This is a genomic window from Klebsiella sp. CB_Kp196, assembly GCF_040061575.1.
GTDB classification, from domain to species: Bacteria; Pseudomonadota; Gammaproteobacteria; order Enterobacterales; family Enterobacteriaceae; genus Klebsiella; species Klebsiella michiganensis.
Genome location: NZ_JBEAFH010000058.1, coordinates 57,672 through 115,102, shown reverse-complemented (window position 1 = coordinate 115,102; position 57,431 = coordinate 57,672). Strand labels below are relative to the sequence as shown.

The 57,431-nt window shown below is 49.2% G+C and carries 56 protein-coding genes and 1 pseudogene (1 of these 57 only partly in view); 19 read left to right on the top strand and 38 right to left on the bottom strand.

Going from position 1 to position 57,431, the window contains the following annotated elements; translation table 11 throughout:
• Positions 1 to 72: 72 nt before the first annotated feature.
• A complete protein-coding gene (locus tag ABLU87_RS21565; RefSeq protein ID WP_014226548.1) occupies positions 73 to 423 on the bottom strand; it encodes a nitrous oxide-stimulated promoter family protein in 351 nt (116 codons plus the stop codon).
• A gap of 76 nt (positions 424 to 499) precedes the next feature.
• Positions 500 to 784, bottom strand: a complete 285-nt coding sequence (locus ABLU87_RS21560; protein ID WP_004853555.1) for a SelT/SelW/SelH family protein — start codon at positions 782 to 784, stop codon at positions 500 to 502.
• Between the two features lie 215 nt (positions 785 to 999).
• On the opposite strand from ABLU87_RS21560, the gene ABLU87_RS21555 reads away from it, so the two are divergent.
• The 5 genes from ABLU87_RS21555 (at position 1,000) to ABLU87_RS21535 (ending at position 7,063) form a co-directional block, all read left to right on the top strand.
• Entirely contained in the window at positions 1,000 to 3,369 is a 2,370-nt protein-coding gene (locus ABLU87_RS21555; RefSeq protein WP_122117836.1) for a TonB-dependent receptor, read from the top strand.
• A gap of 71 nt (positions 3,370 to 3,440) precedes the next feature.
• Entirely contained in the window at positions 3,441 to 4,481 is a 1,041-nt protein-coding gene (locus ABLU87_RS21550) for a ChuX/HutX family heme-like substrate-binding protein (protein WP_122117837.1), read from the top strand.
• Positions 4,478 to 5,296, top strand: coding sequence for a hemin ABC transporter substrate-binding protein (locus ABLU87_RS21545; protein ID WP_047723013.1), 819 nt, complete (start codon positions 4,478 to 4,480; stop codon positions 5,294 to 5,296). Before ABLU87_RS21550 ends, ABLU87_RS21545 begins: the two co-directional genes overlap by 4 nt.
• A complete protein-coding gene (locus ABLU87_RS21540; protein WP_014226552.1) occupies positions 5,296 to 6,291 on the top strand; it encodes an iron ABC transporter permease in 996 nt (331 codons plus the stop codon). Before ABLU87_RS21545 ends, ABLU87_RS21540 begins: the two co-directional genes overlap by 1 nt.
• A complete protein-coding gene (locus tag ABLU87_RS21535) occupies positions 6,284 to 7,063 on the top strand; it encodes a heme ABC transporter ATP-binding protein (protein ID WP_122117838.1) in 780 nt (259 codons plus the stop codon). Before ABLU87_RS21540 ends, ABLU87_RS21535 begins: the two co-directional genes overlap by 8 nt.
• A gap of 108 nt (positions 7,064 to 7,171) precedes the next feature.
• Here the strand turns inward: ABLU87_RS21535 and fucO are convergent, their stop codons facing one another.
• On the bottom strand, positions 7,172 to 8,323 hold the full coding sequence (fucO, locus tag ABLU87_RS21530) for a lactaldehyde reductase (protein WP_122117839.1): 1,152 nt from the start codon (positions 8,321 to 8,323) through the stop codon (positions 7,172 to 7,174).
• A gap of 244 nt (positions 8,324 to 8,567) precedes the next feature.
• Between fucO and ABLU87_RS21525 the strand changes: the two genes are divergently transcribed.
• Positions 8,568 to 8,804 carry a hypothetical protein gene (locus ABLU87_RS21525; RefSeq protein WP_142927844.1) on the top strand — a complete coding sequence of 79 codons (237 nt, stop codon included), beginning with the start codon at positions 8,568 to 8,570 and terminating at the stop codon, positions 8,802 to 8,804.
• Between the two features lie 291 nt (positions 8,805 to 9,095).
• Here ABLU87_RS21525 and ABLU87_RS21520 read toward each other — a convergent pair whose 3' ends face one another.
• Positions 9,096 to 9,407, bottom strand: a complete 312-nt coding sequence (locus ABLU87_RS21520) for a FaeA/PapI family transcriptional regulator (RefSeq protein WP_196942049.1) — start codon at positions 9,405 to 9,407, stop codon at positions 9,096 to 9,098.
• 171 nt (positions 9,408 to 9,578) lie between these two features.
• On the opposite strand from ABLU87_RS21520, the gene ABLU87_RS21515 reads away from it, so the two are divergent.
• The 3 genes from ABLU87_RS21515 to ABLU87_RS21505 are packed head-to-tail and all read left to right on the top strand — an operon-like array spanning position 9,579 to position 12,031.
• Positions 9,579 to 10,319 carry a winged helix-turn-helix domain-containing protein gene (locus ABLU87_RS21515; RefSeq protein WP_122118016.1) on the top strand — a complete coding sequence of 247 codons (741 nt, stop codon included), beginning with the start codon at positions 9,579 to 9,581 and terminating at the stop codon, positions 10,317 to 10,319.
• Positions 10,312 to 10,800, top strand: coding sequence for a hypothetical protein (locus tag ABLU87_RS21510; protein ID WP_048260236.1), 489 nt, complete (start codon positions 10,312 to 10,314; stop codon positions 10,798 to 10,800). The genes ABLU87_RS21515 and ABLU87_RS21510 overlap by 8 nt, the downstream gene beginning before the upstream one ends.
• Positions 10,766 to 12,031 (top strand): HD domain-containing protein, encoded by a 1,266-nt coding sequence (locus ABLU87_RS21505; protein ID WP_102803726.1) that lies wholly within the window; start codon positions 10,766 to 10,768, stop codon positions 12,029 to 12,031. Before ABLU87_RS21510 ends, ABLU87_RS21505 begins: the two co-directional genes overlap by 35 nt.
• A 25-nt stretch (positions 12,032 to 12,056) precedes the next feature.
• Here ABLU87_RS21505 and ABLU87_RS21500 read toward each other — a convergent pair whose 3' ends face one another.
• The 19 genes and pseudogenes from ABLU87_RS21500 to ABLU87_RS21410 all read right to left on the bottom strand — a co-directional run bounded on the left by ABLU87_RS21500 (position 12,057) and on the right by ABLU87_RS21410 (position 31,138).
• Positions 12,057 to 12,788, bottom strand: a complete 732-nt coding sequence (locus ABLU87_RS21500) for an SDR family NAD(P)-dependent oxidoreductase (RefSeq protein ID WP_064358564.1) — start codon at positions 12,786 to 12,788, stop codon at positions 12,057 to 12,059.
• A gap of 1 nt (position 12,789) precedes the next feature.
• Positions 12,790 to 13,041 carry an acyl carrier protein gene (locus ABLU87_RS21495; protein ID WP_004853570.1) on the bottom strand — a complete coding sequence of 84 codons (252 nt, stop codon included), beginning with the start codon at positions 13,039 to 13,041 and terminating at the stop codon, positions 12,790 to 12,792.
• 16 nt (positions 13,042 to 13,057) lie between these two features.
• Positions 13,058 to 13,852, bottom strand: coding sequence for a MaoC family dehydratase (locus tag ABLU87_RS21490; RefSeq protein ID WP_049071660.1), 795 nt, complete (start codon positions 13,850 to 13,852; stop codon positions 13,058 to 13,060).
• A complete protein-coding gene (locus ABLU87_RS21485; protein ID WP_014226566.1) occupies positions 13,849 to 15,102 on the bottom strand; it encodes a beta-ketoacyl-[acyl-carrier-protein] synthase family protein in 1,254 nt (417 codons plus the stop codon). Before ABLU87_RS21485 ends, ABLU87_RS21490 begins: the two co-directional genes overlap by 4 nt.
• Complete coding sequence (locus ABLU87_RS21480; RefSeq protein WP_196942050.1) at positions 15,089 to 16,486, bottom strand: TolC family protein; 1,398 nt, start codon at positions 16,484 to 16,486, stop codon at positions 15,089 to 15,091. The genes ABLU87_RS21485 and ABLU87_RS21480 overlap by 14 nt, the downstream gene beginning before the upstream one ends.
• Complete coding sequence (locus tag ABLU87_RS21475) at positions 16,483 to 18,426, bottom strand: ABC transporter permease (protein ID WP_196942051.1); 1,944 nt, start codon at positions 18,424 to 18,426, stop codon at positions 16,483 to 16,485. Before ABLU87_RS21475 ends, ABLU87_RS21480 begins: the two co-directional genes overlap by 4 nt.
• Positions 18,426 to 19,586, bottom strand: coding sequence for an efflux RND transporter periplasmic adaptor subunit (locus ABLU87_RS21470; protein ID WP_048260245.1), 1,161 nt, complete (start codon positions 19,584 to 19,586; stop codon positions 18,426 to 18,428). Before ABLU87_RS21470 ends, ABLU87_RS21475 begins: the two co-directional genes overlap by 1 nt.
• The gene (locus tag ABLU87_RS21465) at positions 19,583 to 21,694 is read right to left on the bottom strand and encodes an ATP-binding cassette domain-containing protein (protein WP_122117911.1); all 2,112 of its coding nucleotides are present in this window, start codon (positions 21,692 to 21,694) and stop codon (positions 19,583 to 19,585) included. Before ABLU87_RS21465 ends, ABLU87_RS21470 begins: the two co-directional genes overlap by 4 nt.
• A gap of 9 nt (positions 21,695 to 21,703) precedes the next feature.
• Positions 21,704 to 22,648, bottom strand: a complete 945-nt coding sequence (locus tag ABLU87_RS21460) for an ABC transporter (RefSeq protein WP_122117912.1) — start codon at positions 22,646 to 22,648, stop codon at positions 21,704 to 21,706.
• A 2-nt stretch (positions 22,649 to 22,650) separates the two neighbouring features.
• Entirely contained in the window at positions 22,651 to 23,319 is a 669-nt protein-coding gene (locus ABLU87_RS21455; protein ID WP_049083778.1) for a DsbA family protein, read from the bottom strand.
• A 70-nt stretch (positions 23,320 to 23,389) separates the two neighbouring features.
• Positions 23,390 to 23,596, bottom strand: coding sequence for a DUF4762 family protein (locus ABLU87_RS21450; RefSeq protein ID WP_014226573.1), 207 nt, complete (start codon positions 23,594 to 23,596; stop codon positions 23,390 to 23,392).
• A 104-nt stretch (positions 23,597 to 23,700) separates the two neighbouring features.
• Entirely contained in the window at positions 23,701 to 24,372 is a 672-nt protein-coding gene (locus ABLU87_RS21445; RefSeq protein WP_064358558.1) for a hypothetical protein, read from the bottom strand.
• A 22-nt stretch (positions 24,373 to 24,394) separates the two neighbouring features.
• Positions 24,395 to 24,942, bottom strand: a pseudogene (locus ABLU87_RS21440) (fimbrial protein).
• Positions 24,943 to 24,951: 9 nt separating this feature from the next.
• The gene (locus ABLU87_RS21435; protein WP_122117889.1) at positions 24,952 to 26,004 is read right to left on the bottom strand and encodes a fimbrial protein; all 1,053 of its coding nucleotides are present in this window, start codon (positions 26,002 to 26,004) and stop codon (positions 24,952 to 24,954) included.
• Positions 26,004 to 26,633: a fimbrial protein gene (locus ABLU87_RS21430; protein WP_004137363.1), complete on the bottom strand. Its 630-nt coding sequence runs from the start codon at positions 26,631 to 26,633 to the stop codon at positions 26,004 to 26,006. Before ABLU87_RS21430 ends, ABLU87_RS21435 begins: the two co-directional genes overlap by 1 nt.
• 18 nt (positions 26,634 to 26,651) lie before the next feature.
• Positions 26,652 to 27,395, bottom strand: coding sequence for a molecular chaperone (locus ABLU87_RS21425; protein ID WP_032720410.1), 744 nt, complete (start codon positions 27,393 to 27,395; stop codon positions 26,652 to 26,654).
• Positions 27,396 to 27,420: 25 nt separating this feature from the next.
• The gene (locus ABLU87_RS21420) at positions 27,421 to 29,889 is read right to left on the bottom strand and encodes a fimbria/pilus outer membrane usher protein (protein ID WP_108703525.1); all 2,469 of its coding nucleotides are present in this window, start codon (positions 29,887 to 29,889) and stop codon (positions 27,421 to 27,423) included.
• Between the two features lie 75 nt (positions 29,890 to 29,964).
• Entirely contained in the window at positions 29,965 to 30,519 is a 555-nt protein-coding gene (locus tag ABLU87_RS21415) for a fimbrial protein (protein WP_014226579.1), read from the bottom strand.
• Between the two features lie 79 nt (positions 30,520 to 30,598).
• Positions 30,599 to 31,138 carry a fimbrial protein gene (locus tag ABLU87_RS21410; RefSeq protein WP_004124241.1) on the bottom strand — a complete coding sequence of 180 codons (540 nt, stop codon included), beginning with the start codon at positions 31,136 to 31,138 and terminating at the stop codon, positions 30,599 to 30,601.
• 1,060 nt (positions 31,139 to 32,198) lie between these two features.
• Here ABLU87_RS21410 and ABLU87_RS21405 point away from each other — a divergent pair.
• Together ABLU87_RS21405 and herA are read left to right on the top strand one after the other, a co-directional pair.
• A complete protein-coding gene (locus tag ABLU87_RS21405; RefSeq protein WP_213811260.1) occupies positions 32,199 to 33,383 on the top strand; it encodes a DUF4297 family anti-phage-associated protein in 1,185 nt (394 codons plus the stop codon).
• Positions 33,383 to 35,098: an anti-phage-associated helicase HerA gene (herA, locus tag ABLU87_RS21400; protein WP_213811261.1), complete on the top strand. Its 1,716-nt coding sequence runs from the start codon at positions 33,383 to 33,385 to the stop codon at positions 35,096 to 35,098. The genes ABLU87_RS21405 and herA overlap by 1 nt, the downstream gene beginning before the upstream one ends.
• Positions 35,099 to 35,143: 45 nt before the next feature.
• Here herA and ABLU87_RS21395 read toward each other — a convergent pair whose 3' ends face one another.
• A complete protein-coding gene (locus ABLU87_RS21395) occupies positions 35,144 to 36,208 on the bottom strand; it encodes a hypothetical protein (protein ID WP_213811262.1) in 1,065 nt (354 codons plus the stop codon).
• A 248-nt stretch (positions 36,209 to 36,456) separates the two neighbouring features.
• Here ABLU87_RS21395 and ABLU87_RS21390 point away from each other — a divergent pair, with 248 nt between their 5' ends.
• The 4 genes from ABLU87_RS21390 (at position 36,457) to ABLU87_RS21375 (ending at position 39,326) form a co-directional block, all read left to right on the top strand.
• Entirely contained in the window at positions 36,457 to 36,858 is a 402-nt protein-coding gene (locus tag ABLU87_RS21390; RefSeq protein WP_122117991.1) for a hypothetical protein, read from the top strand.
• An 8-nt stretch (positions 36,859 to 36,866) separates the two neighbouring features.
• Complete coding sequence (locus tag ABLU87_RS21385) at positions 36,867 to 38,081, top strand: relaxase/mobilization nuclease domain-containing protein (protein WP_122117990.1); 1,215 nt, start codon at positions 36,867 to 36,869, stop codon at positions 38,079 to 38,081.
• Between the two features lie 522 nt (positions 38,082 to 38,603).
• Positions 38,604 to 38,990, top strand: coding sequence for a hypothetical protein (locus ABLU87_RS21380; protein WP_122117988.1), 387 nt, complete (start codon positions 38,604 to 38,606; stop codon positions 38,988 to 38,990).
• An 18-nt stretch (positions 38,991 to 39,008) separates the two neighbouring features.
• Positions 39,009 to 39,326 carry a cell wall-binding protein gene (locus ABLU87_RS21375; protein WP_122117987.1) on the top strand — a complete coding sequence of 106 codons (318 nt, stop codon included), beginning with the start codon at positions 39,009 to 39,011 and terminating at the stop codon, positions 39,324 to 39,326.
• 39 nt (positions 39,327 to 39,365) lie between these two features.
• Here the strand turns inward: ABLU87_RS21375 and ABLU87_RS21370 are convergent, their stop codons facing one another.
• The 9 genes from ABLU87_RS21370 to ABLU87_RS21330 form a co-directional block, all read right to left on the bottom strand.
• Positions 39,366 to 39,839: a hypothetical protein gene (locus tag ABLU87_RS21370; RefSeq protein ID WP_241181227.1), complete on the bottom strand. Its 474-nt coding sequence runs from the start codon at positions 39,837 to 39,839 to the stop codon at positions 39,366 to 39,368.
• A gap of 75 nt (positions 39,840 to 39,914) precedes the next feature.
• Complete coding sequence (locus ABLU87_RS21365; protein WP_241181226.1) at positions 39,915 to 40,739, bottom strand: GNAT family N-acetyltransferase; 825 nt, start codon at positions 40,737 to 40,739, stop codon at positions 39,915 to 39,917.
• A gap of 73 nt (positions 40,740 to 40,812) precedes the next feature.
• Complete coding sequence (locus ABLU87_RS21360) at positions 40,813 to 41,241, bottom strand: hypothetical protein (protein WP_213811289.1); 429 nt, start codon at positions 41,239 to 41,241, stop codon at positions 40,813 to 40,815.
• 122 nt (positions 41,242 to 41,363) lie between these two features.
• On the bottom strand, positions 41,364 to 41,783 hold the full coding sequence (locus ABLU87_RS21355) for a hypothetical protein (RefSeq protein WP_213811290.1): 420 nt from the start codon (positions 41,781 to 41,783) through the stop codon (positions 41,364 to 41,366).
• Positions 41,764 to 43,728: a hypothetical protein gene (locus ABLU87_RS21350; protein ID WP_241181225.1), complete on the bottom strand. Its 1,965-nt coding sequence runs from the start codon at positions 43,726 to 43,728 to the stop codon at positions 41,764 to 41,766. The genes ABLU87_RS21355 and ABLU87_RS21350 overlap by 20 nt, the downstream gene beginning before the upstream one ends.
• The gene (locus ABLU87_RS21345) at positions 43,694 to 45,223 is read right to left on the bottom strand and encodes a site-specific integrase (RefSeq protein ID WP_228304845.1); all 1,530 of its coding nucleotides are present in this window, start codon (positions 45,221 to 45,223) and stop codon (positions 43,694 to 43,696) included. Before ABLU87_RS21345 ends, ABLU87_RS21350 begins: the two co-directional genes overlap by 35 nt.
• A complete protein-coding gene (locus ABLU87_RS21340) occupies positions 45,216 to 46,424 on the bottom strand; it encodes a site-specific integrase (RefSeq protein WP_213811232.1) in 1,209 nt (402 codons plus the stop codon). The genes ABLU87_RS21345 and ABLU87_RS21340 overlap by 8 nt, the downstream gene beginning before the upstream one ends.
• 386 nt (positions 46,425 to 46,810) lie before the next feature.
• Entirely contained in the window at positions 46,811 to 47,416 is a 606-nt protein-coding gene (locus ABLU87_RS21335; protein WP_213811231.1) for a hypothetical protein, read from the bottom strand.
• An 11-nt stretch (positions 47,417 to 47,427) separates the two neighbouring features.
• On the bottom strand, positions 47,428 to 48,879 hold the full coding sequence (locus ABLU87_RS21330) for a tyrosine-type recombinase/integrase (protein ID WP_122116661.1): 1,452 nt from the start codon (positions 48,877 to 48,879) through the stop codon (positions 47,428 to 47,430).
• Between the two features lie 159 nt (positions 48,880 to 49,038).
• Between ABLU87_RS21330 and mutS the strand changes: the two genes are divergently transcribed.
• The gene (gene mutS / locus ABLU87_RS21325; RefSeq protein ID WP_122116662.1) at positions 49,039 to 51,606 is read left to right on the top strand and encodes a DNA mismatch repair protein MutS; all 2,568 of its coding nucleotides are present in this window, start codon (positions 49,039 to 49,041) and stop codon (positions 51,604 to 51,606) included.
• A 119-nt stretch (positions 51,607 to 51,725) separates the two neighbouring features.
• Here mutS and ABLU87_RS21320 read toward each other — a convergent pair whose 3' ends face one another.
• The 4 genes from ABLU87_RS21320 to ABLU87_RS21305 all read right to left on the bottom strand — a co-directional run bounded on the left by ABLU87_RS21320 (position 51,726) and on the right by ABLU87_RS21305 (position 54,484).
• Positions 51,726 to 51,878 carry a Hok/Gef family protein gene (locus tag ABLU87_RS21320; RefSeq protein ID WP_009651623.1) on the bottom strand — a complete coding sequence of 51 codons (153 nt, stop codon included), beginning with the start codon at positions 51,876 to 51,878 and terminating at the stop codon, positions 51,726 to 51,728.
• A gap of 338 nt (positions 51,879 to 52,216) precedes the next feature.
• A complete protein-coding gene (locus ABLU87_RS21315) occupies positions 52,217 to 52,453 on the bottom strand; it encodes a non-oxidative hydroxyarylic acid decarboxylases subunit D (protein WP_004853596.1) in 237 nt (78 codons plus the stop codon).
• A 10-nt stretch (positions 52,454 to 52,463) separates the two neighbouring features.
• A complete protein-coding gene (locus tag ABLU87_RS21310; RefSeq protein ID WP_004114871.1) occupies positions 52,464 to 53,891 on the bottom strand; it encodes a non-oxidative hydroxyarylic acid decarboxylases subunit C in 1,428 nt (475 codons plus the stop codon).
• Positions 53,891 to 54,484, bottom strand: a complete 594-nt coding sequence (locus ABLU87_RS21305; protein ID WP_116281024.1) for a non-oxidative hydroxyarylic acid decarboxylases subunit B — start codon at positions 54,482 to 54,484, stop codon at positions 53,891 to 53,893. The genes ABLU87_RS21310 and ABLU87_RS21305 overlap by 1 nt, the downstream gene beginning before the upstream one ends.
• Positions 54,485 to 54,653: 169 nt before the next feature.
• On the opposite strand from ABLU87_RS21305, the gene ABLU87_RS21300 reads away from it, so the two are divergent.
• Entirely contained in the window at positions 54,654 to 55,070 is a 417-nt protein-coding gene (locus tag ABLU87_RS21300) for a MarR family transcriptional regulator (RefSeq protein ID WP_004853601.1), read from the top strand.
• Here ABLU87_RS21300 and ABLU87_RS21295 read toward each other — a convergent pair.
• Positions 55,067 to 55,954: a LysR family transcriptional regulator gene (locus tag ABLU87_RS21295; RefSeq protein WP_014839360.1), complete on the bottom strand. Its 888-nt coding sequence runs from the start codon at positions 55,952 to 55,954 to the stop codon at positions 55,067 to 55,069. The genes ABLU87_RS21300 and ABLU87_RS21295 overlap by 4 nt on opposite strands.
• Before the next feature lie 107 nt (positions 55,955 to 56,061).
• On the opposite strand from ABLU87_RS21295, the gene ABLU87_RS21290 reads away from it, so the two are divergent.
• Both ABLU87_RS21290 and ABLU87_RS21285 read left to right on the top strand, forming a co-directional pair.
• Entirely contained in the window at positions 56,062 to 57,276 is a 1,215-nt protein-coding gene (locus ABLU87_RS21290; RefSeq protein ID WP_122116663.1) for an MFS transporter, read from the top strand.
• On the top strand, positions 57,273 to 57,431 hold the beginning of the coding sequence (locus tag ABLU87_RS21285; RefSeq protein ID WP_122116664.1) for a DUF4440 domain-containing protein. 219 nt of this gene lie beyond the right edge of the window; only the first 159 of its 378 coding nucleotides appear in the window; its start codon is at positions 57,273 to 57,275; its stop codon lies off the right edge, out of view. The genes ABLU87_RS21290 and ABLU87_RS21285 overlap by 4 nt, the downstream gene beginning before the upstream one ends.

Below are 57,431 nucleotides of genomic sequence, written 5' to 3'. Positions count from 1 at the left end.
CGGCTGACGCCTTACCCGGGCTACAGACCGCACGAATTGTAGCCCGGCTAAGCGCCGCGCGAGCCGGGGAGTTTATTGCGGCTTTTTGGGCCGATACTTTTCCGGTAACTCCGGCACCGGGCGTTTGTCATCGATCAGGTGGCGAATCGTCAGGATCGGGTGCCGCCAGAGCATCCGCGGCCCCGCCCAGCGCATAATCTGCTTCATCTCTTCGCGTTTCGCGGGCTGATAGCAGTGCACCGGGCACTGCTTGCAGGCGGGCTTTTCTTCTCCAAATACGCACTTATCCAGCCGCTTGTCGGCATAGCCGTTGAGCGCCTGATAGTGTTCGGCGTCGTCGCGGGCATCCGGGCAGCGGCGCTGGTAGAGCGCAATCATGCTGCTAATGGTCTTTTTTTCCCGCGCAATACGTTTGCCCGCCATCGCCTGTGCCCCCCGATAAAGATGCATTCATAATACACATTCAGAGAGGACGATGCAGCCCCATACTCCCTGAGGATTATGCCGGTTTATCCACGTGCCCCAGCGGTTTTTCCGGGAAGCACACATCGCGCACCCGGCGCTTGAGCTCCGCCGCGTCGGGGAAACCGCCATCCTGCTTGCGCTCCCAGATTTGCACATCATCAACCGCCACCACGAAGATCCCGCCGGTTCCCGGAACCAGCGTGACCGAAGCGATATCGGTGCTAAAGCTGTGCAGCAGTTCCTGTGCCATCCAGCTGGCGCGCAGCATCCAGTTGCACTGCGAACAGTAGGTGATGGTAATCGCGGCTTTATGGCTCATCGGCTTCTCGCTGTCGGTAAAAGGGCAAATTGTAAACAACTTGCAGATTAATTGAAGAATACATGATTATTTTGTTGCAAACGATAATACCTATCATTACCATTCGCAATCAACAAGCATGGAGAAAAAACGTCCAGTAACGGAATAACCGGACACACCTGCACTCTGGAAGTAACGCGTGAGCCAATACTAATAATGATTAAGGCGTGGCTACTATGTATAACTCCACTCAATCAACAGCATGGTTCAAGAAAAGCCTGCTGGTGACTTCTTTGCTTACAGCAATTTATCAGACTTCCGCCGGGGCGGCTGATACCACCGCGAAAACCACCAGCAGCGCATCGACTGATGACAGCTCGGAACGGATGACCGTTACCGCGCCGGCGCCGTTGCTGAAAGCGGGCAGCGAACATTCGATCGGCGCTCAGGAGCTGCAGGATAAAGGGGCCAACGACTTTGGCTCGATCATGCGCTACGAGCCGCTCATTAGCGCCACCGGCGCCAGCGGCGGTTCCGGCAACGGCAAAAGCGGCTTCGACCGCGGCGGCTATACCGGCTACAACATACGCGGCATGGAGAGCAACCGCGTCGGGATCGATGTCGACGGCATCGCCCAGCCGAACGCCACCGGGCGCAGCTACGCCAGCCGCGCGGGCCTTAATACCTTCGGTATGGGCCGCGACTATATTGACCCCTATATGTACGGCAGCATCGATATTCAGTCCGGGGCGACATCAACGGAAACCGCTAACAGCGCCATCGGCGGCAACGTCTCTTTCCGCCCGAAATCCGCGGATGACTACCTGCATCCGGGCAAAACCAGCGCCTTCGGCTACCGCAGCGGCTACGACTCGTCCGATCGCAGCTGGCACAACGGCGTCACCATTGCCGGCGGCGACGAGACCCTGCGCGGGATCTTCGTCTACAGCCGTCGCGACGGTCAGGAGACGGAAAATAACAGCGGGACCGTTGATTCCTATCCGGCAAACTGGCACTCGGACGCCTTTATGGCCTCCGGGATCTGGCAGCCGAATGACGAACATAAGTTCACCAGCACCTTCGATTATTACCATAAAACGAACCACACGCATTACGACGCCTGGGACTCCAGCGGCAACAGCGTTATCGGTACGTCAAACCAGACCAGCCAGACCCGCCGCTGGGGCCTGAGCCTGAAAGACGACTGGACGCCGATGAACGACTATATCGACAGCGTATCGACCAAAGTCTACTACCAGCATACCGAGGCCCATGACTGGACCTATATGCCGGACAGCGTCACCGGCGCGATGCAAACGGTGAGCTCCGACTACGATACCGACACCTGGGGGATTCAGAGCGCGCTGGCGAAATCGATAGGCCGCCACGATCTGAGCGCCGGTTTTAACGCCAGCACGACGAAAACCCAGCGGCCGTTAACCCAGTCGCCAACCCCGAGCGCCTATAGCCAGATTATGCAGCCGGACGCCGACAGCCGCGGCTATATCGTCGCCGGCTTCCTGCAGGACAAAATTAACTTCGACCTCGACGGCCATAACTTTGCGGTTATCCCGGGCATTCGCGTGATGCATCAGTCGACCAAACCGGAAAACGTCTCCGATCTGGCCAACAACAGCAGCGTGCTGACCGGTTCCGACGTGTCAAATCTGTACGGTAAGAACGCTGATACCCAGGCGCTGCCGTCGCTGGTGTTGCAGTACGATATCACCCCGCGCCTGATGACTTATCTGCAGTATCAGCGCGGCGCGCAGTTCCCGAACGCCAGCCAGCTGTACGGTTCGTGGAACCTCGGCTCCAGCTACGCCGGACGCGCCCAGTATGCGCTGATCGGCAACACCGATCTGAAAACCGAAACCAGCGATAACGTTGAGTGGGGGATGAAGGGCGAAGTAACGGAGGGCATCACCATGCGCACCGCGCTGTTCTACAACACCTATAAGAACTTTATCGCCTATACCCGCTACACCCGCGCCAATAATCCGACGCAGTTCACTAACGTACCGTCGAACATCTACACCATTTACCAGGCGGAAAACCGCGATAAAGCGTACATCTACGGCGGCGAAATCAGCGCTAAATTCAACTTTGGCACCTGGTTTGAAGAGGTTAACGGCCTGAGCGCCACCCTCGCTTACGGCTATAGTGAAGGGCAATCGAAATCCAGCTACAGCGGCGATAAGTACGTCGACCTCGATAGCGTCGCGCCAATGAAGGCCATCGTCGGCGTGGCGTGGGACGATCCGGCAAAAGTGTACGGCACCGCGCTGACCGCCACCTTTGTTAAGGGCAAGCGCGCCACCGCCACCAACCGCGAAAGCTATACCAACTCCGGCTCCGCGATTACCGATTCGACCAGCGAGTATATGCGCGTTCCGGGCTACGGCATGCTGGACTGGACCGCGTACTGGCAGGTCGCGAAGAACGTGCGCGTCAACGGCGGCGTGTACAACATTACCGATCGTAAATACTGGGATTATCTGAGCAGCCGCAATATCGAAACGGCGACGAACCAGGACGCCAACGACAGAGCGCTGGCGGTGATGCCTGGCCGCACCTGGCAGCTGGGCGTGAACGTCGATTTCTGACCGGCCAATAATAAGAAACCTGCTCCCCGGCCGCGCGCCGGGGAAACTCATCGTAGAGAAGGATGTGAATTATGCAAAACACCCAACCGCAACATACCCCGCTGTGGCAGCGCTATCTGTCCACGAAAGCGCAATCTTCCGCGAAATACGCCCGCGATATCGCCGCCGAAATGGGGATTAGCGAAGCCGAGCTGACCGAAGCCCGCCTGGGCTACGATGCCGTACGTCTGCAGGACGACGCCCGCGCCATTCTGACGGCGCTGGAAACCGTGGGGGAAACCAAATGCATCTGCCGCAACGAATACGCGGTGCATGAGCAGGTCGGCGAATTTACCCATCAGCATCTGAGCGGCCACGCCGGGCTGGTGCTTAATCCGCGCGCCCTCGATCTGCGCCTGTTTCTCAGCCAGTGGGCCAGCGCTTTTCGCCTGAACGACAACGGCCGCCAGAGCATCCAGTTCTTCGATCCGCACGGCGACGCGCTGCTCAAGGTTTACACCACCGGCAATACCGACATGGCGGCCTGGGATGCGCTGATTGCCGGGCATACGCAGCAATCGCCTGCCCCGCTGGCGATTCGCCCGGCCGAACCGCTGAAATATGCCGACTCCGCCGACGCGGCGGCGCTGGAAAATGAATGGCGGGCCATGACCGACGTTCACCAGTTCTTCGGCCTGCTGAGAAAATATAGCCTGTCGCGCCAGCAGGCTTTCCGCCTGGTCAGCGACGACCTCGCCTGCCGCATTGACACCCGGACGCTGCCGGGCCTGCTGGAAACCATCCGCCAGGATGGCAACGAGATCATGATTTTTGTCGGCAACCGCGGCTGCGTGCAGATCTTCACCGGCGCGCTGGAAAAGGTCGCCCCGATGCGCGGCTGGCTGAATATCTTCAACCCCGCGTTTACCCTGCATCTGCGCGAGGAGAGCGTGGATGAGATCTGGGTGACCCGCAAACCAACCTCTGACGGCCACGTCACCAGCGTCGAGCTGTTCGCCAAAGACGGCACGCAGATCGCACAGCTGTTCGGTCAACGCAGCGAAGGCCACCCGGAGCAGGCGCAGTGGCGTGCGCAGGTCGATCGTTTGACCACCGAAGGGCTACTCGCATGAAGCGCTGGCTGATATTACTTGCGGCGTTTCCGCTGTTGGCCAGCGCCGCCGCCGAGCGGATTGTGTCGCTCGGCGGCGACGTCACGGAGGTGGTTTACGCCCTCGACGCCCAGCGGCAGCTGGTGGCAAAAGACAGCACCAGCACCTGGCCTGCCGCCGCGCAGAGCCTGCCGGATGTGGGCTATATCCGCCAGCTGAACGCCGAGGGGATCCTCTCCCTGCGGCCGACGCTGGTGCTGGCCAGCGCCCAGGCGCAGCCCTCGCTGGTGCTGAAAAAGGTTGAAGAGAATAAGGTTAAGGTGATCAACGTCCCGGGCGGCTACGACCTGCCGGCAATCGAGGCAAAAATTGGCGTGATTGCCGACGCCCTTGGTAAGCAGAGCGAAGGTAACGCCCTGCGCCAGAAGGTTCATCAGCAGATCGCGCAAATTCCGTCGCAGCCCTTGAACAAGCGGGTGCTGTTTATTCTCAGCCACGGCGGCATGAATACCATGGTGGCCGGGAAACAAACCGCGGCGGATGGCGCAATCAGGGCGGCCGGGCTGCAAAATGCCATGCAGAGCTTCGACCATTATCGCAGCATGTCGCAGGAGGGCGTTATCGCCAGTACGCCGGACCTGGTGGTGATCTCCGCCGATGGGCTGAAAGGCATGGGCGGCGAAGCCGGGCTCTGGAAACTGCCGGGGCTGGCGCAGACGCCTGCGGGACGCCATAAGCAGGTACTGGTGATAGATGATATGGCCCTGCTCGGCTTTGGTCCGCGCACCCCGCAGGCGGTGCTCGCGCTGCGGCAAAAAGCGGAGCAGCTGCCCTGATGCGCTCCCACCCTGCCCGTCATCTGTGGTTAATGACGCTGCTGCTGATTGTCCTGACGCTGCTCGCCACCACCCTGGGCGCCATGCGTCTGCCGTTGGCCAGCCTGCTGCCCTCCGGCGATGAGATCCTGAGAAACATCTGGCTGACCATTCGTTTGCCGCGAGTGCTGCTGGCGCTGCTGGTCGGCGCCGCGCTGGCGCTCTCCGGCTGCGTGATGCAGGGGCTGTTTCGCAACCCCCTCGCCGATCCGGGGCTGTTAGGGATCAGCGGCGGCGCGGCGCTGGCGGTCGCCTGCTGGCTGGTGCTGCCTCTGTCGGTGCCGCTGCTCGTGGCGCTGTACGCCCCGATGCTGGCGGCGTTTATCGGCAGCATGGCGGTGATGGTGGTGATTTTTATCCTCAGCCGGGCGGGAGACGCCTCGCTTTCGCGCCTGCTGCTGGTCGGCATCGCCATTAACGCCCTGTGCGGCGCGCTGGTCGGGGTACTGGCGTGGATCAGCAACGATACCCAGCTGCGCCAGCTTTCGCTTTGGGGGATGGGCAGCCTCGGGCAGGCGGAATGGTCGACGCTGCTGGTGGCGGCCACGCTGATGATCCCGGCTTCCCTCGTGGTGTGGGCGATGGCTTCACGGCTTAACCTGCTGCAGCTGGGCGATGAAGAAGCGCACTACCTCGGCGTCAACGTTCGCGCCCTGCAGCGGCTACTGCTGCTGTGCAGCGCATTGCTGGTAGCGTCGGCTGTGGCTATCAGCGGCATTATCGGCTTTATCGGTCTGGTCGTGCCGCATTTGATGCGGATGTGGCTGGGGCCGGACCATCGCGGCCTGGTCCCCGGTTCGCTGCTGTGCGGCGCGATGTTACTGCTGCTGGCCGACACGCTGGCGCGTACCGTTGCCGCCCCCGCCGAGATGCCGGTCGGGCTGTTGACCAGCGTACTCGGCGCGCCGTGGTTTCTGTGGCTGATTTTTCGTCGGGAGAAAGGGACCCATGGATAACCGCTATAGCGCGCGTTCGCTGTCGCTGCGTCTGGGTAACCGGCAGATTATTCATGATGTTTCGCTCCAGCTCTGCGGCGGTGGAATGACGGCATTGATTGGCCCCAACGGCGCCGGTAAATCAACCCTGCTGCGCCTGTTGACCGGTTATTTAACGCCCGACGCCGGCGAACGGGTGGTGGAGGGCCGTCCGCTGGAGAGCTGGTCGGCAGAAACGCTTTCCCGCCGCCGGGCGGTGATGCTGCAGCGTACCCAGCTTCACGCCGACTGGCCGGTTGAGACGGTTATCGCCATGGGCCGTTCGCCGTGGGGCGGCGTAACAAATGAGGAGATGATCCGCCGGGTGATGGAAGAGACCGGCTGCGATCATCTGGCCGGGAGACGCTACCCTTCCCTCTCCGGCGGCGAACAGCAGCGGGTGCAGCTGGCCCGCTGTCTGGCACAGCTGTGGCGCGATGGCGCCCCCGAGGGCTGGCTGTTTCTCGATGAGCCCACTTCGGCGCTGGATCTCTATTACCAGCAGCACCTGCTGCGCCTGCTCAAACGCCTGACCCGCAGCAGCCGGCTGCACGTCTGCATAGTGCTGCACGACCTGAACCTCGCGGCGCTGTGGGCCGACCGGATTCTGCTGCTGTATCAGGGGAAGCTGGTAGCCGAGGGCACGCCGCAGGAGGTGATCCAGCAGCCGATTATCAGCCGCTGGTACGGCGCGGAGGTCAGCATGGGGGAACATCCCGATGCGGCCGTTCCGCAGGTCTATCTGGCGCCGTGAACTGATGAAATGATTATGCCGGGCGGCGGCTAACGCCCCGCCCTGTGAAAACGTTCCTTTCTGAACAGCGAAGCCGGTATGTCTACCGGCTTCGCTGCGATTGCCAAATTAGAAGATCTGCCGATACAGCGCTTTAATCTCTTCCAGATTGGTGTCACGCGGGTTGCCGCCGGTGCACACGTCCGCCAGAGCCGCCGCCGCAAGGGCATCAATATCCTCTTCTTTCATACCGACATCGCGCAGGCGCGCCGGGATATTGACGTCGCGATTCAGCTGCGCCACCGCCTCAATGGCTGCCTGACGCGCTTCGGCAATCGGCAGGGTTGACGCCTGCTTGTTGCCGAGGGCCACCGCAATGTCGCGATATTTTTCGCCAGTATATTCGGCGTTGTAGGCCATGATATGCGGCAGCAGCACCGCGTTAGCCACGCCGTGCGGCGTACCGTAGAACGCGCCCAGCGGGTGGGCCATACCGTGGACCAGCCCCAGACCAACGTTTGAGAAGCCCATTCCGGCAATATACTGCCCCAGCGCCATCCCTTCCGCGCCCTGTGCCTCGCCCTGAACGGAAGCACGCAGCGAGCGGCCAATCACCTCGATAGCCTTCAGATGCAGCATGTCGGTGAGTTCCCATGCGCCTTTGGTGATGTAGCCTTCAATCGCATGGGTTAGCGCGTCGACGCCGGTCGCCGCCTTCAGGCTGGCCGGCATGCTGCTCATCATCTCGGCATCGATGATCGCCACTACCGGGATATCGTGCGGGTCGTAGCAAACAAATTTGCGCCGATTCTGTACGTCGGTAATCACGAAGTTGATGGTGACTTCGGCTGCCGTACCGGCGGTGGTTGGGATCGCAATCATCGGCACGGCGGCGTTTTTCGTCTCCGCTCCGCCTTCGAGACTGCGGACGTCGGCGAACTCCGGGTTATTAATGATGATGCCTATCGCCTTACAGGTATCCTGCGGTGAGCCGCCGCCGATAGCGATCAGGTAGTCGGCGCCCGACTGTTTAAACGTCTCTACGCCCTGCTGCACAACCTCAATCGTGGGATTCGGAACCACTTCATCAAAAATGCTGTAAGGCAGCCCGGCTTCGTCGAGAATAGCAAAAACTTTTGTTGCGACGTTAAAACGAATCAGATCCTTATCCGTGACCACCAGCGCTTTTTTGAAGCCGCGTTTTTTAACTTCATCAACGATACAGCGAATCGAACCTGGGCCAAAATAAGAGGTTTCGTTTAAAATCATTCTGTAAGCCATTTGTGCTCCCTCAATTCGAGTGTTTGATAACCATAATATTTAGCCCTACAGTAACGTGACTGGCGCAGCCATTTTATTAATTCATATCAAATAACACCCTAATTGCCCGGCACGCTGTTGCAGTTAATTAACCCATCGCACATTAGTCATGAGATCTGTCCAGCATACTGGACATCAGCGAGCATCAACTTTAATGATGCCAGGGACACCAACAGCAATATAGACCTGAGAAAGATATTATCTCATGATGGATATTATTGAACTGGATCACATTATTTTATCTTTTACTGCCGATACGCATTCGTATAGCCAAAAAGATATCTCTGTAGAAGCACAACAGAAACAGGAGGGACTCATGGCGCTTAAGCCGGCGTGCGTTAAAAACTGCCTTCGATTATTCTCTATATCTCTTTCTTATCCATCTCCTTATCTCACCGCCCGCCAACATCAAGTACATCAGATGGTCATATCGTCAACTTAACACTTTAGAAACAAAAGCATCATTTCCTCAACAAAGCGGCCATCCCAGGCCGTTGGCTATCGATTAAACATCTATAATAAGAATTATCTGTCATTATTCATAATTGCTTATCAGCCTGTCGATAGCAAAACATCTTTTTCTTAAGAGTCGCGAGTTCTCATTATTAAGAATATTCTCTATCATTTGCGAGATATTATTTGTTAATAATCTAAAAACATAAAAAAAACAGTCAAGATCTCTATCTTTATTGCAAACAACATTACCTCTTGTTAATATAGCCCTTGACATATATTATTTATTATAAAAATACCATTTATGATGCTTATTAACTTTTATTCTAATCACCTGACCATACTTCTCCAACGGCAGTAGTAAATGTCTGACTTTATAAATTGACATTTCGCACCTGCCCGCTAATTCACGAGTAAGTAACCCTTCAGGTTCATGTTCTTTCAATACATAAAGAATATACTCCTGCTCTGGTACAATTACCCCGGAGAATTTATTGATGCCCATTGAACTCATCAATACTCGTAAACTTTCAACTGCAGCCACAGAATTTTGATGTGAATGCGGGGTACAGGGTGAAAATGAAATCTTCATGAGTCAGCTCCTTCTGTCATTAAGTACACGGCAGTATGGATTGCCCCTACGAAAACGGCAACATTAGCTTTAAATTTCAACTTAAACAGTACATTTATCTGAAATTCACTTTTTTTTATGATAAAAACCCTGATATAAAGAGTGAATTTTTAATTCCGTGCGGAGATAAAAATGCGGTTCGATATAGAGGGATTTATTACATTTGATACTGAGGAAGCATCGCTGGTCAATCTTTTGACCGGTGATTGTATTGAACTCTCTGCTACTTCCACTCGCCTCCTGACCAATCTGTTACAATACCGTGGGGATATTATTTCTCGCGTTGACATTTTTCAGTCGGTGTTTGAAAAATATGGCGCCAGACCTTCTAATAGCAACCTGAATCAATACATCTCAACGCTGCGTCGCAGCCTTGCGGATCTGGGCGTTGAGAAAAATGTGATTATTACGGTACCGCGAATTGGCTTTAAAATTTCTGAGGAAGTCATTATCACCAGCGACAATGATTACTCCTCCTCTTTCACTCTCCCGACGCTGGCCCCTGAACCTCCCAGGCGTAGTTTGCTGTGGCAACACCGCAAAGTCGCCATTTTATTTATCCCGATGGTGATAGCTTTGATGCTACTTTTACAGTTTTTTACCCATCAAAAACAGTCCCCTACAGCGATTTTTACTCAGGATAAATGTATTTTTTATGGCGCAGGAGCGCTACGCGCGGGGGAAATACTCAGAAATAAAAAGCTGTTCCCCTCGGGGCTCGATTGTTCTACACCCAAGAAAATTTATCTTTTCAACCGACAATTAAATCAGGAACAGGACTTAGGTATTTATATGGATATATTCATACTCAAATGCGATATAAAGTACCAGCAGTGCCACAGTTACTACTATAAGGAAATAAAAAATGCGTAAATACGCTTTTATCGCGCTGGCCTGTACGCTAACGCTGGCATTAGCTTCCATCCTGTACATTTGTTTCAACAGCCATGACGCTTTCTCCTGTAAATCACAATACGATCTTACAGAGGAAATAAATGAGAATGTTCTCCGCTCCCAGGGCTTGCTGTCCGCTGAGTTTTCCAACCATCGTCTTATAATCAACCTTGAGGGATTGCTCACCAGCGCGGGAGATAAATACATTGTCTCGCGCACCCTCTCCATCACCTTAAAAAAAAGCACCGCTGCGGGTCATCTTTTTTATATTTCTGATTCGCAAACCACTCGCCACAACGGTGATAATACGCCTGATAACATCGCGCAAAAAATCCTCTTTGGCAACCAAACTAATGATAGAATCATCTATATCAATCGCGTTAATGATGATACTATTTTATTCGGTAACCAAACGTTCCCACAATATGGTTGCCAGCGTCAAAAAACAATCATTGATTGAGATTTATCTCATTAATTTTAATTATAAAGATATCATGACGATACATTTACTACCGACGTTAGCCAGCATCGCTAATATCATTGATATGATTAACCCACGGCTAAATCTGCACCATGTCAGAACGGCGTTTATCGCATCGCATCTGGCAAATTTAGTCAATTTTTCTGCGGCCCAGCGGCGTAAAACCATTCTCGCCGCGCTTATTCATGATGTCGGCGGATTAAATGAAAAGTCGCGCCTTGAGCCGCTCAACTACATCGATAATGAACATAATAATCACGCGCTAATCGGCAGCGAGTTGCTTAACCGAATTCCGCTGTTTCGCCCGCTCAACAGAATCGTTCGCTATCATCACACCCGCTGGCGCAACGGTCTGGGGCATTATATTGAAGGTGAGCGGGTGCCCGAAGAGAGCCATCTGCTCTTCTTCGCTGACCGGCTGGATGTACTTTATTGCGAGCACCGTACCGACCATAGCGCCTTTTTAAGCAACAAGCTGGTCGACATCGTTGCTGCCGGAGCTAATATTCTTTATAAACAGGAGTATATTCAGGCCTTCAGAACGCTCTCCGCCGATGGCCATTTCTGGTCCGTCATGGCGTCCACCGATTATCGCGATTACATTAACGCGATCTCCGGCGTCCATAACGACACCCTCTCTTTACACAACCTCCGCGATATTGCCGAGCTGGTCTCTTTTATTATCGATCAATTCAGTCAGCAGACGCCCTGGCACTCCGCCGCCGTCGGGCACATTGCGGGTTATCTGGCGACAAAAATAGAAATGAGCGCGACGCAAGCGCTGAAAGTAGAAATTGGCGGGTTACTGCATAATATTTCCTGTCTGGATCATAGCCCGCCGTCAAAACGCGTTGGTGCGTCAGACAACGCCCGGCACACGCTTTATCCTATTGAAGGTATTGATGATATTTCTGAGTGGATGGCCATACAAAATGGCCCCGCGCCGCTTCAATTACACGAGGAAATCCTTAAGCCAGAAGCCGTGCTTATCGCGGTGAGCCGACGGGTGGTCCATGCGCTAAATGGACCGAAAGCGGAAGAGAAGTCGCTGGCGCAGTTAATAAAAAATAACCCGGGAGAGGAAATTCCCCCGTTTATGTTATCCCTGATTGCCCAATATTCCCCACAGATTATCCAGGTCTATCGTGCAACCGCTGGCGAAATACAGGCGTTAATGAATCGCATTGCGCAACTCACGCATTCCCTTTAGAAGCTAAGCCGGCCTAATCACAGACTCAGGCGCTCAATCCGCCGTCCAGAACCAGGGTTTGCCCGGTCATATACTGGCTCCCCTCACCGATTAAAAACGCCACCGCCTGCAGCACATCATCCGTTTCGCCCAATCGGCGTAGCGGTATCGACTGGCGCATCTCTTTCAATTTTTGCGCGGGTATCTCCTCCAGCATCTCCGTACGGATCAGGCCCGGCGCCAGGCAGTTGACCCGAATGCCGAAGCGCCCGACCTCCAGCGCCAGCGAGCGCGCAATACCGCTCATCGCCGCTTTACTCGCGGCGTACGCCGTCTGCCCCACGTTGCCCTTTAACGCGCTGACCGACGACATCATCACGATGGAGCCCCGCCGCTGCGTGAGCATCGCCGGCAGCAGCACCCGGTTCCAGTTCATCATCGAGATCACATTGGTTTCCAACACCTCGCGCCAGAGCGCGGCGTCCTGATGAATATGCAGGCCATCGCGAGCTATCCCGGCATTGTGAATAATCGCTTCCGGCGCCCCCCGCTCGGCCAGTAGCGCCTGCGCAAGCTGTTCAACCCGCGACGCGTCGTTGCCGTCGCAGACGTATCCCTGCACCCGGTGGGCGGAGTTTTCGCTCGCCGCCTGGGTGGCGTTAATCGCAGCCTCATCGCGGCCGGTAAAGACCACGTTCCGGCTTTGCGCCAGGCCGGTGACCAGCGCCCGACCGATACCGCGGCTGCCGCCGGTCACCAATATCCATTGTTGCTCCATATCAGTTACCTGACTCTTTGCTGATGTGCTGACACAGTTCGCCCAGGGTGATCCCCGGATTGTGAATAAACCAGTCCGCCTCCAGGGTGATATTGAATTCACGTTTTGCCAGCACCATGAGCTCGACGTAGTCCAGGCTATCTAATTTCAGTCGAACCAGCGGCGTATTCTCATCAATCTCATCCGGTTCCAGGTCTTTCGCATCGCAAATCATTTCACATACTTTTTGCAGAACTTCATCATAGGCAGTCATAAATTATCCTTAATTATCAATTATGCACGGGGCCAACTTTTAGCGTGACCACGTTCGTTATTATCAGGTCATCCAGTTGCGCCGCCGCGGCGATGCGCACCAGCGCCCCCTGTTCGACCTGGCCCACCACCAGCGAGGGCAGCAGCCAGAGCGCCAGAGATTCGGGCCAAATCGGCGTCGCTTTGCCCGCGAGACGAGCATCAAACACCACCTCCTGGTGGGTTTGCAGCACCGGATAGCGGGTAAATATTTGCTGCAACGAGGTTTCTCCCGGCCCGAGCAGGGAGGCGATACTCTCCTGGCGCAGCAGCGCGGGATCGCCAATCAGCTGGCGGAACAGCAAGGCATCAAGAAACTGCCACTGCGCCAGGTCGGGCCAGGCGGCGTTGAAGCAGAACTGCAGCTCGCGCAGCGTCTTTGGCGCAATCGTACAGGGCTGTTTACCCACCAGCGATTCCGGCTCGGCCGCCGTGCTCATCTGGCAGGAGAGGCAGAGTTCGCCATTGTGCGGATTGCTGACCGATGTGGCGGACAAAAGGCGATTTTTGGCTACCCCGGGCGTTAACAGCCAGTCGGTATCGCACCATATTGGCCTGCGCAGGCGAACCTGGCATTTTACGTAACGCTCAGGGCGGTACAGCCGGGAGTGGGCATCGCGCTTCACGTCGAGCAGCGCGCGCATTCCGTGGACGCTCAGCTGTCCCCCGCCCATCTGGCGCGCTGCCGCGAGGTCGAAGTGAATCGGGTTTTCGTCGCCGGAAAACGCCGCCCACTGCCGCGCGTCGGCAAGGGTGTAGTGCAGCAGCGTCACGCGTGTTTCTCCAGCACCAGCGCGGCGTTCGCGCCGCCGAAACCAAAGCTCAGATTCAGCGCCCGATGTATCTCCCCCTGACGGTGCCCTTCAGCGATATAGTCAAGATCGCACTGCGGGTCAGGCTGGGTTAAATGCGCCGTCGCAGGCAGGATCCCCGCCGCCATCGCCTGCAGGCAAACAATGGTCTCGAAGCTCCCTGCGGCGGCAATCAGATGCCCGGAGTAGGCTTTGGTGCTGGAAATCGGGATGCGGTACGCCTCGTCGCCCAGCGCCTTTTTCAGCGACTGCGTTTCGTTGAGATCGTTGAGCGGCGTGGAGGTGCCGTGGGCGTTGATGTAATCGAGGTCGGCAGGCTGGAGATCTGCGCCGCGCAGCGCCCAACGGATGGTCTGCTCGCGGGCTACGCAGTCCTCCGCCGGGGAGGTAAAATCCACCGCGTCGGAGAAATTAGCATAGCCGGTGACCTCCGCCAGGATCGTCGCCCCGCGCGCGAGGGCGCTCTCGCGCTCCTCCAGGCACAGCACCGCCCCGCCTTCCGAAAGCACGAACCCGCTGCGCTGCAGGCTAAACGGACAGCTGGCCCGCTCCGGCGACTCCGTTTCCCGGCTCAGCGCGCCGAGCACATCGATATTCCAGATCGCGCAAACGCTGTTTAGCGATTCCCCGGCGCCGGCGAGCAGCATGCTGGCGCGGCCAAAGCGAATCGCATCATAGGCCTCGCCGACAGCGATAGTGCCGGTGGCGCAGGCCGCGACCGGGGTATTTTGATAGCCGCGCAAATTCCACAGCTGGCTACAGGCGGCGGTGCTCACGTTGGGCATGGAAAAAAAGCAGCTAAAGGGCGAGGAGACGCCGGTTTTCTCAAACTCGGGTACCGCCAGATAGCTTTCATCCAGCCCTGCCCAGCCGGAGCCGATGATGGCGCCGCACATTAGCGGGTCATAAAACGCCGTGGGAGCTTCCCCCGCAAAGGCCATCGCCACCGCTTCCCGCGCGGCGGCCAGCGCCAGACGCGCGTGACGCGGCAGACGCCGACGAATCGCGGCGGGAACCCCCTTAAGGCTGGGTTCATTCGCCACCTGACCGATAAAATGCGTGTGAATACCGTTCGCGGATAGATCCACATAGCGGTAGCCGCGTCGATAATCCATGATGGCCTGCCAGCTTTCGGCGGCGCTATCGCCGAGGGGAGTCACCGCGCCATAGCCGGTTATCACCACGCGATAAGGGGAGTTACTGTGACTCATTCTGGGAAGTCCTCTGTTGCGGGTTAATGCCTCCCTGCGCCAGCCAAAGCTGCAAAGTGGCATAAAGATAGTCGTACTGGTTCTGCGCCAGGCTGTTCTGCACATCAAGCAGCGCGTCCTGGGCGTTCAGCAGAGTCTGATAATCCACCGCCCCTGAGCGGTAGCGGCTCCCGGTGAGCGCCAGACGCTGCTCGCCCAGCTGCAGCGTTTGCAGCAGACGATCGCGCTGCTCGTCGGCGTTAAGCCGCTTCTCCATCGCGTTGTCCACCTCCGACAGCGCGGTATAGGCGGTGCGGCGAAAGTTCACCGCCTCCTGCTGTACCTTCACGCTGGCCTGCTCCACGGTGAGCTGTACTGTGTTCCACTGGATAAAGGGCGCGGAAACGCTGCTGCCCACGGTGCGCAGCGGGTCGTTAAACCACTGGTGAAAGAGCTGGCTTCCGGCGCTCAGCGTTCCCTGCAGCGAGAGCGTGGGATAGAAGCTCAGCCGCGCGGCGTCTGAGCCCGCCAGCGCCGCCCGCAGGCGGGATTCCGCCGCCTGCAGGTCCGGCCGGCTGGCGAGCGCGGCCAGCGGCGTGGCGTTGGCAATAGCGATATGCTGACGCACATCCAGCGCGGAGGACTCATCGGTATGCTGAGCCGGCGGTCTGTTGAGCAGCAGCGCCAGCGCGTTACGGGAAATTGCCCGCTGCTGCTTCAGGCTCAACAGCTGATTCTGCCGGCTGATGACCGTCTGCCGCGCCTGCAGCACATCGAGCAGGCCCACTTTCCCCGCTCGCTGCCAGGACTCAATCTGCGCCAGCGTCTGCCTGGCGATATCCAGACTCGTCGACTGATACGTCATTTGCTGGTTCAGCAGAGCGATGTTCCAGTACAGCTGCGCGGTGGTATCAATCGTCGACAGGATCGTCGCCCGGTAGTCCTGCTCGCTGGCTATCGCCTCCCATTCGCTCTGCTCCCGGATCCGCGCCAGCTTGCCCCACAGATCCAGCTCATAGCTCAGGGACAGTGAGGCGCTGTAGCTCTCCTGCGAACCGCCGCTGTTGAGCGGTTTTGAATTACTGCCGGAGCCGTTGAGGCTCGCGTCGGGGCTAATATTGGTCCGGGTGAGCCCAGCGGAAATACGCGCCTGCTTAAGGGTTAAGGCGGCAGCGGCGAGATCGTTATTGCTTTCCAGCACCTGCCCCACCACCCGCGACAGACGTTCGTCGCCGAAACGGTCCCACCAGCGCTGCGCTTTCTCCTGCGCGCGCGCCATGCTGTCTCCCTCCGTCCGCTGCCAGTTCTCCGGCACCGACAGCAGCGGGCGCTGATAATCGCTGCGGGTTAAATTCCCGCAGCCCGTCAGCAATACAATTAACGGTAATAAAGTCAGCGGTCTCATTCGCGGGCCAGCGCCTCCGTCGGGTTCAGTCGCGCCGCGCGGCGCGCTGGAAAATAGCCAAACGTCAGGCCAATCAGGGCGGAAAAACCGCAGGCCATCGCTACCGGCAGCCAGGTGAAGACCATGGAAAACTCCTGCGTCAGCAGGGCAAACAGGTTACCGGCGGCCCAGGAGCCCAATACCCCCGTCAGCCCGCCGAGCGCGCAGATCATCACCGCCTCAATTAAGAATTGATGCATGATGTCGCTGGGGCGAGCGCCGACCGAAAGCCGGATGCCAATCTCATGGGTGCGTTCGGTAACGGAAACCAGCATGATATTCATGACGCCAACGCCGCCAACCAGCAGCGAGATGGCGGCAATCGCGGTGATCAGCAGCGACATGGAGTCAGAGGTTTTTTGCAGCGCGTTGGCGAGCTGTTCGTCGGTCTGGACAAAGAAATCTTTTTTGCCGTGCTCGCGGATAAGATGCCTTTCCGCCCGCCGCGCCGCGTCCTGCGGCGACAGCGTTTCCTGAAAGCGCAGCGTGAGCGCCTCCAGCGGTTTGTCCCCGGAAATCCGCTGCAATAAAGAGGTATAGGGGATCCAGGCCGACATAAATCCGCTGACCATCTTCGGTCCCGGCTTGCTGGCGATGCCGATCACCCGCCACGGCGCGCCGGCGATTTGCACAATTTTACCCAGCGGATCTTCATTACCGGGAAACAGCGTCTCTTTGCTGGTTTCATCCAGCACCAGCACCGGTTCACGATCGTCGACATCGCGGTGGGTAAAACCGTTGCCGTGAAGGAAACGAATACCCTGCAGCGAGAAATAGTCGGCGGAAACCCCGGAAAGAATAATCGAGGAATCAAACCCCTGGCGCACCGCGGTCGTCATGCTGGAGACGATCGGCGACACCCCAAGCACCCACGACTGTTTGCCGAGGCTGGCGATATCATCCAGCAACAGCGCCCGCTCCATATCCGGACGCTTGCTGCCCCAGCCGGTGCCGGGGCGGATTTCGAGCGTGGTATTACCCAGCTTGCCAATCTCATTCATGATGCTCTGCCGGGCGCCTTCTCCCACCGCCATGGAGGAAACCACGGACGAAATGCCGATGATAATCCCCAGCATCGACAAAAAGGCGCGCATACGATGCCCCAGCAGCGACCGCCATGCCATCCGTACCGACTCTCCGATGCTGCGCGACAGCGAGGCCCGACCGTTATCTTGTACCGCGGGCAGCCGCGGAATGCCGCGATTATCACGCGCGCCGTGGGTACTGTCGGCGACCACCTGCCCATCGCTGATCTCGACGATCCTCTGGGCCTGCTGCGCTACCTCGCGATCGTGGGTCACGATAATCACCGTATGCCCGTCAGCGTTCAGCTGGTGCAGAACATCCATCAGCGCCCGGCCGCTGACGCTATCCAGCGCCCCGGTGGGTTCATCGGCGAGAATAATCTGCGCGCCGTTGATCAGCGCCCGACAGACGCTGACCCGCTGCTGCTGGCCGCCGGAAAGCTGCGCGGGTTTATGCGCCAGGCGCGCGTCAATGCCCAGCTTTTCCGCCAGCAGCGCAATGCGCGCCTGGCGCTCAGCGGCGGGCATCGCGGTATAGAGCGCAGGGATGGCAATATTCTCTTCCGCCGTCAAATAAGGCATCAGGTGATAGCGCTGAAAAATAAATCCCAGCCAGCGGCTGCGCAGCTCCGCCAGCGCCGCGCTGTCGGCCTGATGGGCGGCGATGCCGTTGATATACACTTCACCGCTGCTGGGTTTATCCAGACAACCGATAATATTCATCAGCGTCGATTTACCCGAGCCGGAAGCGCCCATAATCGCCACCATCTCGCCGGGCATAATGGTCAGAGAAATGGATTTCAGCACCGGAATCAGTTGCGTCCCGGCAACAAAATGACGCGTGACGTTGTTCAGCAAGATTAACGGCTCAGCCATCAGACGGACCCCGCATCCTGCGGGATCACCACCCGCTCACCGGGCTGTAATCCTTCAAGAACCTGCGCATACTGGCGGTCGTTAATCCCGATGCGGATGGTGCGCTCCTCGCTGCCGTTCTCCTTTTGCACCACGACCAGGTAGCGCTCATCCCCGAGCGAACGCCCCAGCGCGGCAACCGGCACGCGCAGCGCATCTTTCACCTGCGCGATGCGGATAAACACCTGGGCGGTCATTGAGGTTTTCAGCAATCGCTGGCGATTATCCACCTCGAAGGTGCCGTTATAGTAAATGGCGCTGCTCTGCTGGTTACCGGCAGACGCGCCGGCGTTTTGTTCCTCCAGCGCCTCCTGCGGCGCGGGCTGGACATAGCCAAGCTCCCCTTCATAACGGGTTTGCGGGTCGGCAATGACGTAAAACCATAGCGGCTGTCCCGGATGGATTTTCTGGATATCGGCTTCGGAAATGCGGGTTTGGACCTGGACTTTATCGAGATCGGCGAGCACCAGAATCGTAGGCGCAATTTGCGAGGAGACGATGGTTTGCCCTTCACGGGTCACGATGCCCAGCACTTCGCCATCCATAGGCGCGAGAATGCGGGTATAGCCGAGGTTGGCGTTGGCGGTCTGCACGCTCATTTCCGCCTGCACAATCTGCGCCTCATTCACCGCTATCTGCTGAACCTGCGCGGCATACTGCGCCTGCGCTTGTTCGAGATCGCTGCTCACGCCGGAGCCGTCGCGGCTCATGGCCTGCTCGCGCGCCAGCGCTTTACGGTACTGCACCAGCGTGGCCTCAGAGGCCTGCTTTTGCGCTCTGGCGCTGGCCAGCTGCGCGGTAGCGTTGCGTAAGTCGGAAAGCTGCAGCGTCGGGTCGATTTCGGCTAACAGCTGCCCTTTGCGCACCCGCTCGCCCTGGCGCACGTACAGCTTACGCAGCTGGCCGCTGACCTGCGCGCCGACGCTCACCTGGACGGCAGGTTTGATAATCCCGCTCGCCAGCACGACCTTTTCGATATCCCCGCGATCGAGCGTAACGGTATCAATCGACTCGGCCTGTGCCGTAAATGAGCGCTGATAGTAGACGGCGGCAACAATGGCCAGCATAGCGACCAGCGCAAACAGCCACGTTTTACGGCGGCGTAAAAATGCTCTTCTCATTGCTCCACCTCTCCCTGTGTGATATCGCGCAGCTTGCCTTCCTTCAGGCGATAAACCCGCGTGAAGTGATGCAGGATCTGCTCGCTGTGGGTCACGACGATCAGCGTCTTGCCCTGTTCGCGGCAGTGCTGGCACAGCGCGAGGATCGCCGTTTCCGCGGTTTCATCATCAAGATTGGCGGTCGGTTCGTCGAACAGCAGTATGGGCCGGGTGCTGTAGAGCGCCCGCGCCAGCATCAGCCGCTGACGCTGGCCCAAAGAGAGCGCCGAGTGGCTCTCGCGGATCAGCGCCTCCATTCCTCCCGGCAGCGCCTGAACCACCGGCCCCAGCGCTATTTTTTCGACCAGCGCCTCCACTCGCCCGCGATCGCTGTCGCTGTACCACGGGTCAAACAGGGTGATGTTTTGCAGCACCGAGGCGTTGAACAGGATGTCTTCCTGACTCTGTAGCCATACCTGCGACGCCAGCTGCTGCGCGCTCACCTCGTCGTTGTTCAGCAAAATTCGCCCATGCTGCGCGGAAAAAAGCCCTGCCATCAGCCGCAGCAGGGTGCTTTTTCCGGCGCCGGAGTCGCCCACGATCGCCAGCCGATCGCCGGGCTCCAGGATGAGATCAACGGCATTGAGTACCGGACGCTGCGGGTTGTAATGAAAGCTCACCTGTTCGAACGTCAGCCGCGGAACCGCTTCACCGCTGAGCGGAGCAAACTGGGGCGCAGCAGGCTCATGGCGGGTGAACAGGCCCTGCGCGCGGGTATCGATCACGTGCAGCTGTGATTTACGGATCACGGCATAAAATATCCGCGTGACGTAGGAGGTAAAAATCTGTCGTAAAAAGCTGTAGGCAAAAAAGTCGCCCAGCGAGATAAGCTTTGCGTGCACCAGCGGCAGCACCACCAGCATGAAAACCACCATCTCAAGGCTGCCGGTCAGCTGGTACAGTCCCTCTTTGACCTGCTGATAGACTTTCTGCCGCTGGAGGCAGGTGAAAAGGTCATGAGACAGACGGGCAAACTGCGCTTTACGCTGCGTTTCCAGCCCGGCGGTCTTGATGGTTAACACGCCCTGAAGCGTTTCCATAAAAAAGTCATTCAGCGTCGCGCTTTTCAGCTGCAGCTGCTGCGTATACCAGCGGTCGCGGAAAATGGCCCAGACGCTAATCAGCCCCATCGCCACAATACCCACGGCGGAAATCAGCGCCAGCACCGGGGAGATCCAGAACATAATGCCGATCGCGATAACGCAGATGATCCAGTCCGAGCGGAGCCCGTTATCCAGTTCGATTTTTTGCAGCATCCCGCCCTGCCAGGCGATAAAACGGCTGAAAACGTCCCCCGGCGCGCGTTTTTCAAAAAAACGCAGCGGATTATTCAGCAGGCGGGAAAAACCGATATCGCTCTTAAGCAGGACAAAGCGGCGAATAAATCGCTCGCTAATCACCCTGACGCCCAGCGCCAGCAGCGTGGATACAACAAAGGCGAGGATGAACCATAAATAAGGAAACTGCGTATTCTGAACGTCAGAGAAGGCCTGGTTGATCGCCCGGCTGACCATCGTCGGCATTAAAAACAGGGTGAGCGACACCAGGAAGGTCAAGAGCATCAGCTTATAAATGCCCGGTACCGCCGCGGTCTCCTTCAGGCTCATCGCCCGCGGCATCTCCTGCTGCGCGCCGGCAATAACCGGGTCCGGGCCGGCAATCGCGCCGGGCGACTCTTCAAGGATCAGCGCATAGCCGCTAATCTCTTTTTTTAATGCCGAGAAAGGCAGCCACTGCTGGCCAATCGCCGGATTCATGACGCAGACGTAATCCCCTTTTCGCCAGGCCAGCAGAACATAGTGGCTGGCGCCGTAGTGCAAAATGGACGGGAACGGCAGCGCATGAAGCTCAGCGTGATCGAACAATACCGGCGCGGTGGCAATGCCGATCTGCTGCAGGATAACGGATAAATCGCTCAACGATGTCCCATGATCGGATGCCGGGAAAATTTCCCGCAAAGCCGGCAGCGAGCACGGAATATTCTGGGTTTGCGCCAGCATCGCAATACAGGAGAGGCCGCATTCATTGGTCTCTTCCTGGAAAACCATATCAGGAATAATCTTTTTCATGATGATGCATCAGTGATTAATAAAATAGAGCGAATGGCTATGCCACAAAAGCCAATCCTGCGGATAATCGCGCAGGGTGTTTTCAATAATCGGCGGCAGATTGGCCGCGACCTCTTTTGGCGACAGCGGGGAATAGATTTTTATTTTTATCCCGTGCTGATAATAGAGGTGATAAAAAACCACCTTCGCCGATACGATGCGAGAAAACCGCTGTACCCCGCTATGTAATTTCGCCGGGCGGCCAAATAGCCGGCAGCTTATTTTCCCGGACTGCGCTTCCGGGGTCTGCACGGTGTAATCGGCTGGAATGTCGGGGAAAATAATCATATTTTCCCGCCCTGCCGATACATTAGTCATTAACGCCATAAGCTCGCTAGCCAGCGATGTATTATCCTGGTGGATTGAGCAATAAGAGAGCGCGACGCCGCCCATTTTACGGCTGGCGACGGTGTAGCTTTCCGCGCTGGAAGAGACCACTACGCTGGCTTTGCCCGGCGTCACGCCAGCCCCGACCATCGCCGCTAAGATATCGGAAACGCAGTGCAGCGGCGCAAGGACGACCGGCGTCTTTTGCGCCGCCAGGGGAGCGACAACGGCGTCAAGCTCTCGCGTGCATGCCTGCATCTGGGCCAGGGTGGCCGGGTGCTGTCCCCAGGTCGCCCCTATCTCCAGCAGCTGGCGGCGCATGGCTATCCATCCGGCATCGATTCGGCCCTCGACGCCCGTCAGGCAGCGGTAGTTTTGCGTCGCCACGGCGCTGCGGCCACGGTACTGTCTGCCCAGCAGCCGCAGCCGACACAGCGCGCGAACCGCCAGCAGCGGCATCGGGGTAAAACGCATGACTCTACGCACCGCTTTTTGGCCGTAGCCGGTAAGAGGCCGGTAGCGCCAGCTCAGCTGCGCGGACCATTTTCTTACGCTGAAGACGCTCCAGACGATGAGAAAGCGCGCCACGCTTACTCCTTATCCTGGGTTAACAGCTGGCGCAAATAGTCGGCAAATTCAGGAAACTGACGATCCTTCGCCACTACGTATTTCTTATTCACAATAAACAGCGGCGTCGCGTTAATGTCATAAAGCTCGGTGATTTTCGCCATATATTCCAGACGCTCGGCGACGGCCTGACTTTGGCGTAGCTGATGGTATTTATCGACATCAATACTATTCTTTTTCAGCCAGCCATTAAGCGTTTCCTCATCGGCTAAATTAATCCCGCGGGTCATTACCGCGTTAAATGCCTGGTCGCGCGTCTGGCGCTCAATACCCATGACTTCAAGGGTCGCAAAAACCGGCGCAAAGACCGCCAGGCCGTTATTCTCGCCAGTAATATGGATAACTTCAAAGGTGCTATCCGCGGGTAGCGTGGCGGCGAATTTTTCGATCTCTTCCTCGTTCGATGCGCAGTAGTGACAGCCATAGGACATCACTTCAATAATGCTTTTCTCATGTTTTATTGGGCTACTGGCAACGGTTGCGCTGTCAATTTCCCGCAGGGCGGAAGGCTGACTGCTATCCAGTGAAAATGTATTAAACACAAATATGTGATAGCACAGCACGGTAATTAGCGACGAAATTAACGCCACCAGAAACGTATAGCCAACGGCGGTAATAGGTTTTATCTTCATTTGATACCAGGCTCGCGAAAATAGCGGAGAAATACATGGAGGGTTTCCCCTCCATGTATCACATCAGTGATTAATAACGGGCGCTATTTGGCACGACGCACATGCTGTCCGGCGCATCTTTCATGCTAACGGTTGAACCGTGCTTATCCGTACAGGTGGTCACTTGTTTACAGGTAGAAACACCGCCAACGACCACTGTCTCGTAAGAGCTTGTGCAAGTTTCCTTGCAGCAGCCGCCAATAATAGTTGACGCTTCAATCATACTTAATTTTTGCATTTGTTAGATCCTTAACTATTTATATTGAAATGTATTTTTCTTACACTTACCTACTGGCTTAGCTATCTGCCAGTAATTCTGTCGATGTTAGACTTTGTACGCTGTTATACGCAGGGGGTGGCGACGATACATTTGAAAATATTAAACAGCTCTACGTTATTTTTAGCATTTAACTTTTTCATCAGGCCCCGTTTGCAGCGGCTCAGTCGACGAACATCAATTTTTTGCTCAGAGGAAATTTGCGACAATGACTTCCCTTTGAATATTTCTTCCATTAACCACCAGTCATCGCTGGAGATACTGTTATTAAAATCCCGGGCTAACCACTTCTGTCGGGTATAATTAATTAGCGAGCGGCTATAAAATATTTTCTTTGCCACCATCGAATCAGCGCTTTCAATGAATTTGAAAAAATTCTCCAGCGATTCATTTTTTAATAACCAGCTCGCCTCCGGGAGCAGCGAATGCAGCGCAAAAAACAGAGAAATATTATTTTCTCCTAATAAAATCACCAGCTGCTGATTTTCCCGGCAGTAGTACTCTTTAATGGTGTATAGCGCATTAAAGCGTTCGTCCGGCAAACTGTCGACATCGCAGAGCACCCAGCGCAGCTCCTCTTTCTGCTTCGGCAGACGCAGCGTATTAATCAGCTGAGAGAACTGATCGAGCCTTGAGAAAGCGCAGTCGCCGTCATGCGCGGCAAGATCGTCAACCAAAGAACGTACGCCTTCTGAGAAAAAGATATTTTTATCGTAGAGAAAGAAACGGCGGCTCATTTATCATCATCCTTGATCTATTCTACTGGTAATTAAGGGTGTAATACGCTGTTGCCTGGAAGGCACCGGTCTGCAAGGTTTTGTTACTCAAGGCGTCCGGTTCCCCTTCAACAAAAGCTTTAAATTTAACTGCATGGTGGCATCGGAAATGGCGACCGCGGTTGTTGGCGTATTGAGTGAAATCGCCGTGCCGTTACTCTCTTCAAAACCAATGCCAATACCGCTAGCGGAATTTGGCGCTACCGGCGTAATCGCCAGACGGTCGCTCATATTGGCATTTTCCGTCCCGCTAAAGGTTACGGTAACGGAATTAAAAACATCGGTACTGCAATCCTTAAGCTCAATCACAAACGCTTTGGGCTGTGATTTGCTCTCCGCATAGAGCGTACGGGTTGAAATCTGGCCAAAATCCACGGCGATATTTTTGGATGAAGGAACGATACTGCAGCCATGGGCCGCGACGGTGCCTTTGAAGGTTAAGTCGCCGCCGATCAGTTCCCCGCTGGCGTACGCCGGCGTGGCCGCCGAAAGTAAGCCCAGAAGTACCATAGATGCGATAAATTGACGCATGCTGCCCCCTTACTGAAACTCAGCGACCACGGTGGCCGATGCCTGGAAATCCCCTTCGAGAACATTGGTCCCGGCATTGGCAATCGGCGCGGCGGTCAGATTCCAGGTTCCCTGATTATTATTAAAACCCGGCACGTCATAAAATCTATTCGCGGCCACTAAACTGCCGCCTGAATCTTTCAGAATAATGCCAAGATTGGATCGATCGACGGCGCCGGTGGTCCCTAAATAATCGCTATTAAAACTGGCGGTATTGGCCTGCTGAATGCCCAGGCGAATATTTAAATTACCGTTCGCGAAACTTCCCCCTTCGCACTTCACCTGAATCGGCACGGGCCGGCTGTAATTATTGCCATTTAGCAGCGAACCCGAACTGGGGATGGTATCAAAATCAACGACGATCGGTGTACCTGAGTTGACAATGCATTTATCCGGAACGGTAATGACCCCGGAATTAATTGAGATAATCGACATCGGGGTGTTGCCCATTCCTGAGCTATAGTTCCCCAGGCGGCCGTAAAGCTTGGCGATTTCTGTACCCAGCAGGTTAACGCCGTTGACAATAGGCTTAGTAATCATAAACGTTACCCGCCCCTTGGCGCCGGACTCAAAGTTATTAAACTGGGTAGTTGGCGGAACGCATTTATTCTGAAAAGCGTTATTCGGCTCATTATAAAAAGGCACCGAAAAATAATCCATGCGCTTACCACGGATATAAATTTCAATTTTGACATCCATATAATCATTGAGCTTTAAATAGCCCGACGCGCTTCCCTGCTGCATCAGCGAGGCGGTCGCAGAGTAATAAATCGCCTGGTTTTCCATGGGAATGGTACAGCTGGCTATACCAGAATATTGCTCGCCCAATGAAAACTCATAAGGAATCGTTGCCCCTATGCTGTTATTGGTAATATCCTGATTGACCACGTCAATATTATACATTTTAGGTCCGCCGACCGGCGTAATTTCCCCTTCAATCGCCGCGCTGGCGTCAAGGGATAGTAAGCCGCCACAGAGTAAAAGCGTGACGCAAGATTTTCGTCCGATAACCATCGTCGTCATCAGAGATACTCCATTTTTAAACGCAGCAGTCCGCTAAAGTTGCCCGCAGTCACGTTTCGTCCGGTTGACTCCAGCACGGCAATAAACGTCAGGCTGCTATCGCCGGTTTTCACAATAAACGGCGGCTGCGTTTGATTAATATCCAGCGCCCGTTCTTTGACATCCAGCAGGCGAATACCGGCTCCTGAGATGCTGCCGGTCAGGCGCAGCAGCTGGCGATTATGTTCATCCGATTCGCCGATAAAAGTGAGCTGAACCGCCTGCTCGCCGGTGGTGTAGAGATGCTTGCTGCTGCCCGTCGTCCGTGAGGCGATGCTGTCGCGCGCCTGCGAGGCGCCTTTCAGGCAATCTCTGAGTTCGACGCGAACCAGCACCGGCTGGCTCCGGTCGCCGGCCTGATGAAAACGGCGGGCGCTGATTTCACCCATCTCGATAATCTGCAGGCGGCTCTGCGGCGCCAGCACGCAAGGCGAGGCATAAACGGAGCCATTGAATATCACGTTACCGCCATCTTCCCCCTGATGATCCCGGTTATAGTGCTGTGGCTGTAGCGGAATATCAGCGTCGGCCAGCGCTGGCATACTGATACCGAATACAAACAGTGCTAATAGCGATAGACGCGTTTTCATCATCAGGTTCCTCTTTAATTACCCTTGCTGCGATGGCGGCAGCGCTTTACAGGTATTTCCTTCACAGCGATATTTCAGCTCCGGATGACCGCCATAATCGTTCACATACATCATGGCGAAATCTCGCACGCCGCCGTCGGTTACGCTGAACTCCATGCTGGACTTCGGCGCAATCATAATCCCCGGAAACTTAGTGATTTTTTCACCCTTAACGCGGGACAAGCTAATAATGGTGATGTAATAGGGCGTCGGGTTTTGCGCGGTCATCTTATTGCCGCTCTTTTGAAAGACGACCTGGTCCTGCCAAATCTCGCTTTTGCTTTTGGGAATAATGGCCGTCGGGCGGTAAAATAATTTAATCCGCGACTGCATGGCTAACTGCAGGACATTCGCTTTATCCGGCTTGGGCGGGATTTCGCGCACGCTTAAATAAAACAGGCTTTCCCGATCCTGCGGCAGCTGGTTAATACCGTCAGTTTTGGTGACCCGCGCCACCCCTTTTTGCCCGCCGTTAATCCGCTGTAAAGGCGGCAGCACCACCAGCGGAGAGGTAATTTTGTTGCCCTTGCTGTCCTCAACCCACGATTGCGCGAGGAAAGGAATATCCGGGCTGGTGTTGGTTAAATTCGCGCTCGCCGAGCTGTCTTTACCGGTGATGATAAGACGCGTGCGATCCAGCGAAACCCCTGCCTGAGCGGTACCGCTTACCGCCGCCAGCATCACAACGCCCATCCAGCAGAATTTGTTGCTTGTTATGCTCATTTTTGGCCTTTTATTACTGTCACTGTCATTTACACGGCAATAGCGCGGCTGTCGAACGACGCACGATGGTCGGCGGGATGGCAATCTGGCACTGCTTTTTCCCGCTCCACACTACGCTTAGCAGCTCCTGAGGATTCACCCCCGCCAGCCATCCCTGGCCACCTTCCATAATCATGGAGACGCTCACGCCATCGCCGTTGATAACCTCCGCGCCGAACGGTGGATAGGTACCGTCAGCCAGGCGAATAATCCCCATCATTTTTTCGCCCTTGGCCATGCCAAAGGTCTGATAGCCAATGGCACCTTCGGTCAGCGTGGCAGTGCTGATGGCCTTTGCCGGTTCGATGGATTCCGACATCGCATCGACATCAACACGGGTATCAAAGCTGTTGTAGCTCACGATGTCCGGAATAACGGCAATACCAAAATTGTTGGTTCTTGATTTACCGTCATTGAGCGGAACGTCGCCGATACCGTTGGTATTCACCATCACGCGCGCCGTGTTGAGCGTCGCGCCGCTGTTGTGGATCGCCGCCCCGTGCCGGGTAGCGGTAAAGCCGCCGCGCAGGGTGCTGCTCAGGGAAACGTAGTGATCCTGCTGATAGCTGGCGTTGCTGTTGATTTCGGCATACTGCGAGCGGCGCTGATAGTAGCCGTCGACGTTGGCATAGCCGCTCTGGCTCGCCCCGGCACGCAGTCGCCACAGGTTGTTGTAGTCGCTGCTGTCGGTGTACGAGAGCATCGGGCTGGTTTTGCCGTTATTGGTCTGTACGTCGAGACCGCTCCATTTGCTATCGCCAACGGGAATGGAAAGCGAGAAAGCAATAGAGTCGTCTTTACGCCCTTCGTAATCGGAACGGTAGGCCGAAATATTGGTGGTGATCCCGCGAATATTACCGACGTTAAACGAGCGCCCTAACGAGATGCCGTAGCGATCCTGGCTGCTTCGATTCCAGTAATTCTGGTGGGTATAGGTCAGAAAGACGGTAGTCGCTTTGCCTGGCTCATCGGCCCAGAACGTTTTATTCCCGGTGATGGTATAGACTTCTTTTTCACGGCCAAGGCTGTCGTAACCCTCGTAACGCTCGTTGAGATATTGCGAGAAAGAGCGGAAATCTTCCTGAGAGAAGCGATAGCCGGCGAAGGTAATTGAACTGTTATATTCGTCGAACGTTTTCGCATAGCTCAGCTTAAACGAGGTGCCTTTAAGCCGCTTCTGGTTTGACTGCTGGCTGTAGGATTCGGTGGCGTCAAGCGAGAGCGCGCCCAGTACGCTGAGATCGCGACCAATACCGGCGGAGACCGCGGTATATTCCGCCCCTGCGCTTTGTAAACCACCGTACAGCGACCAGGCGTTGGTTATCCCCCAGGAGAAATCACCGGAAGCGAAACCTGGCCCCTGAATTTTATGGTTATAGCGGGACGGCGCGCCGACAGCCACGTTGTAACGCACGTAGCCGGGACGCGTAAGGTAAGGAATGTTGGCGGTGTTAACCTGGAACGTTGAAATGGAACCGTCCTGCTCCTCCACCTGAACATCCAGCGTACCGCGCACCGAGCTGCGTAAATCCTGAATGTTAAACGGCCCGGCGGGAACCGTCGTTTCATAAATAATGCGCCCGCTCTGCTTCACCGTCACTTTGGCGTTGGTCTTGGCCAGGCCGCGAATTTCCGGCGCGTAGCCCTGCAGGTTTGGCGGCAGCTGACGCTCATCGCTGGCGAGATTAAGCCCGGTAAAGCGCACGGTGTCGAAGACCTGAGAATCAAGGTAGATCTCCCCCGCCGTCAGCTTTGCCGCCATCATCGGCAGCGGACGGTAGGCGTAGATCTGATTCATGTCGAAATCAAATTGATGCGTCGCGCTGTAATAGCTGGTCTGATATTCGCCGCGCAAACGCCAGCCGCCGAGGTTAAACCCGGTCTGGCCGTATCCGCTCAGGGTGGTGTAATCTTCATGCATATCAAGCTGGCGGGTATATTGCCCGGTCAGACTGTAGTCGAGCAAAAAACCACCGATGCCCTGGTCCCAGCGCTCCGGCGGCGTCCAGTTCGGATCGTTGTATTTCATCCACGCCTGCGGGACGGTGATGTCCAGCACCCCGGCGTAGTTGCTGAGCGTAGCGCCAGGAAGACTCAGCAGGTCATAGCAATCGGCAAACGGCTGTGCGACCTTTTGCTGCGCTTCTTCTTTCAACGCCAATCTGGCAAGAATTTCGCCGTTAATGCAGGCCTGGGTATGCTTCTGGTCTTTAGAAGCCAGATAGCGAACCTTTTGCTGCCCCACCGCCTGGCCATTTATTTTAATATCTAATAAGTACTCGCCTGGCGGGACATAATTGTCGGTGGCGAAACGGGTTAAATCGATATTGTCGCGATCGGCGGCATCCAGTACGTCGGTATTGAATTCCACGTCGGTTGAGGCACAAGCCATAGAAGCACAGCAGAAAAAAAGCATCTGAGAGAGGATTATTTTTATTTTTAGTTCTGCTGACATGACTATTCATCCCGAATCATTCAGTAAAATATCGTGCGCGGTAAACAAGCTACAACAGCAATAGCTGGCTTGCGTCTAGTTGTAATCCATATAAAAACGAGTGACGGCGTAAAAATCCCCAGCCTTAATATGTTGCTGAACCGGAACCAGCGAAGCGGTGAATTTCAGCGTATTATTCTCATCACTTAGCAGATATCCCGAGGAGGGTTCTCCAAAAGTTAAAACTTCCCCACGGCGATCGCGAATCTGTATACCAAACCCCTTTCCTTCCCCATCCGGAATTAATACGGTCGGGTCCTGCGATGACGCATTGCCGGTAAAAGTAATCGTGGCATAAGCACCGGGCGTTGATTGATTTTCGCTGCCGTAAGACGCGCAGCCCACTAAGCGCACCAGAAAAGGCCGGACGAGCTTGCCTTCTTGATCCATATTAATATCGCGAGCGGATATGTTGCCGAAATCCACCCATAGCTCCCGCGAGCTGGGATCAATATCGCAGGCGGCAGCAACCAGCTCCCCCGAAAGCGCCAGCTGTCCGGGCGTAAAATTAGTACTCGAAGCATGTCCGGAAAAGAGTAATACCGATACGAATAGCGCCATCAGTCTCTTTTTCTCTGTATCCTTAACCATACTCAGAATTCCATATTATCGGGTACACCATCCAATATCGCGGGGAGAAACCTCCCCGCGAGCGATAACTCAAAATCGATTATTGATAATCGATAGTGAAATTGATCGTTGACTGGAATGCACCCGCGGTTACGGTAGTGGTAGAACCGCTCGCTGCCGCTTCCGCTTTCAGGAAGGCCACGAAAGGAATGGTGTTAGTACCATCGACCAGGGTGACCGGCGTGGTCTGCGCGCCCCAGGTCACAGTCTGGCTAGCGCTGTCTTTCAGGCCGATACCTGCACCAGATGCGGTACCAGAAGTAAAGGCAGCCAGAGTAGGATCGTTCGGGTTAACCGAAGTCGGGGTATAGGAAACAACGGCGCTGCTGGCGATGGTGGTATCGCAATACTGCAGCTCGATGTTTTTGGTTTCAGTTGCCTGACCACCGCCTTGCAGCAGGGAAACTGGAACCTGACCAAAATCAACGGTTACCGGGCTGGACGACGGCGCTAAACCACACGCGGTATTCACCAGCTCACCCTGAAGCTCAATCTGACCATTAGTGGTATCAGCCAGTGCAGACATTGAGCCGAGAGCAGCAGTTAATGCCACAGCCATAGCAACTTTATTCAGTTTCATAGAAAATTCCTGCGTTATAAATTTTTATCCTAAAGAGTAAGGAGCTATAAAATTGCTGAGTTATACTCTCATAACAATTTGCAGCCCTCCGCATCACCGAAAAAACCGTTTCAATAATTAGACTATTAATTAATATTAATAATTTAATTAAAGCCAGATCCCCTGGTCGACAAAAATACTAACAAATCATTTTTTAGGTAAAAAGAGATACATTTACAAAGGAATTAAAAAAAGATTTAACCTCGCGAACAATGCCACCATAGGAAATTAACTCGCAGAATGCTGAGATATATCCTAAAAACAAATTACGAAAGGTAATTAATAGAGGATAAACGAAAGATATTGATGGTAAGAGAATTGTAACACAGATCACATTTTATTAACAAAGCCCCTTTTCTGCTACACGCAACGGTGAAAAGTAGACGGAATAAGGGAAATAACGCGAGGCGTACGACGCCGGTGAAAACGGATGTCTCCCCGTCTATACCATCGACCTGCATTCGCCAGTATAGCCTTTTTCCGCTGCGACCTCCCCCTCCGGCATACCGCCGCTGCTTCTTGTTTTCCTGACCTGAAGACTCCGTTATCATGCGGCTCATGAGTCAATAAACAGAAATGCACAGTTTCACGGGAACCGATGAGCGATAGCGCGACGTCATGAAAACAATAAACTCCGCTAACTCATTAAAACTTCAGAAAATGGACAGCAAAAACTGATGAGTACACTAGAGAATCTTGACGCCCACACCCCGATGATGCAGCAGTATTAAAAAATATAATCTATCCAACTGATTGTATTGAAAATTACGAACAGCCATATATCCATAGGTTACACATAGGCTACTTTATAGGAAAACAGGCAAAGAATTAGAAAGTTTTTATCGGCATAACATTATTTACATCTAAATAATTAGCATGAAAAGTAAATGCTTTTTGTTCTTTTTGCATGTCAATGGTTTAGCTTTATGGCAAAATCATGAAGCTATGCAATCATTGCATTGTTATTAACACAGCATATTTTTATAAACTTTTAACACCTTATCTCAAAAAGGATAACAAAGTGGACAGAAGTGCAGTTGATACAATTCGTGGGTATTGTTATCAAGTTGATAAAACGATTATTGAAATTTTTTCGTTACCACAAATGGATGACTCGATTGATATAGAGTGCATTGAAGATATTGATGTCTACAACGATGGGCACTTAACTGCGATCCAATGCAAATACTATGAGAGTACAGATTATAACCACTCCGTTATATCAAAGCCCATAAGACTAATGTTGTCACACTTTAAGGACAATAAAGAAAAAGGGGCGAATTATTATCTTTTCGGGCACTATAAATCAGGACAAAATAAATTAACACTTCCATTAAAAGTTGACTTCTTCAAATCTAACTTCCTCACATACACTGAAAAACAAATCAAACATGAGTACCATATAGAAAATGGGCTTACCGAAGAGGATCTACAAGCCTTTTTGGATAGATTAGTTATAAATATCAATGCAAAATCATTTACTGATCAAAAAAAACAAACTATACAAATAATAAAAAACCATTTTCAATGTGAAGATTATGAGGCAGAGCATTATTTTTATTCTAATGCTTTCAGAAAAACCTATGATATCTCTTGTAATAAAAAAGATCGAAGGATAAAAAAATCAGATTTTATTGAAAGTATCAACAAATCCAAAGTCTTATTTAACATATGGTTTTATCAATATGAAGGAAGAAAAGAATATTTAAGAAAACTAAAAGAATCTTTCATAAGGAGAAGTGTAAACACTTCTCCTTATGCTCGTTTTTTCATCTTGGAATTTCAAGACAAGATTGATATAAAAACAGTTAAAGACTGTATATATAAAATACAATTAAATTGGTCTAATTTATCTAAAAGAGCAGATCGACCATATTCTCCTTTTTTACTTGTTCATGGCATCAGCGAAGATAAATTATACGAATTGAAGAATCAATTATACAATGAAAATCTAATTTTCGCTGATGGATACCCTTTTAAAGGAAGTGTATTTACTCCAAAAATATTAGTCGAAGGGTTTTCAAATAAAGAAATCCACTTCCAATTTATCAACGACATAGATGATTTCAATGAAATACTGAACAGTATTCATATAAGAAAAGAAGTATATCAGTTCTATACGAAAAACTGCCTTGATATCCCATCCCAACTACCCCAGGTAAACATACAAGTTAAAGACTTTGCCGATATAAAGGAGATAGTGTAATGAGCAGGAATAATGATATTAATGCAGAAGTAGTATCAGTGTCGCCAAATAAACTAAAAATTTCTGTAGACGACCTTGAAGAGTTTAAGATAGCAGAAGAAAAATTAGGTGTAGGATCTTATTTAAGGGTTTCAGATAATCAAGATGTTGCTCTTCTGGCCATCATAGATAATTTTTCTATTGAGGTTAAGGAAAGCCAAAAGCAAAAATACATGATAGAAGCAAGCCCAATAGGTCTTGTTAAAAATGGAAAGTTCTATCGCGGGGGTGATTCACTTGCACTTCCACCTAAAAAAGTTGAACCAGCTAAGTTAGACGAAATAATATCTATATATACAGACAGCATAGACATAAAAGATCGCTTTACTTTTTCAAGCCTATCACTTAATACAAAAGTATCTGTACCTGTGAATGGAAATAGATTTTTCAATAAACATATTGCTATCGTAGGTTCAACGGGGTCAGGTAAGTCTCACACTGTTGCCAAAATACTTCAAAAAGCCATAGATGAAAAGCAAGAAGGTTATAAAGGGTTAAACAATTCTCATATAATTATTTTTGACATACATTCTGAATATGAAAATGCATTCCCTAATTCCAATATATTGAATGTGGATACATTAACCCTTCCATATTGGCTATTAAATGGCGATGAGTTAGAAGAACTTTTTCTTGATACAGAAGCAAATGATCACAACCAGAGAAACGTGTTCCGACAGGCAATTACCTTAAATAAAAAGAAACATTTTCAAGGTGATCCAGCCACAAAGGAAATAATAAGCTTTCATTCGCCATATTATTTCGATATTAATGAAGTTATCAACTACATTAACAACAGAAATAATGAAAGAAAAAATAAAGACAATGAACATATTTGGTCAGATGAGGAAGGAACTTTCAAGTTTGACAATAAAAATGCACATAGGTTATTCAAAGAGAATTTAACACCTGATGGAAGTTCAGCCGGTGCTTTAAATGGAAAACTTCTCAATTTTGTTGATCGATTACAAAGTAAATTATTTGATAAGAGATTAGACTTCATTCTGGGTGAAGGTAGCAAATCCGTAACATTTAAAGAGACATTACAAGCCTTAATAAGCTATGGAAAAGATAAATCAAACATTACAATACTTGATGTAAGCGGTGTTCCTTTTGAAGTACTTAGCATTTGTGTATCATTGATATCTCGGTTAATTTTTGAATTTGGTTATCATTCAAAAAAAATCAAAAGAAAAACGAATGAGAATCAAGATATCCCAATCTTGATTGTTTACGAAGAAGCACATAAATATGCTCCTAAAAGTGATCTGAGCAAATATAGAACATCCAAAGAGGCAATTGAAAGGATTGCCAAAGAGGGAAGAAAATACGGTGTGACCCTTCTCCTTGCAAGTCAAAGACCTTCTGAAATTTCAGAAACAATATTTTCTCAGTGTAATACTTTTATCTCAATGCGGTTAACGAACCCAGACGATCAAAATTATGTTAAGCGATTACTCCCGGATACAGTAGGTGATATTACAAACCTCCTACCATCACTCAAAGAAGGTGAAGCCTTAATCATGGGGGATTCAATATCAATACCGTCCATTGTAAAAATAGAAAAATGTACAATGCCACCATCGTCAATTGACATCAAATACCTTGATGAATGGAGGAAAGAGTGGGTAGATTCGGAGTTTGATAAGATAATTGAACAATGGAGTAAAAGTTAATATCAGAAATGGATTCACTCTTGATTAAGAGTGAATCCATTGATATCAATTGCTTTGTTGCGAATTAATATAATTTATCCTGCCATCATTAACCAATGAGTCAATAGATTCTTTTATGTCCCCTATTGTTTTAAGAACCTCTTTCATAATATCATCATACGAAATTATTATTTCTGCCTTTGTTTTTACAAAAAATATTCTATCGATCATAAACTCTGAGTAGTTAACACGGTCTGTAACTTTCAAAAACTCAAAGCCAAATATATTTGTTTCATTAAATAGCGGTATATCCTTATATGCAACACCGTTATTTTCTTTCATTAGAGACTCTGAATCTTTGAATACTGACAAATCCAGTCCTAATATTTTTTTAAGCAACCCATCATTTAAATAAGGGACACTGTCGATTTTTAAATTGATATATAATCCTTTGTAAGGTTTAGGGGATATTATATCAGGGATGAAATTATGTTTAACTAAGTTATTTAATTCTTTTAATATAGCAGGAGTATATGATTGATGGACCATCGCTGGATGGAGTCGTTGAGTGTAGCCAAAAAGTACATCACAAATTTCGTCAATAACATTTTTCCTTTTGGATAAAATTCGGAAATGTTTGTGTTTGAAGTAGGCTGAGAAAATTTCCCGCATCAAATCAATATCATATGGCATACCTTCTGGATGCTCGTTATGTTCCTCCCTATATTTATCTATCTTTATTTTTAATTCATTAAGTCCAAGTTCTTCAAATGCTTTGCTTTTCTTACCTTCACACCCTAAGTATTCAAGAAAAGATATAACCTCTTTATCATACATTAGGCTGAATACCTGACCATTTATATCATCTTGGGTAAAACCAACCTTTATTAATAATAAATTATAGAAATAATCTAAAACACTTGCATGAGCATTTAATATTGAACCAAGACTGAATTTAAGGTACCTCGATATATTCTCATCCGTATCTGATGAAAGATGCTTCCTACCTTTTAATTTTTGACTTTCATCAACCATCAATTCATTTGCATATTCCTTTAAATTATAAACCTGACTCTCAACCCCCTGACAATAGCTATAAATACTTTCAATGTATTGTTCTTCAATCTTCATGCTTAATTCCCTTTTAAATAAAATTTACCGAAGAGTAACTATTATAATTAGATATCAGGTGGTTATGCAAGGTATGACTAAAAGAAGCTCCGCTTCTTTTAGTCTCCTTGTTTTTCGCCCTTCGGTTGAAAAAGAAAATCAAAGTTTCACTTAACTCATTGACATAAATTGTATTTCTAATATAACTGTATTATGGGTGTGCAAGGATTGCTCGCCGTCATCGAATACACATACGAAAAGGAGTTTCTATGAGTAGAACAATAACCTTATCCTACACAAATAGTTTTCAGCCTATTTGTAATAATCAATCATCGCAGTCATCTAATGAATCATTACGAATACACTGTGTCAGTGTTCGATTTAATAAAGAAGAGTTAGAGATCCTTAATTCCAATCGCGGAAACAAAAGCAAAGGTGAATGGCTTCGCTTAACTTCCCTTGATAGGCTCCCTCCAGTTATTCCCCCTATTAACCTGGAAGCATGGAAATCTTTGTCTGAAATATCACAAAAGCTAAACAGATTAATCAATCATCTCGACACAAAAAGTAGTAATAGTGAATTAACAAAAACAGAGATCTTCGCTGTAAAGAAACAGATCAAAGAGCTTCGTTTGTGTCTGACAGCTTCTGTTGACCTACCAGCCAGGTAAGTTTTTATATGAAGGGAATGCAACGGATAAAGAGGCATAAGAACTTTATCAATGTCGTAAAGTATGTGTTGAAGCCTGGTTCTCACCATAAAAGTGCTCCTGTTGTTATCGGTGGTAACATGATTGGTGATTGTGCAAATGAACTTATAGCAGAGTTCAACACTGCCAGTGAACGACGAACTGACATCGCAAAACCAGCATGGCACAACTCTCTTAGACTTCCGAAGAATGATGAACTTACAAATGCTCAATGGATAAAGATCGCTGACGATTATATGAATCAAATGGGGTTTAGTGATACTCATCTTCGTTGCTATGTTTTGCATGATGACAGTGTGGGTCAGCACATACATATCATTGCTAACCGAATAGATTCGGTCTCAAGTAAGGTTAACTTAGGTAGACATGAAAGCCTTAAAAGTGGTCGTATAATCCAGGAACTTGAAATCAAATACAGTCTCACTATCACAAAAGGCCCTGAACCACTAAAACCTACGGATACTGGAAAAGAAACAAACAAAGCAATTCCCAAAAAATCAAAAAAGATTTCCCGGAATGAAGCAATGTTTGAACAAAGAACAGGTGAGATCTGCAATAAGCAGCAGTTACAAATGCTCCTTGATAAAAGTTTGGCAGATTCACCAGATGTGAAAACTTTCCTAATAAGGCTTGAGGAAGCGAAAGTTTCATGTACAGCTAACATAGCTACCACTGGGAGAATGAACGGATTTTCTTTCGTATTCAATGGTATTGCATTCAAAGCATCTCAACTTGGCAAAAAGTATTCTTGGGTAAATCTTCAAAAGCTCATCGACTACGAGCCTGAACGAGACAACTCACTACTACTTGATACCAGCACAGTTGCTACTGCTACTGCTACTGCTACTGCTACTGCTACTGCTACTGCTACTGCTACTGCAAAAGATTTTGCTGCAACGGATATACCAAGGGAAAGCATAAGTGAAAAAATTGCTGAACTCGAACTTCGACTCAGAGAAGACAGAAGAAACGGAATCGTAGAAAAGATTCTTCAAAAAAATGTTGTACAACGGCAAAAACACTCCAGGCTTAGTGGCTGGATTCCATTCATAAAAAGGTTCATAGAGCTTCTCAGAAGCTATGGGAAGAGCATTCTTCACAAAACCCATACGACTTTATCAAAAATCCATGCAATGAAATCGTTAAACAAGTCGATGGAAATTCGTTTTTATACAGTGAGTTAAAAATCTCATTTGTGATAAACACTCAACCATTGGTTATTGATTTAGATTAAGTCAAGTAAAGATTGATCGTTATTACAGATCGATAATTCATTTATGATAGCCTTAACCTATCAAGTAACAATCATCGATCGGTACAAGTGATTTTACTTTAGCCAGCCAGCCATCGAGAATCCCTACAAACAGCATTTAATCTTTCAGATTGGGATAGCTATGAAAAACGAAACTATAAAGTGTCCATTTTGCTTTAAAGAAAGCGAACATGGTGTTCGTGTCTGCACTGGCTGTCATTCGACTATCAAATATGGAGCCGTTTCATCTTGGTTAGCTTTACTCATAGGAATTTTGCTGTTAGTAATTGCTTTCTTCATATTCGCTATCAGTCAAAGCTTTATATTAACTGTCGTTATATATTTTGCCTCAGCAATTTCTTTAAGATTTTATTTACGTAAGAAATTTGCACACAGAGCCCTTTTCATACATAAAAACTAACTCATCCATTTAAAATATAATAAGGAACATTAAATGAATAACTTTGTTGTTACCTCCTTATTCATTGCGATATTTTTAATTTCTGGCTGTTCAACATCAGGGAACCAGAACCTTAAAAATGAAACACCACAAAGCCTTCAGTCAAAGATCATTAAAAACAAAACAACTAAGATGGAATTGCTCACTAAGTTAGGTGAGCCAGATACAAGAACCACACTTGATGACGGAAATGAGCAGTGGAGATACTTCATGTATAACAATCAGTTTAATGCCTCGACTTTTATCCCTGTTGTCGGTTTGCTAACTGGCGGTTCTCAGAGTCAGTCTAAAACGCTTGAAATAGATTTTAAAGGAGAGACTGTCAGTAAATGGACTTTCTCCTCTGACAACAACAACACCAAAACTGGTATTCTTAATTAATTATTTCTGGATAAGAAAATGAAAATATACTCAATTCTCACAGTTATCCTTGCTACACTTCTTTTAACCGCATGTAACAGTGAACCATCCCAAGATGATATATACAATGCTTTCAAAAGTGTCGTAGATAGATCAAATGCAAGTATGAAAGCTCTGAACTCAAGTATTCCCGAAAAAGATCTTTTGAAAATTGATTATGTGAAGAAAGTTAGTTGCTCAGAAGAAGTAAACAATGTTTATAACTGCATCGTAGATGCTTCCATTAGCAATATGAAACAAACAAAACCAATTAAGCTGGTAAAATCAGACGGTATCTGGAAAGAACTACAACAATAGAATATAAATCATTAAACAATATAAAAGCTCTTTACTTAATTAGTGAGGAGTTTTTTTACTTATAATAGAATTCATTATTTCATAAACAGGAATTTGTTTATTGTATTTATCTGATAAATATTTAATCTCTGAGTGTGAAATTTCTTTTTTAGCACAACCTATAAGATCCGTTGAAGCTGTAGAGGACCATACTTTCAAAATCACTGCCTGTTCTATCATTAATTCACCAATTCGAAGTATATGCCCCCATTCGATTCTATTTGCTCCATCATACTTAATAGACAGGTCAGGAATATCTTCTTTAAATCGTTCACAAAAATCAATTTGATCGTTAATAGGGATATTAGCCAGAATACCATCAATTATTTCAACATAATCTCTATCATTCATTTTCAAAACAATTGTATCGAATTTTTCACGATACAAAACATTTTTTATTTCAAACCAACAATAATTTTTCAAATTGTTCTCTACTAATTCATGTATAAATTTTAAAGTGTCATTATTTTCCATTCATATCCTCCAAGCTATATAGATTTATGCATTCAACATATATCTCTAAAGAAAAGAATGTCAAATATTATAAAGCTAAAATTTCTTCAAACGATCAATAACCCTTTTTATCATTGAGGAATGATTTTGTGATTCTAATTTTTTATTAAGGGAATGCAACTCTTCATTTTCTTTAGTTAAACCCTTTATATCATTAATAAGGCCGTTCAAAAAATCAGTAAATGGTTCTGTTTTAATATTTCCGTGTTTGTCCGATTCTTTGTCCCAAGAGTTGATTACATTCAATTCGGAGGCAAGCATGGGATAGGAAAGACCACTTGTTTTATTATCATTGGAATAGTTAAACTCAACACCGATGTTTTTATAAATAAAATCCCGTCGTTTTTTATTCTCTTTATAAGCATCAGTTTCGGAAATCAATATTGGTAACACATATGCATCAGGCCATTGTTTAACCCATTTTATAATTTCTGACATCGCCCATGTCCCAATACGATGACCTCTATATTCTGAATCTCTGATACATAAATCACGTCCTGTGATACAAACAGCAGCAGAATATTCACCACCGGTGGAAATCGGATAATGCTTGCTATACCAAGCCTTAAATGAAACCTGTTTCTTAGGTTTTTCATCAATACGGCTAATTATAATCTCTATCTCTTCAGTGCTAAGTTTATCAACCGTAATATGTGGGTAATTATCTCTAACAGAACTTCGATATATAGTTTCGACTATGCAAGTGCCCCAGTATTTTGTAGGATCGATTCTATCCCAAATATGTAAAACTTCAAATCGCGGTCTTTCGATATCATTGACAGATTTTTGTTTAAAAGATGGCAACCACATTTTAAAATACCTATAATTATCAAAGAATAAGTAAAGTCTATCATAAACCATTCAAGTAATCATTAAAAGATGAAAATCATCTAAGTACCAAATAAGTTGTCACCAAAATACATTTTTCAGGAGTTTATAATCTCAACCCACTAACCTTGTTTACTTCGTAGATAATTTCTTTTTCTATAATTTTCATTTCATATTGAGCTTTAAAAGTTGTATAGATCTCTTCTGTTGTTTCTTGATTGTCATCTATATAATTAACAAGAGAGTTTAGTTCTCTAAGAACAGCTTCTTTATTGTTTAATTGCTGTAACAGATTACTTGTAAGGCATTTATACACTGAACTGAACATCGTCATGATGTTGTCTATGTTTCTATTAGAACGGGTATATAACTGCCTGGGATAGAAATACTTTAAGTGATACCCAACAAACACTAAATATAATTGGCGGGAAAAACTTTTATCATGTGGCTGATATCGTTTTGATATGTATTTATCTATGATGACAACAAGCTGTTCTTCAAGTGTCATTACTGAATTAAAATTGTTTTTGTCCATAAATTGCATCCTTGCAAAATGTTTAATTGTCTTCCTGACAATACATATACATTTAGCACGTTATTATAAATAATCAAGCTATTCGTAAATAAATATTTACAGCGTAATATATTAATGACAATTTAAATTAGTTTTCTATCCGACCGGCCCCTGTCTATTGGTGGCAATGGTTCGTCTAAAATATTTTTATTTATGTTGTGTTTATACGCATTATACTGCCATATAACGAATTGTTGCTTTAAATTCCTATTTTCTTCTTCAAGCACTCTATTCTTTGACTCCAGGTGAAAAATCCTTTGGGAAGCAATAGCAAGCGAAGAAGGTTTCTTGAAATTGTTTTGATTACATTTTATGCCATTTTTCTTGCTTTTGAATGCTTCATTTATTTCTTTATGATACGATAATGCTTGCCTGCTTGGTTTGCTTTTCAAAAAACAAGTGCATTCATTACAAACATCCTCCCAAGTAATACCAGGCTCACTCCAACCTATTATAGTATTTACAATAAGCATTTTTTCTTTTTTAGTTAATTTTTTTGACATTGTTTTCTCCATTTCTATGTTCCAATAAATCCTTTGCATTTATAACTCTTGATAGATGTGAATAGCTCTTATTAGCTAATCGAACGAATGAACCATTCGGCACTTCCTTGTTTTCTAAGATTCCTATTAACTCCTGTAATCTCTCCTGAGTTTTTAAATGAAAAGTCAACCAGCGATCCTTATCTAATTGGCTATCATTTTCGTCTGAATTTTTTATCGTGATATCTATTAATTCATTAGTATCCACTAATCGTTTTTTAAGCCTTTCAAGATTATCAAAATTACCTTTGACACAGATCTGCTCTGAGCAATTCAAGCAATCTCTGAATTTTTCACATGGCGATAGGGCATAGTCATGAACACAATATCCAAACTCTGTCTTATGAACCGCACTATGATTGAGAGACAAAAGAATCTCCTTCGATACAGGATCACGAACGGTTACGGCATTACTAATTGAATAGTTAGGAGCCGAGAGTTTTATAGCTTCATAATTTTCAAGAATCTCTTCATCACTGACGTGATTATAAACCCTATTCTGTTTAATACTTGCTCTTCCTGACCATTTGGCCAAATCGTATTCGGTCATTCCATTTCTTTGAGCTATGGTATTTAATAGGTGTCTTAATTGATGAGAATGAAAATAAATAGTTCGCTCTCGGCCATTTTGATACCCATGCCTTTGAAAAATAGTATTTCTTCTTTTATGTGCTAAAACATTTCCCTGAAATAAATACCTATCAGGCACATAGATTTCTATTATATTATTAGATTTATTAGTATGGAAAGTGTCTCTAAAAAACAAAAACAACAAGTTACTATACTTTATGTTTTTACTTTTATTAAACCATGGGAATCCATTAGGAAGACGCATTTGCAATTCTTGCCATAAAGTTTTTAGGGAATAAAAATCATCATGAAATACAAGGGACAAACGTTTTAAACGTTTTTTACATTCTTTTTCTGAAAAAGTATCATTAAACAATATCTCACATATTTGGATTGCTGAGAGAACTTTGCTTTCAGCATATTCTTTGAATTTAGATTGTTTATGAAAAGATTTGAAATCTAACTCCATTAACTTGGCAAACTTTCTGGCTTCTTTCGTAATTTCTATAATCCTATATATGGCTTTTTGTGTTACCGGAACCATTGTTGAAGGAATCCATTTGATATCACCCCCAAAGCCTTTGCCAGCCCAAAATCTTAATCCCCATTTCTGGTCACCTTTTCTTGTTTTATTTGTGAACATACAATCAATGGATAAAGACAAAACTTCGGAGATTCGTGAAGGTGCTGACATTAACAGAGCAAATATTGAGGTCGTAAAAATATCTCTAACATCTGTAAGATCTTGCCTAAAAATGTCTGCAAAAATATACATCACATCTTCACTTGGTAGTTTCTTACTTTGCTCATCATTGCTTTTGAAATAATTGCGATTATCCTTTATAGGGCTTTTCCAACCACCTATATATTTATAGGTAAAGTTATTTTTATTTAAAAAAGAGACTATTTTTTTCAATTCACTACTAATCGCACACATATAACTAACACTATATTTATGCTTTATCAAATCAATGACTTCACCAAGGATACTATAATTAATATTACATATATTTCCACTTGAATAATTCTTGATGAGAACATGTTCTAAACACCTTAAAGTAGGGATTATCATTTGTAATCTGTGAGTCTTACACGGTGTCTCATTGATAATATATGCTTTGGAAAATTTTATAAAATCGGAGTTCATCTTTTCATTATGGAGAGCATTATCACTTATCTTAGTAAACTTAATTGCCACATTTTTTATAACCCATTTGTCAGAATCCCAAGGTATGCTAATCTCATTTAGAGCTATAAACTTCATTTTCTCCACGAATAAATCCAAAGAATTACTTGTGTTTTTATTTTTGACATCCTGAATATTTTGTACATTCATTGCTTTGACTCCTCTTTATTATATTGCATTTATTTATAACCTCTTTTACAGCTATAATGGTTCTATCTAATGTAGTTGCGACTTTAATATCACTTGTTATATCGGCTATTCTTTTTCTTTCTTTCATGAGAAAATCATAAACCTCATTATGGGGAGCATCTATCCAGGGTTTAAAGTAAGGACAGGTATAGCAAGGAATTGGAACAGGAGCATTACAATCATTACAGTTAGAGCAGTTTCCGGAATTTATACCCTTATGTGTCTTTATTTTTATATCACCTGTGTCTGAATTAACTAACTCTCCTTTAAAAGCCCCTACATATTCTGATAAACTTCTAATCATTATTTCGTCTATTTTCTCTGCATATTCTGGTATATTTTTAACATAGCAAGCCGCAAATTTTGTAGAACGGTGATCTAATAATTCAGCAATAATCGACACTCCATATCCCTCCATTGCTGCTCTTGTACCTAAGGAATATCGGAATCGCCTTGCATTGATAACTTCTGCATACTCAAGAGAATCAATATAATTAGCAATCTTTTGTATTTTAGTTGTTATTAGTTTAGCTTGAATATGAAAAATATCAGTTTTTAATAGTTCGGAAATGTTTTTTTTGTATCTAACCTCATTTAAAGAATTAAAATCAATGAATAGTGGTAGTTCTGCCATCTCAATATCACTTAAAGCTCGACAAAGTATCTGCTCTGCAAGTTGAATATTTTCCTTGCTCAATACAATTAGCAAATCATTTAACTCCTCAGTTATTTTTAATTTTTTGAACTCAGAACGAAATACACCACTATGTTTAGCTCTTGGATACCGTAGTGCTATTTCATTATTGTGTTCTCCAAAAACACTCAGTATATCTTTCAATTTTAAATGGGATGTTTGTATTGGCCTCCTACCTGTGTAAGACGTTAACAATGCCATAGCTAATTCAGCAAGTGTAATCTTGCCATTGACATATAAGTGCATTGAACCTTCATTAAAATTAATAACGTCATTTTCAATTAATGGACCTTTATTTAAGTCCATGGTATTCACCATTTCACCAATTCGCCTTTTTTTAGTTTTGCCTTTGTATAAAATTTCAACTTGATCGTCAGTTACCCCTGGAAATTCTAAATACAACCATTTTTTTAAAAAAACCCTCATGCTTTCAAGGTAATCAGATTTATCGATTAATGCTTTTTTATGGTATTTTTTTATAGTGAGATCAGTTATAAGCCCATCTTTTGCATCTTTTAAAAAGTCAAAAAATGCCCAATACATTTTTCTTGTATATGAACTTGATCGCGTTGTCGCAAAATAACTTAATGTATTTAAGAAACTTTCATGATGACATATATTTAGGCTATTAAGAATAAGATTTATATTCAAGCTTATATTCTTATCTAATACCCATACAGGTTCTGATATTGAGAATTTATACCCACTGTTTGGTGCAGTTAATTCAAGGTCAGTTTCTCTATAATTTACTCTACTAATCATTTGTATTCTCTCCTCCTCTACGGCCTAATATTTTTTGTAGTCTAATTGAAGCTTCATCAGCTTGCTCTTCAATAAACCTTCGATTATATGTAGCCGCAGTTCCAGAACCTTCTTTCCAACCCATTAGCTTTTCCCTCATGACTTCTTGTTTTCGTTCACTTTGATTTTGCGAATCCATTAGGCGAGAAAAATCATAATTCCAAGTATGTCTTAATTTATGTCCTGAGAATCCTCTAAGTAAACGATCACTCATACTTATTTTTGAAATTATTTTTTGGTATCCTGAGATGCTTAATGGTTTACCCTGACATGGCCCATTTTTATAAATTAAAAAAAGAAATTCAGACTTTCCCTTTAAGTATAGTTTCCGATCATGAATGATATACTCCATTAATCTTGAAGCTAATTCTTCACTTAGTGGCAGTTGTCTGCTAAGAGTTTTTACTAAAGGCTGATTTAATCTTGGATCAGATACCTCGTCGGCTCGTCTTCGAATACATATCCTTTTCTTCTGAAAATTAATATCCTCAATCTTAATATTTAATAACTCACCTCTTCTTATACCTAATTCAGTGAGAATCATAATAATGATTGCATTTCTATTTCTAACATCAGGTTTAAAGGGATTAGAAGGTGACTGTGGGTCAATTAGTTTCATTAAACAAACTACGGAGTCATCTTTAAGTGTTTTATTTTGATTATCTTCACTATTTTTATTGTCATGATTCCTTGGCCTCCTGACTTCAATAGCTTTTATCATTTTAGAAAAACTGGTTTTATATCTGGAGGAATCATATTGCAATAATTCATCTACTAACCATGTGGTATATGAAAGAATACTATTTATTCTATTGCGTAAAGTTTTTTTCGATACGTGACCTAATCCTACGTTTATGTTGTTCCTTAGTTCAGAAATAGCCCCCAAATATGAAACCAAACTATCGATTTCTCCCCCGAACAAGAATATCCCTTTCAGAATCCTTGTTTCAATATCTATATCGTTTTTTTCTAAGAATCTATATAAGATTGTAATATTCACAGCCTTTGATTCTATCGTAGCTAATGCATGTCCATTATTTCTAAATTGTGTAGTTAGATATAAGTTTGGATAATAAAGAGGAATGCCAGTTTCTTTATTTGTCACAATGCAATATCGCTCTCCTGAATCAAGTCGAAATTTATCTATTTTTATTTTATACATATACTCTCCTTTTTTGCTTTTTTATTAGGTGTAACATTTATTTTTATTTTGGCAATAATAATTTTGCATTTTAGGAGTTTTTATATATGATAAAGAATTGTTTATTAACGATTTTCTTAGATGATTTTTGCGATTCCCCAGCTGGGGAATATATACTTCCTTCTATTCACCTGAGACTAATAAAACACTTAGTAAAACCATATAACAAGCCAATGTTCCTAAAATAGGTAAAACATAATGCAAAATATCATTAGAAAATCAGTTTATTTTTTGCATTTTCAGAATGACGAATGATATATAGCCAATAAAATTTTTATTTTCAAATTTATTTTCAATAAATAAAAAAAATAGCTGATATCGATAATCAGCCATTTAAATAAGATGAATTATTTTTTGAAAATGTTATTCAATACGAGATTTTCTTGTGCAGCAGTAGAAAGCTGGATTGAATCATTTAAAAGGTTAACAAACGAATCATGGAATATTTGTCTTTCGGTTAAATCAGTCCAATCTAAAAGCAAGGCTTCTTCTACTGAGATCCAAACGATTTTGATATGTTTTTCTGCTAAATAAATTTTAAATCGTTCTTCTGGTGTTCTAAGTGCATGTGATAATATTTTATTTTTGTTATCTGAATCTAACTCATTATCTATATGCCAAAACGGTTGTGGGATCGTGAAGTCGATCAGTGAATTGAATGCAAGTCCTCTAACTTGAGCAGCTTCCATACTGTTTTTAACTTTATGAGCATCTCTCCAAATTTTTAAATCCTTCAACAAATAATTTATCCGTTGATTTCGAGCTTTACTATTTTCTTCCTGATATTGAATGTATTCAGGGCCACCACCATTCTGCCTATAACGAGCTAATGTTTTCGGGCTAACACCTAAATAAATGGCTGCTAATTCTGCATTCAGTGTTGTATCGTCAGGCATATCACCAAATAGCTTCCAGACTTCCGATAATTCTCTCAGTGTAGCTACAATACTCATCTTTTATCCTTTTACTCTGGCAATGGTGGATATTTTGCTGATGCTAATAGTGCATTATACAATTTAGGTGCAGTCATAAGCATGTGCAACTCAATCCTTTGTAATGCCTCATAGATTCGTTCTTCATCGGGAATAGCATATCGTTCTGTCGGATCAGTGGTATTACGATGGTTAAGCAATCTCTTAACGACAGCATATGAAGTAAGTTCTTCTGCAACTCTTCCGAAAGTTCGTCTTAGGTCATGCATACCAAGTTTTACGATCTCAGCTTCTGAACACAGATACTCTCTCAAACTTTTGCTATCCGAATAGTGTCCAACTTTGCTTCTTTTGGAACGGGCCGGGAAAACCCACATAAGTCTTTCTGGACGAGTTTCTGCTTCCTGAACAATGTCCCTTCTGTCCTCAAGTAACCGTTTCACAGCATCACAAATCGGAAGCTCATGATCGTTTCGATTCTTAGTGTCGTAGAATCGAATGAGCCGATTTTCAAGATCTACATAGCTTGTCGTTTTAGCTTCTTCCTTTGTAAGAGACTCTCGCCAGCACAGAGAAGCTGTTTCTTCTTTCCTGGCACCTAAGAGAACCGTCAACAGCAGGTAATCACAGCCTAAACGATTGAAACTTCTTTTGTTATGTAATGCTGTTAAAAATCGTCCAAGAGTATCTTTTGGCGAAAGCGGATTTCTGACACCTTTTGCTTTGTAGCTGTCTTCCAGTTCTGATCGAGTCCTGAACTTCTTCTGCACCTTTAAAATTGAGAAAGGGTTATATGACAATGATGGTTGTCGTTGTTGAGTCTGTGCATTACTTGCTTCGATATCGATTGCATGTTTGACAGCAACATTTACCCAGCGAAATGTTTGCTCGGCTGCTGTCCTGGCTCTGCTGGCAATCTCATCAAACTTACGAAGAATTTCATTACCAGTTAAATCCTTCACTCGAAGTCCTGACCACTCCTTCAAACGGTTTTCTGCTTTATCAAGTACAGCCAAAGTATTCGGTTTAGCTGGTTTAGATCTACCCATTAAATGATTTCTGTATTGAGCAAACACTTCACTGATAGTGAGTTCTGCTGTGTCTAATTCCCTCTTGATTTTATTAGGGTTTCTTTTAGTGATGATCATTGTCTGAACTAACTGTCGGGCAGCTTCACGAGCTTGATCAATGTTCGGAAAATCAGACACATTCCCTACTTTCACTTTTAATACAGAACTTGGTTTCTTACCCTCACTCAAACTACGGTCACCAGAAGACACTCTTCTCTGGATTACATACGTTTTTTTCGTCAAACTTACCTTAACTCCGAATCCCACTGGGGCTTCCCTGTGATCATCAAAGACTATGTAAGGTTTTTGGTCGGAGTTAGCTTCGAAAACAACTTTTCCTGAGCTACTAAGTGCAGGTTTAACATTGATACTTAACTTGTTGATAATAAAAGACTGGCTGAGAGTTGTTTTCAAAGTATCACCACTGTTTGTAGCCCAAAAATGATTAGAAGGTAACTTACCACGTTCCAGGCTACAAGTGAGCTACAAATTTATCGATTTATATGGGTTCAAAGCGGTTTCACTTGGGGCCACTTGAGTACTTGAAAGACTTAAAAAACGAGTAAAATCAATATGAATGAGTCTATTGACAAGGATTTATCAGACCATACGCCAATGATGCAGCAGTATCTCAAGCTGAAAGCCCAGCACCCGGAGATTCTGCTGTTTTACCGGATGGGTGATTTTTACGAACTGTTCTATGACGATGCGAAACGCGCATCGCAGCTGCTGGATATCTCGCTGACGAAGCGCGGCGCCTCCGCGGGCGAACCGATTCCGATGGCCGGGATCCCCCACCACGCGGTAGAGAACTATCTGGCTAAGCTGGTTAATCAGGGCGAGTCGGTGGCCATTTGCGAACAGATTGGCGATCCGGCAACCACCAAAGGGCCGGTTGAACGCAAAGTCGTCCGCATTGTGACCCCGGGTACCATTAGCGATGAAGCGCTGCTGCAGGAACGCCAGGACAATCTGCTGGCCGCCATCTGGCAGGACAGTAAAGGTTTTGGCTACGCCACCCTCGATATCAGCTCCGGACGTTTTCGCCTGAGCGAACCCGCTGACCGCGAAACGATGGCGGCGGAGCTTCAGCGCACCAACCCCGCCGAGCTGCTGTACGCGGAGGATTTTGCCGAGTCGTCGCTGATTGAGGGCCGCCGCGGCCTGCGCCGCCGTCCGCTGTGGGAATTTGAAATCGACACCGCGCGCCAGCAGCTCAATCTCCAGTTCGGCACGCGCGATCTGGTTGGGTTCGGCGTTGAAAACGCCCCGCGCGGCCTGTGCGCCGCCGGCTGCCTGCTGCAGTACGTCAAAGACACCCAGCGCACGTCATTGCCGCATATCCGCTCCATCACGATGGAGCGCCAGCAGGACAGCATCATTATGGATGCGGCCACCCGCCGCAATCTGGAGATCACCCAGAACCTGGCCGGCGGCTTTGATAATACGCTGGCCTCGGTGCTCGACTGTACCGTGACTCCCATGGGCAGCCGTATGCTTAAGCGCTGGCTGCATATGCCGGCGCGCGACACCGCCGTGCTGGTAGAGCGTCAGCAGACCATCGGCGCGCTGCAGGAACATTACACCGAGCTGCAGCCGGTACTGCGCCAGGTCGGCGACCTCGAACGTATTCTGGCACGCCTGGCGCTGCGCACCGCCCGCCCTCGCGATTTAGCCCGTATGCGTCACGCTTTCCAGCAGCTGCCGGCACTGCGCGCGATGCTGGGGGACGTCGACTGCGCGCCAGTACAGCGGCTCCGGGAAAAGATGGGGGAATTTAGCGAGCTGCGCGAACTGCTGGAACGGGCGATTATCGATGCGCCGCCGGTACTGGTTCGCGACGGCGGCGTTATCGCCCCCGGCTATAACGCGGAACTCGATGAGTGGCGCAGCCTGGCCGATGGCGCGACCGATTACCTCGACAGACTGGAAGTTCGCGAGCGCGAGCGTCTGGGGCTGGACACGCTGAAGGTAGGCTACAACGCCGTCCACGGCTACTACATCCAGATTAGCCGCGGTCAGAGCCAGCATGCGCCGATCCACTACGTCCGTCGCCAGACCCTCAAGAACGCCGAGCGCTATATTATTCCTGAGCTGAAGGAGTATGAAGACAAAGTGCTAACCTCCAAAGGGAAGGCGCTGGCGCTGGAAAAGCAGCTGTACGATGAACTTTTCGATATGCTGCTGCCGCATCTTGGCGATCTGCAGCAGAGCGCCAGCGCGCTGGCGGAGCTCGATGTGCTGGTGAACCTCGCCGAGCGCGCGGAGACCCTCAACTACTGCTGCCCGACTTTTAGCGATAAGCCGGGTATTCGTATCAGCGAAGGCCGCCATCCGGTGGTTGAGCAGGTTCTGAAAGAGCCGTTCATCGCTAACCCGCTGCACCTCGCCCCGCAGCGGAGAATGCTGATTATCACCGGTCCGAATATGGGCGGTAAAAGTACCTATATGCGTCAGACCGCGCTGATCGCCCTGCTGGCGTATATCGGCAGCTACGTTCCGGCGGAAAAAGTCGACATCGGCCCCATCGATCGTATTTTCACCCGCGTCGGCGCGGCGGATGACCTGGCCAGCGGCCGCTCAACCTTTATGGTAGAGATGACCGAAACCGCCAATATTCTGCATAACGCCACCGAGCATAGCCTGGTGCTGATGGATGAAATCGGTCGTGGCACCTCGACCTACGATGGCCTGTCGCTGGCGTGGGCCTGCGCGGAAAATCTGGCGAACAAGATTAAGGCCCTGACCCTGTTTGCCACCCACTACTTCGAGCTGACCCAGCTGCCGGAGAAAATGGAAGGCGTGGCCAACGTCCATCTTGATGCTCTGGAGCACGGCGACACCATCGCCTTCATGCACAGCGTGCAGGATGGTGCGGCCAGTAAGAGCTACGGTCTGGCGGTTGCCGCGCTGGCCGGTGTGCCGAAAGAGGTGATTAAACGCGCGCGGCAGAAGCTGCGCGAGCTGGAAAGCATTGCGCCGAGCGCTGCCGCCACGCAGGTGGACGGTACCCAGATGTCGCTGCTTTCCGCTCCGGAAGAGACCTCGCCCGCGGTTGAAGCGCTGGAGAATCTTGACCCGGATTCGCTGACTCCGCGCCAGGCGCTGGAGTGGATCTATCGCCTGAAGAGCCTGGTGTAGTTCTCGTTTAACGTGAAAAAACGGCAGCGCCCTGCGGTGCTGCCGTTTTAACAAATGCAAACTGGGTGCGAGAGGATGCATCCTGACAACCAATACGCGGGGTTGCCCCCGCGCTGATGCTATTTCTTCGATTCGTAAGCGAGAACAGCTTTAAACTCCATACTACGCTCTTTAATACTGAGTTCGCATAGCGAGCTGCGCACCAAAAGCGTAAATCCCAGTACCGTAATACACAGTACGACGATTGCCACAAGGGCATATTTTGTTAGCATGTCTTGCCTCCCTGCAAAGAAGAGACTAACATCTGAATTGTTCAGGTTCATTCGTCAGCCTCAGTTGATAGAAATATCTTCTGGGGCTTTCGTCTATCTGAATCCTTGTCAATGCTCAAAGCCAGATAGCCTCAAGCACCCGCCGCTATTCTATATTTTCCCGGCCGCGAAGCTTATCGGTAATTTATCAAACCCGTTGATTTTATTATAAACTGGAAGAAGGCTCGCAAACGTATCTGCTCTATTAACCTTTTTTGATATTTAAAAATTTAATGACTACAGATTTCTCATTGATTCATTAAATATAAAAAAGGCCCGACTGAGCGGGCCCGTTTATTTTATCGTTTATCTTCCGCCAGCAGCGGCGGAATATGCGGCACCATTGGCGCGTCATCGATATCCTTTTGGGTCATGCGGAACGCTTCCGGATAATGTTCCCGGCTGGTGCGGCGTAGCGGTTCAGTATTCCGCCAGGTGTAGAAACAGTGCTGGCACTGAAATACCGTCCAGACATCTTTTACCGGCGATGTTGCCAGCACTTCAATATGTTCATCGGCGCAGCGTGGACAAATCATCTTCTTCTCCTTATTTACGGTTGGCCAGCATGGCGGTCAGTTTTTCAGCCCAGGCTTTGGTTTCAGGAAGATCCTGTACCGGCTGGCTGTAGTGGCCGCGCAGATCGGGCGCAACCGGCGTGGTGGCGTCGATAATCAGTTTGTCGGTGATCCCCGCCGGGCTGGAGCCTGGATCAAGCTCCAGGACCGACATATTCGGCAGTTGCACCAGGTCACCCGCCGGGTTGACCTTCGACGACAGCGCCCACATCACCTGCGGCAGGTTGAACGGGTCGACGTCTTCATCAACCATGATCACCATCTTCACGTAGCCCAGGCCGTGCGGCGTGGTCATCGCCCGCAGACCCACCGCGCGGGCAAAGCCGCCGTAGCGTTTTTTGGTGGAGATAATCGCCAGCAGGCCGTGGGTGTACATCGCGTTGACGGCCTGCACCTCCGGGAACTCGGCCTTCAGCTGCTGATACAGCGGTACGCAGGTGGCCGGGCCCATCAGGTAGTCGATCTCGGTCCACGGCATACCAAGATAGAGGGACTCGAAAATCGGCTTGCTGCGGTAGGAAACCTTATCGATACGCACCACCGTCATATTACGGCCACCCGAGTAGTGGCCGGTAAATTCGCCGAACGGGCCTTCAATTTCGCGCTTGCGGCTTTCAATCACCCCTTCGAGGATCACCTCTGACCCCCACGGTACGTCGAAGCCGGTCAGCGGCGCGGTGGCGATAGGGTACGGGCTTTCACGCAGCGCGCCGGCCATCTCATATTCCGACTGATCGTATTTCAGCGGCGTGGCGCCCATCAGGGTGATAATCGGATCGTTGCCCAGGGTAATGGCGATCGGCAGATCTTCACCGCGCTCTTCCGCTTTGTGCAGGTGTAAGGCGATATCATGCATGGGCACCGGCTGGAGGCCGAGCTTACGTTTACCCTTCACCTCCATACGGTAAATGCCGACGTTTTGCTTGCCAAAATTATCCGGGTCGAGGGGATCGCGAGAAACCACGCAGGCTTTATCGAGATAAAAACCACCGTCGCCGTCGTTAAGACGGAACAAGGGCAGAATATCAAACAGATTAATGTCTTCACCGTCGACGCTATTTTCCGCCCACGCCGGATTTGCCCGCCGCTCCGGCGTTACCGGAAACTTATCCCAACGGCGAATAAACTCGTCGATCTGCTTTTTCACCGGCGTATTCGGCGGCAAGCCCAGCGAGATAGCGTGGTTCTGCCAGGAACCGATGGTGTTCATTGCCACGCGCGCATCGGTAAATCCGCGAATATTATCGAACCAAAGCGCCGGCGCGCCATCGCCGATGCGTCCGGTGGCGTTTGCCGCCGCGGCCAGATCCGGTTCCGCGTTCACTTCTTCGCTAATTTTCAGCAGTTGCCCCTGGTCGTCCAGCGCCTGCAAAAAGCTGCGCAAATCATCAAAAGCCATTATTCATTCTCCTGTGATACATTCTCTACCGCCCGCAACCCGCTCCAGCGGCGCGCTTTGTGATACTCCAGACCGAACTGATCCAGCACCCGCGTGACAACGTGGTCAGTGACGTCCTCAATGGTTTTGGGATGGTTGTAATAAGCGGGCATGGGCGGCACCATCGCCACCCCCATGCGTGACAGGGCCAGCATGTTTTCCAGATGGATCGTGCTCAACGGCATTTCACGCGGCACCAGCACCAGCTTACGCCCCTCTTTCAGCACCACATCCGCGGCCCGCCCCACCAGCCCCTCGGCATAACCGGCACGGATACCCGCCAGCGTTTTCATACTGCAGGGGATAACGATCATGCCGTCGGTACGAAACGAACCCGATGAGATGACGGCGGCCTGGTTCGCCGGACTGTGCGAGAAATCGGCCAGCGCAGCCACTTCACGGGCGCTGTAAGGCGTTTCCAGCTCAATGGTGGTTTTGGCCCACTTTGACATCACCAGATGCGTTTCCACTTCCGGCATCTCTCGAAGCGCTTTGAGCAGCGCCACACCCAGCGGAGCGCCCGTCGCTCCGGTCATCCCTACGATTAGCTTCATCATCGCCTCACAATTGTTCGTATACGAACGTTTTTATTAAAACTACCCTTGATGAGCTTTTCGTGCAAGTACGTTCGTACATGGCCGCATTTTTCATCAAAACAGGAAAAATGCTAAAACCCCTCCCGAACGGCTATCATAGAACCGACGGTTTGATTACGGAGTTGTCATGGAGTTAAAAAACGAGGCGTTTCACCTGCTACGCCAGCTTTTTCAGCAGCACACCGCCCGCTGGCAGCTTGAACTGCCGGACCTCACCAAACCGCAGTATGCGGTGATGCGTTCCATTGCCGAACATCCCGGCATTGAACAGGTGACGCTAACGGAAGCGGCGGTCAGCACGAAAGCGACGCTGGCGGAGATGCTGAGCCGAATGGAGAGCCGCGGTCTGGTTCGTCGCGAACACGATCCGGCGGACAAACGCCGTCGGTTTGTCTATTTAACCGCAGAAGGCGAAGCGCTACTGGCAAGCTCAATGCCGCTGGGTAACGCCGTTGATGAAGAATTTTTAGGTCGGCTGAACGATGAAGAGCGCCAGCAGTTTTCGCAAATCATCCACAAGCTGATAGCGCGAGAACCCAATTAACCCAGGCGCTCGCGGAGAAAATCAATAAACGCCCGGACCCTGACGGGAACGTGCTGCGCGTCCGGGTAAACCGCGTACACCCCCTGGCGCGGAAAGCTAAACGCCGGCATCACCTTCACCAGCGCGCTGTCTGCCAGCGCAGCGGCCACCAGCCATTCGGGCAGCAGCGCGATGCCGCTGCCCGCCAGCGCAAAGGCCATCAGCGCGCTGGCGCTATCTGCCGACAGCCGCGGCGCCTGTTTAATCTCGAAGGCGATGCTCTCCTCATCGGGCCCGGTAAGCGGCCAGCGGAGCGGCGCGGTCAGACGTTCATGAATAATCCACGCCGCGTGGGCCAGCTCCTCAAGCGTCTTTACAGGATGCTGCGCCAGCCATGATGGGGCAGCAACCGGGACGATGGCAAAACGCGATATCAGCGCCGCGCGGTAGCGCGAATCCGCCAGCGTCCCGAGGCGAATCGCCACGTCAAACCGTTCGGAGATTAAATCCGCGTGGTGAGAAGAAGAAACATGGCGCACGCGGAGCGCTGGATGCCGCTGGCTGAACTCCGCCAGCGCCGGGATAATCACCTGCGCGCCATATTCTGGCGTCGTTGTGATCCGCAGTTCACCGCTCAACCCCACATGGCTGCCCCGGACGTCGTCCTGCAGGTTTTCCGCCGCTTTCAGCAGCGCGACCCCGCGATGATAGAAGAGCGAACCGGCTTCCGTCAGCGTAAGCCGCCGGGTCGATCGCAACAGCAGCGTAACCCCCAGCTCGCTCTCCAGCTGGCGAATGTTGAAACTCACCACCGCCTTGGTCTGCCCCAGGGCCGTCGCCGCCGCGGTAAAACTTCCGCTATCGACCACCGCTACAAACATGTTCATCCGCTGCAGGTTCAGCATCGCGCCGCCAATTGTCAAAAAATTTCAGACAGTATATCTCCGAATGTCGTGTTTATTCGCCCTGACGCTGAGGTTTACAGTAGCGGCCTTCACGGGGGGTTTAATCAATGACGTATCGCAGCAAGGTCGCAACCGTTTTTCTGCTGGGTTTCTTTCTCGACTTAATCAATATGTTCATCGCCAGCGTCGCCTTTCCGGCGATGGGCCGGACGCTGCACGCGTCGGTGGGCGAACTGGCGTGGGTCAGCAATGGCTATATTGCCGGGCTCACGCTGGTACTGCCGTTTAGCGCCTGGCTCAGCCAGCAGTTTGGTACCCGGCGGGTATTCCTGCTTTCGCTCAGCATATTTAGCTTTGGGGCTCTGGCCGCAGGAATGGCCGACTCGTTGACCAGCCTTGTCATGTGGCGCGCCCTGCAGGGGATGGGCGGCGGACTATTGATTCCGCTAGGCCAGTCGCTGACCTGGCAACAGTTCAGGCCTCACGAGCGGGCGAAACTTTCCGCCGCGGTGATGCTGGTCGGGCTGCTGGCGCCGGCGTGCTCGCCGGCGATCGGCGGGGTGCTGGTGCAATCGCTCAGCTGGCGCTGGGTTTTCTTTGCCAGCCTGCCGATCGCGCTGCTGACGTTCGGACTGGCAGCGCTGTGGATTAAGGATGAGAGACGCGTCGCGCGGCCGGGGGGACTCCTGCGTCTCTCACTACTGCGCGATCCGCTGCTGCGCTTTTCAATGCTGGTCTATCTCTGCGTGCCGGGGACTTTTATTGGCATCAATGTCGTCGGGATGTTTTATTTACAAAGCGTGACGGGGATGTCGCCCTCCGCCATCGGCGCCCTGATGCTTCCGTGGTCGCTGGCCTCGTTTGTGGCGATCGCGACGACCGGCCGCTATTTCAATCGTCTCGGCCCTCGCCCGCTTATCGCGGTCGGCTGCCTTCTCCAGGCAGTCGGGATCGTCACCCTGGCTGGCGTCAATGCCCATACCGCCAGCAGTATGCTAATCGCGGCATTTATATTCATGGGCGCAGGCGGCAGCCTGTGCAGCAGTACGGCCCAGAGCAGCGCGTTTCTGAATGTGGCGAACGGCGATATGCCGGACGCCAGCGCGCTGTGGAATCTTAACCGCCAGCTCAGTTTCCTGATGGGATCTGCGCTACTGGCAGCCTTACTGAGCGCCTTTTTGCTTTACTGGCCAACGCCGCAGGCGTGGCGTGGCGTATTTATCGCCGCCGCCGCGTTGACCCTGGCGCCGCTGCTGGGCTGCCTTACCTTCGATAACCGGGCGATAATCATGCGCCTGCACGGTAAAATGGAGAACAAATGAATCGCTATATTGCGGAAGTTATTGCGGCCCACGTGGCTATAGAAAACTGGCTGAATCAGGGTGAAGGGAGTGCCGACGCGCTGATGCGTCGCTTTAGCCCGGACTTTACCATGATCCCGATAAACGGTATGCGCATGGATCATCAGGCGGTCAGC

Coding starts and splice junctions, on each gene's coding strand:
- ABLU87_RS21565 (WP_014226548.1), bottom strand. CDS start 423: ATGGCGGGCAAACGTATTGCGCGGGAAAAAAAGACCATTAGCAGCATG.
- ABLU87_RS21560 (WP_004853555.1), bottom strand. CDS start 784: ATGAGCCATAAAGCCGCGATTACCATCACCTACTGTTCGCAGTGCAAC.
- ABLU87_RS21555 (WP_122117836.1), top strand. CDS start 1,000: ATGTATAACTCCACTCAATCAACAGCATGGTTCAAGAAAAGCCTGCTG.
- ABLU87_RS21550 (WP_122117837.1), top strand. CDS start 3,441: ATGCAAAACACCCAACCGCAACATACCCCGCTGTGGCAGCGCTATCTG.
- ABLU87_RS21545 (WP_047723013.1), top strand. CDS start 4,478: ATGAAGCGCTGGCTGATATTACTTGCGGCGTTTCCGCTGTTGGCCAGC.
- ABLU87_RS21540 (WP_014226552.1), top strand. CDS start 5,296: ATGCGCTCCCACCCTGCCCGTCATCTGTGGTTAATGACGCTGCTGCTG.
- ABLU87_RS21535 (WP_122117838.1), top strand. CDS start 6,284: ATGGATAACCGCTATAGCGCGCGTTCGCTGTCGCTGCGTCTGGGTAAC.
- fucO (WP_122117839.1), bottom strand. CDS start 8,323: ATGGCTTACAGAATGATTTTAAACGAAACCTCTTATTTTGGCCCAGGT.
- ABLU87_RS21525 (WP_142927844.1), top strand. CDS start 8,568: ATGATGGATATTATTGAACTGGATCACATTATTTTATCTTTTACTGCC.
- ABLU87_RS21520 (WP_196942049.1), bottom strand. CDS start 9,407: ATGAAGATTTCATTTTCACCCTGTACCCCGCATTCACATCAAAATTCT.
- ABLU87_RS21515 (WP_122118016.1), top strand. CDS start 9,579: ATGCGGTTCGATATAGAGGGATTTATTACATTTGATACTGAGGAAGCA.
- ABLU87_RS21510 (WP_048260236.1), top strand. CDS start 10,312: ATGCGTAAATACGCTTTTATCGCGCTGGCCTGTACGCTAACGCTGGCA.
- ABLU87_RS21505 (WP_102803726.1), top strand. CDS start 10,766: ATGGTTGCCAGCGTCAAAAAACAATCATTGATTGAGATTTATCTCATT.
- ABLU87_RS21500 (WP_064358564.1), bottom strand. CDS start 12,788: ATGGAGCAACAATGGATATTGGTGACCGGCGGCAGCCGCGGTATCGGT.
- ABLU87_RS21495 (WP_004853570.1), bottom strand. CDS start 13,041: ATGACTGCCTATGATGAAGTTCTGCAAAAAGTATGTGAAATGATTTGC.
- ABLU87_RS21485 (WP_014226566.1), bottom strand. CDS start 15,102: ATGAGTCACAGTAACTCCCCTTATCGCGTGGTGATAACCGGCTATGGC.
- ABLU87_RS21480 (WP_196942050.1), bottom strand. CDS start 16,486: ATGAGACCGCTGACTTTATTACCGTTAATTGTATTGCTGACGGGCTGC.
- ABLU87_RS21475 (WP_196942051.1), bottom strand. CDS start 18,426: ATGGCTGAGCCGTTAATCTTGCTGAACAACGTCACGCGTCATTTTGTT.
- ABLU87_RS21470 (WP_048260245.1), bottom strand. CDS start 19,586: ATGAGAAGAGCATTTTTACGCCGCCGTAAAACGTGGCTGTTTGCGCTG.
- ABLU87_RS21465 (WP_122117911.1), bottom strand. CDS start 21,694: ATGAAAAAGATTATTCCTGATATGGTTTTCCAGGAAGAGACCAATGAA.
- ABLU87_RS21455 (WP_049083778.1), bottom strand. CDS start 23,319: ATGAAGATAAAACCTATTACCGCCGTTGGCTATACGTTTCTGGTGGCG.
- ABLU87_RS21450 (WP_014226573.1), bottom strand. CDS start 23,596: ATGCAAAAATTAAGTATGATTGAAGCGTCAACTATTATTGGCGGCTGC.
- ABLU87_RS21445 (WP_064358558.1), bottom strand. CDS start 24,372: ATGAGCCGCCGTTTCTTTCTCTACGATAAAAATATCTTTTTCTCAGAA.
- ABLU87_RS21435 (WP_122117889.1), bottom strand. CDS start 26,004: ATGACGACGATGGTTATCGGACGAAAATCTTGCGTCACGCTTTTACTC.
- ABLU87_RS21430 (WP_004137363.1), bottom strand. CDS start 26,633: ATGAAAACGCGTCTATCGCTATTAGCACTGTTTGTATTCGGTATCAGT.
- ABLU87_RS21425 (WP_032720410.1), bottom strand. CDS start 27,395: ATGAGCATAACAAGCAACAAATTCTGCTGGATGGGCGTTGTGATGCTG.
- ABLU87_RS21420 (WP_108703525.1), bottom strand. CDS start 29,889: ATGTCAGCAGAACTAAAAATAAAAATAATCCTCTCTCAGATGCTTTTT.
- ABLU87_RS21415 (WP_014226579.1), bottom strand. CDS start 30,519: ATGGTTAAGGATACAGAGAAAAAGAGACTGATGGCGCTATTCGTATCG.
- ABLU87_RS21410 (WP_004124241.1), bottom strand. CDS start 31,138: ATGAAACTGAATAAAGTTGCTATGGCTGTGGCATTAACTGCTGCTCTC.
- herA (WP_213811261.1), top strand. CDS start 33,383: ATGAGCAGGAATAATGATATTAATGCAGAAGTAGTATCAGTGTCGCCA.
- ABLU87_RS21395 (WP_213811262.1), bottom strand. CDS start 36,208: ATGAAGATTGAAGAACAATACATTGAAAGTATTTATAGCTATTGTCAG.
- ABLU87_RS21390 (WP_122117991.1), top strand. CDS start 36,457: ATGAGTAGAACAATAACCTTATCCTACACAAATAGTTTTCAGCCTATT.
- ABLU87_RS21385 (WP_122117990.1), top strand. CDS start 36,867: ATGAAGGGAATGCAACGGATAAAGAGGCATAAGAACTTTATCAATGTC.
- ABLU87_RS21380 (WP_122117988.1), top strand. CDS start 38,604: ATGAATAACTTTGTTGTTACCTCCTTATTCATTGCGATATTTTTAATT.
- ABLU87_RS21375 (WP_122117987.1), top strand. CDS start 39,009: ATGAAAATATACTCAATTCTCACAGTTATCCTTGCTACACTTCTTTTA.
- ABLU87_RS21370 (WP_241181227.1), bottom strand. CDS start 39,839: ATGGAAAATAATGACACTTTAAAATTTATACATGAATTAGTAGAGAAC.
- ABLU87_RS21365 (WP_241181226.1), bottom strand. CDS start 40,739: ATGGTTTATGATAGACTTTACTTATTCTTTGATAATTATAGGTATTTT.
- ABLU87_RS21360 (WP_213811289.1), bottom strand. CDS start 41,241: ATGGACAAAAACAATTTTAATTCAGTAATGACACTTGAAGAACAGCTT.
- ABLU87_RS21355 (WP_213811290.1), bottom strand. CDS start 41,783: ATGTCAAAAAAATTAACTAAAAAAGAAAAAATGCTTATTGTAAATACT.
- ABLU87_RS21350 (WP_241181225.1), bottom strand. CDS start 43,728: ATGAATGTACAAAATATTCAGGATGTCAAAAATAAAAACACAAGTAAT.
- ABLU87_RS21345 (WP_228304845.1), bottom strand. CDS start 45,223: ATGATTAGTAGAGTAAATTATAGAGAAACTGACCTTGAATTAACTGCA.
- ABLU87_RS21340 (WP_213811232.1), bottom strand. CDS start 46,424: ATGTATAAAATAAAAATAGATAAATTTCGACTTGATTCAGGAGAGCGA.
- ABLU87_RS21335 (WP_213811231.1), bottom strand. CDS start 47,416: ATGAGTATTGTAGCTACACTGAGAGAATTATCGGAAGTCTGGAAGCTA.
- mutS (WP_122116662.1), top strand. CDS start 49,039: ATGAATGAGTCTATTGACAAGGATTTATCAGACCATACGCCAATGATG.
- ABLU87_RS21320 (WP_009651623.1), bottom strand. CDS start 51,878: ATGCTAACAAAATATGCCCTTGTGGCAATCGTCGTACTGTGTATTACG.
- ABLU87_RS21315 (WP_004853596.1), bottom strand. CDS start 52,453: ATGATTTGTCCACGCTGCGCCGATGAACATATTGAAGTGCTGGCAACA.
- ABLU87_RS21310 (WP_004114871.1), bottom strand. CDS start 53,891: ATGGCTTTTGATGATTTGCGCAGCTTTTTGCAGGCGCTGGACGACCAG.
- ABLU87_RS21305 (WP_116281024.1), bottom strand. CDS start 54,484: ATGAAGCTAATCGTAGGGATGACCGGAGCGACGGGCGCTCCGCTGGGT.
- ABLU87_RS21300 (WP_004853601.1), top strand. CDS start 54,654: ATGGAGTTAAAAAACGAGGCGTTTCACCTGCTACGCCAGCTTTTTCAG.
- ABLU87_RS21295 (WP_014839360.1), bottom strand. CDS start 55,954: ATGCTGAACCTGCAGCGGATGAACATGTTTGTAGCGGTGGTCGATAGC.
- ABLU87_RS21290 (WP_122116663.1), top strand. CDS start 56,062: ATGACGTATCGCAGCAAGGTCGCAACCGTTTTTCTGCTGGGTTTCTTT.